A 56,957-nucleotide genomic window follows, 5' to 3' on the forward strand; every position below is an offset into this window, starting at 1 on the left:
CCTGGCTCTCCCACGGGCTTGCAAGCCCCAGGGTGGATCGGTCTTCCATCCGCCGCCGCACACGGCATCATGCCACAGGCAGGCAGGACAGAGTTACAAGGGAGGAAAAATTTCGTTATTGCCTACGCTTCCGCGGGGATTTCCGACAGCGCGGTCTCGAGCTCCATGAAGCTCGGCTGCGACTTGGTCGGCACGCCGGTCCGGCCGATCTCGACCGAGATTTGCGCCGCATTGCCGTGCAGGTGCGCGACCAGAACATTCTGGATGATGACGTAGAACATGTGTTCCTCGTCATAGACTTCCTTCAGCCGCGACGCCATCGGGCCGACAAAGCCGTAGGCCAGGAACACGCCAAGGAAGGTGCCGACCAGCGCCGCGCCGATCTTGCCGCCCAGCACCGCCGGGGGAGAGTCGATCGCGCCCATCGTCTTGATGATGCCCAGCACCGCCGCGACGATGCCCAGCGCGGGCAGGGCGTCGGCCATGGACTGCATCGCGTGCGCCGGGGTGGAGGCTTCGTGATGGTGCTTCTCCAGCTGTTTTTCCATCGCGTCCTCGACCTGGTGCGGGTCTTCGAGGTTCATCGTCATCATCCGCAGCGTGTCGCAGATGAAATCGATGGCGAAATGGTCCTTCATGATGCGCGGATAGCGCTGGAAGATGCTGGAGTCGTGCGGGTTCTCGATATGGGTCTCGAGCGCGATCACGCCCTTGGTCTTCATCGTCTTGGTCAGCAGGAAGAGCAGGGAGAGCAGGTCCCGGTAATCCTGCGTCTTCCATTTCGGACCGGCGATGATCTTGCCGAAATCACCGACCGTCTTCATCACCGTCTTGCCGGAGTTTCCGAGCAGGAAGGCACCGACCGCCGCCCCGCCGATCATCATCAGCTCGAACGGCGCGGCGCGGATGATGATGTCGAAATGCCCGCCGGCGAGCATGAAGCCGCCGAACACCATGACGAACACGACAACAATGCCGATGATCTGAAACATGCCCCTGGTCCACCCGTGTCTGTTCCGGCGGCGCCTCTGTAGCGGGCACTGTCCGGTTTCGGGACGGACTATGGCGCGTTTAGCTTAATGTCCGGTGTAGCGCGCGTTAGGACCGCGTTTACGGGGCGGGGTGGGCTGGTCTGGATGGAGAAGGGCAGGACGGGGCAAATCCCACACTGTCACACGCCTGTCGTTGAGTTTCGCGCGAAGCCGTGGAAACGTCCGCCGCGACACGAGGGCGGGGGGACGTCTTGGACATTTTCGGCATCGAGCTGTTTGCGCTCGTGGGCTTTCTGTTTGCCGCCTATTCCATCGTCGCGAACGATGTCATCCAGACGCTCGGCACCTTCCTCGCCTCCAATGCGAAACGGCCCTGGGTCGTGTTGTGGCTGTTTGCCAGCACCATCATTGTCGGGGTGATGCTCTATGGCTGGTTCGCCTATGACGGCGACATCGCCTTCGACCGGCTGAACCGCATTCCCTATCCCGAGGGCGGCATCCAGTGGTGGCACGCTCTGCCGCCCCTGGCGCTTCTGATCCTCACCCGTTTCGGCATTCCGGTGTCCACCACCTTCCTGGTGCTGACCATTTTTGCGCTGACCGGCGGCGAGTCCACCGAAGGCGTGATGGAATCGATGCTCGTCAAGAGCCTCGTCGGCTATCTCGTCGCCTTCGGCGCCGGCATCCTCGTCTGGCTCCTCATTTCCAACCTGTTCGAGCGTTGGGTCTTCAAAACGCGAGAGAATCCGCAGAATGCCTTCTGGTTTGTCGCGCAGTGGGCGTCGACCGCCTTCCTGTGGACGCAATGGCTGATGCAGGACCTCGCCAACATCTTCATCTTCCTGCCGCGCGAAACCGTGGTCGACGCGTCCGGAGACGTACACGTCACCTTCTCGGTCGGGCTGCTCGTTTTCGCCACCGCGCTGATGATCGCGCTGCACGCCGTCATCTTCGCGATGCGCGGCGGCGAGATCCAGAAGATCGTCACGACAAAGACCAATACGCGCGACATCCGTGCCGCCACCGTGGTCGATCTGGTCTATGGCCTGATCCTGCTTTTCTTCAAGGAACTGAACGACGTGCCGATGTCGACCACCTGGGTCTTCCTCGGCCTGCTCGCCGGCCGCGAGACCGCGATCAGCCTCGTCACCGCGCTCCGGAAGCGACTCGAAATGGTCTGGGACGTCGTGTCCGACGTGATCCGCGCCTTCATCGGACTGGTCGTCAGCGTCGTGCTCGCCATCGCCCTGCCGGCCATGGCCAGCGGTCAGGCCCCGTCGCTGCCTGCCTTCCTGACCGGGGCGTTCCAGTAACAGGGCGACGCCATTCGTGAAGCGGGCGGTGATGGACGCGCCCCCGTCCCGGGTCTAAGTCCTAGGCAGTCATGCCGCCGATTTACGATCCGGCCAACCCGTCCTCGCCCGAGGTCCGGCGCCGCGCCTTCCGCCTCCTGTTTCTCTGCCTGATGGCGACCGGCATCGGCAATTCCATGCTGTTCGCCATCCTGCCGCCACTGGCGCGCGAGCTGGACGTGGCGGAAATCTATATCGGCGCGATCTATACGCTCTCGGCCCTGCTCTTCCTGTTGATGAGCCCGGTCTGGGGCGCGCTGTCCGACCGGCGCGGGCGGCGGCCGCTGATCATTTTCGGCCTCAGTAGTTTCGCGGTCTCGACCCTGATCTTCGCCTGCGGGGCATGGGCGGGGCAGGTCGGCCTGTTGCCGCCGCTCGCTGCCATCGTGGCGATGGCGCTGTCGCGGGCGCTGTTCGGCGGGCTCGGTTCGGCGACCAACCCGTCGGCGCAGGCCTATGTCGCCGACCGGACGAGCCCGATGGAGCGAACCGAGGCGCTCGCCGGCCTCACCGCCGCCTTCGGCCTCGGCGGGGTGATCGGCCCGGCGCTGGCCGCGGCCTTCGTCGAGCGGATCGGCGTCGCGCCCTTCATGATCGCGGTGGCGGTGATCGTCGCGCTCGGGGCATTCGCCGTGCGGACCCTGCTGCCGGAAAACACGCCGCCGAAACAGCGTCAGCGCCCGATCAACCCGTTCGCGCAATTCGCTTTCGCCGGCGATCCGCGCCTGATGCCCTTCATGGTCTATGGCGTGTTGATCTGGCTCAGCCAGGCGTCATCGCTGCAGGCGATCGGCTTTTACGTCATGGACCGGCTTCAGGCCGACCCGTCCGAGGGCCTGCAATATGCCGGTGTCGCGCTGACCGCCGGGGCCGGGGCGCTGATCTTCGCTCAGCTGGCGGTGATCCCGGCGCTGAAGGCCAGCCCGCGCACGCTGATGGCGCTGGGCGCTGCTTTGATCCTGGTCGGCAATGCCGAACTGGTTTTCGCCACGAACTACGCCGCCATCGTGTTCGGATTTCTGCTGAATTCCTTCGGCTTCGGCCTCGCGCGCTCCGGCTTTACCGGCGGGGCGTCGCTCAGCGTCGATCCCGACGAGCAGGGGCGCGCCGCGGGCCTGACCACCGCGACGGCGGGCCTCGGCTTCCTCGTCGCGCCGGTTACGGGGCTGTGGCTCTACCAGGCGGTCGGGCCGCAAATGCCCTTCATCCTGAACACCGTCGTCGCGGTGCTCGGGACCGGGCTCGCCCTTCTCCACCCGCGCATCCGCGCCGTGGTGCAGATCGCCGTGCATGAGCCGGCGCCGAAAGACCCCCTTTAAACCGAGTTTAAAGCTCCACCCGCCAGACCGGACCGCCTTCGGGGCGGATGACGATCTCGACCAGCGCGCAATCAGCCTTCACGCAGCGCTCGGTCAGCGTCAGCTGCGGCGAACGATCCCCCAGAATGACGGCATAGGGACCGACCAGAATCTCGGTCCGCACCTCCGGCATCACCGGCTCGGCCAGCAATGCAGATCCCGCCAGCGTGAACGCCGCCACGGCCAGTTTCGCCTGCACCAACATGTCCCAACTCCGCAAATCTCTGCCCCCGCTTGCACCTTCAGATGCGGGGCGTCCCGGATTCGGATGCGGCAAACGGCGCGGTGCTTGCAGTTAACGGGGTCAGTCAGTCGCCTCTGGCGCGAATCGGGACGGAACACATGTCGATCCACGCTTCCGCGGAACACTTTGTCGAGGAACGCCGCTCGCGGCCGCGCCATATCTGGTTCCTCAATTCCGCCTTCGACAACATCGACTTCCCGCTTGCCATTCAGCGCCTCGCCGAGCGCGACCCGATGAAGCCCTTTGCCTTTGTCGTCACGCCGAATGTCGATCACCTCGTCCGCCTGCGTAAGGACGGCATCCTCGCCCCGCTCTACGCGCAGGCCTGGCTGACCGTGTGCGACAGCCGCGTGCTCGAACTGATCGCCGGGCTTTCCGGTGAGGATGTCGCCGTGACGCCGGGCTCGGACCTCACCGAAGCCCTGTTCGACAATGTCATCACCCAGCACGAGCCGGTGACGGTGATCGGCTGCAGCGAGGACGTGATCGAGGCGGTCAAGGCGCGCTATGGCCTGCACGACGTGCGCTGGCACCAGCCGCCCATGGGCCTCAGGACCAATCCCGAAGCCATCGCCGATTGCGCCGCCTTCGTCGCGGCCAACCCGTCGCGCTTCGTCTTCCTGTGTGTCGGCTCGCCGCAACAGGAAATGATCGCCGAAGCCTGTCAGGAACGCGGCGACTGCACCGGCATAGGCCTGTGCGTCGGGGCGTCGCTCGACTTTCTCGGCGGCAAGGCGCAGCGCGCCCCGAAATGGATGCAGCAGACCCGTCTCGAATGGCTCCATCGCCTCGCGCAGGAACCGCAGCGCATGTGGAAGCGCTACCTCGTCGACGGCCCGAAAGTCGCCTTCCTGTGGTGGGAATGGCGCAAGGCCCGCGCCAAGCTCCGCGCCTTCGAAAAGCAGCTCGCGGCAGCAAATTTCAGGATTTGACGAATCCGGCTGGCAGCCGTGAGTCCCGCGGCTAGAATGCTTTCGCGGTAACGCCGGGAGCTATGGCTTGGATTTTGTGAATGATCACGCGGCGATCCTTGCCCTGCTTGTGCTGGCTGGGATGTTCGCCCTCTTCCTGACCGAGAAATTCCCGCCCGAAGTCGTCGCCATCGGCGGCGTTGCGGTGATGCTGGTCTCCGGGCTTTTGCCGACCCGCGATCTTCTCGCCTCATTCGACAATTCCGCCCCCATCACCATCGCGGCGATGTTCGTCATTTCCGCAGCCCTGGTTCGAACCGGAGCGCTCTCATTCGCCAGTTACGTGATCGAACACGGCGCGGAACGCGCACCCGTTTTGATCCTTCCCGCTGTGCTGCTGATGACGATGGTGGCCTCGGCCTTCATGAACAACACGCCGGTCGTGATGGTGCTCATACCCGTGCTGATCGGACTCGCGCGCAAGCTTGGCCATGCGCCCTCGCGCTATCTCATTCCGCTTTCCTTCGCCGCGATCATGGGCGGTACGGTGACGCTGATCGGCACCTCAACCAACCTCCTGGTTGACGGTGTTGCCCGCGCCAACGGGCTCGAACCCTTCGGCATCTTCGAGATATCGGGCCTCGGCCTCGCCATGGCGCTGGTCGGCGGGATTTACCTCATGGTCATGGGCCCGCGGCTCCTTCCGGACCGGCAGTCTATGACCGAATTTCTCGGGTCAAACACCGAGGCACGCTTCCTGACGGATGCGACCGTGCCGGCCGTGTCGGAATTCGTTGGCAAGAATCTGAGCGATATTGCCTTCTTCAATCGCCGCAACATGCGTCTCATTGATGTCCTGCGCGCCGGAGAATCGCTTCGTGACCAGCTGGACGTGGTCGTGTTGCAGGCTGGCGACAGGCTGGTATTCGACAGCCCGGCAAACGAGATCCTCTCGTTGCGCCGAGACGGCCATCTTGAAATGGGATCCGACCGCTTTGCGGACGTGCGCGAGCGCGAGGCAATCATTGTCGAAGCTCTGGTGCCCGCAGGCAGCCGCCTCTTGCGCGGGCCGCTGAAATACTTGCGCCTCCGTCGGCGTTTCGGCGTCTACATCGTCGCGGTACATCGGCATGGCGAGAATTTGACCGATCATATCGGGGCGATTTCGCTGTCGCCCGGCGATACCGTGCTCATCGAAGGTCCGGCTCAGGATGTGAAGCGGATGGCGGAGTATTTTGGCCTCGTCGAACTCGCCGAACCCCAGGACCGGGCATTCCGCCGCGAGAAATCATGGCTTGCCATCGCGATTCTCGCCGGGATCGTCGGGTTGGCGGCGCTCAACATCATGCCGATCGCGGCCCTCGCCGTGATCGGTGTGGCGGTGGCATTTCTGACGGGCTGCGTCGATGCCGACGAGGCGTTCGAATCCATCGACTGGCGAATCCTGGCGCTCATCCTGTCGATGATCGCGATCGGGGCCGGCCTTGAGCGCGCCGGCTCGGTCGAGCTTCTCGTCGACAGCGTCAGCCCCGTCTTGGCCATGCTTCCGCCGATTGCCGTGCTGGCCGCAGTGTACATCCTGACATCGATATTGACCGAGGTGGTGACCAACAATGCGGTCGCTGTCGTGGTCACGCCGGTGGCCATTGCGCTGGCACTCAGCCTCGGACTTGATCCGCGCCCCTTCGTGGTCGCCGTCATGGCCGCAGCCAGCGCCAGCTTCGCCACCCCGATCGGCTACCAGACAAACACGCTCGTCTATGCCGCTGGCGGTTACCGCTTTACCGATTTCCTGAAAATCGGCGTGCCGATGAATGTCCTGATGGGCGTGGTGACCGTGGCCGTGGTTCCGCTCATCTGGCCGCTGGACGCCGTCCATACCGCCGGATAGGTTCCGCGCCGTATCGGTTCCCGCAAGGGATCTGATGGGAAGACCGGTGAGGCGGGCAACCGCCGAGTCCGGCGCTGTACCCGCAGCCGTGAGCGGCGAGCGGCGATGCAAGGAAGCCACTGGGGCCACCCGGGAAGGCGCATCGACCGCACTGACCCGCGAGCCGGAAGACCAGCCGATGCCGTCGCTCGTTCGGCCCGTGCGGGAGCACGCGGGAAGGCGCGGACCATTCCGTTTGCAGCGACTCCTTTGAACCCGGCGGACCGGTCATCCGGCCGCCCGACTTGGAGTCTGTGGACCATGACCGGATTATCCGGACATTCGTGCTTTAGGCGAAGTCTTTTCGCCGCAACCCTCCTTTCCTCCCTTATCACAGCCCCTTCCCTCGCGCAGGACACCGGAGACGAGACCATCATCGTCGTCGGCGCCCGTGTCCCCGTGCCGGAAAGCGAAGTGACCTCGGCGGTCACTTTGCTCGCACCGGAAGAGATCGAACTGCGCGGTCCGGTGCTCGCCGACGCGCTGCGCGCCGTGCCGGGTCTCGCCGTGTCGCGCTCGGGACCGGCCGGATCCCTGACCGATGTGCGCCTGCGCGGCAGCGAGGCGAACCATGTCCTGGTCCTGATCGACGGGATCGAGGCGTCGGTGCCCTTCACCGGCGGTTTCAACTTCTCCCAGACCCCGGCCTTCGGCGTCGAACGCGTCGAGGTTCTGCGCGGCGAGCAATCCGCGCTCTGGGGGTCGGACGCGATCGGCGGCGTGATCAACATCCTGACCCATGCCGGCACGCCGGACACGCGCTTGTCCGCCTTCGCCGAGGCCGGTTCCTTCGAGACACGGCAGGCCGGCGGATCGCTCTCCGGCACGCGCGGTTCGCTGTCCGGCGGAATGTCCGCCAGCCTCTATGCGACCGAGGGCATCGATGCGGCGGGCCTTGGCGGCGAGGAAGACGGTTTCGACCTGCGCGGTGTTTCCGCATCCGGCACGCTCGGCCTGTCGCTCGGCATAAGTGTTGAAGGCGCGGCGCGCCTGACCGCCTATACGACCGAATATGACGCCGACACCGACTTCGACGGCCGGCTGAACGACACCGCGAACGAGACCGACGGACTGCGCCATGGCGCGCGGCTCGCCGTCATCGCCGAGCCCGGCGCGATCCGCCTGCCCTGGCGCAGCGAGCTGGCGCTCAGCCTCGTGTCCGACGTGGCCGAGAATTTGGATGCCGGGGTGTTCGCCGGCGAGACCGAAGGCCGCCGCTGGCAAGCCTTCTATCAGGGTACGGCGAACTGGTCGGGCTGGGGGGGTGAACACCGCCTGACCGTCCTGGCCGAGCACGAAGCCGAGCGCTTCAGCGCCTTCTCCGGCCCCGGGGCAGGCGACAACCAGGTCCGGGAATTGTCGAATGACGCCCTCGCCTTCGACTATAGTGCGACGGCGGGCAGGCTCAGCCTGCATGCCTCGGCGCGGCAGGACTGGAATGAGCGCTTCGACGACGCGCTGACCTGGCGCATCGGTGCGGCCCATGCCTTCGATGCTGTCGGCGGGCGTCTGCGTGCCAGCTTCGGCGAGGGGGTGAAAAACCCCGGCATCTATGAGCTTTACGGCTTCTTCCCCGGCTTCTTCACCGGCAATCCGGGTCTTGTCCCGGAACGCTCGCGCGGCTGGGAGATCGGCTGGGACCAGCAATTCGGCGACACGCTGCGCCTCGGCCTCTCGGCCTATGGATCGACGCTGGACGACGAGATCTTCACCGACTTCGCGCCCGTTCCGGCCACGGCGCGGAATCGCGCGACGCAGTCCGAACGCCGGGGCGTCGAGATCGAAGGGGAATGGCAGGCATATCCCGCGCTCATGGTACGCGGGTCGGCCACCTTCTCGGAGGCCGAAGAGAACGGGACGCCGGAGATCCGCCGTCCGGACCGGCTCGCCAGCCTGTCGGTGACCTGGTCGCCCGTCGATCGGCCCTTCCGTGCGGGCTTCGCCGCCGATCATGTCGGCGAGCAGACCGACACCGACTTTGTGGCATTCACCAATGTCTCCCTGCCGGCCTACACGCTCGTCTCGGGCCGGTTCGCCTGGTCCGTGATTGACCGTCTCGAACTTTATGTTCGCGGCGACAATCTGCTCGATGAGGAGTATCGCGATGTGGTCGGTTATGCGGCGCCTGGCCGCGGCCTGTATCTCGGCCTGCGTCTGGGCCACTAGCGCTTCGGCACAAGAGGGAAGCGACGCGCCCCCGTCCAACCCCGGGCGCGTCGCGTCCGCCGATCTGTGCGCCGACGCCTGGGTCATCGAACTGGCCAGCCGGGACAGCGTGATCGCGTTGTCCTGGCAGGTTGATTCACCGGTCTCCACTGCGTCGGACTGGGCCCGCGCCCTGCCGCGCGCCTGGGCCGATGCCGAGCGCCTGATGGCCCTTGACCCGGACCTGGCCGTCTTCGGTCCGGGCGGACCCGGCCGCGCCCGTCCGGTTCTCGAGGCGGCGGGCATCGCCACACTGACCCTGCCCTGGGGAGAGGATTTCGCGGCGATCCGCGCCAGCGCCCGGGCAACAGGGGCGGCGCTGGGTCGGGAGGCCGAGGCCGAAGCCTGGATCGCCGGTCTCGATGCAAGGCTCGAAGCCCTTTCAGGCCGGGCCGAAGCACGCGGCTGGTCACCGTCCGTCTTCTACCTCTCGGTCACCGGAGGCACGGCGGGCGAGGGCACGCTGATCGACGCCGCTATTCGCGCCGCGGGCGGGCGCAATGCGGCAAGCGAAGCCGGCGCGGTCGGCTGGACCCGGTCCGACGCCGAATGGGCGCTGCGCGTCTCGCCCGACCTCGTCGTCACCAGCTATTTCACCGACGGCTACCGGACCGCCGGCAATGCCGGTCAGCGCCATGCCGCCTTCCGCCGGTTGGTCGGACGCCATCCCTCGGTCGAGGTGCCGGGCGCGCTCTGGTCCTGCACCGGGCCAGGCCTGATCGAGGCTGCAGAACGCATCGCCGATGCGCTCGATACACTGGCGCGGGAGGGCGAAGGATGAGGGATATGAAACTCATCGTGATCCTGTTCGCCGCCTGCACACTCGCCGCGCTGGCCAATTTGCTGGCGGGCGGTTTCCCGCTGGGTGCGCTCATTTCCGGTGAGCAAGCGGCGCGGTTGATCTTCGTCGATCTGCGTCTGCCGCGGCTTGTCCTCGGCCTCGTGATCGGTGCCGGGCTCGGCCTGACTGGCGCGGTGCTGCAGGGCTATTTCCGCAATCCACTCGCCGACCCCGGCATTGTCGGCGTCACATCGAGCGCGGGCCTCGGCGCGGTGATCGCGCTCTATTTCGGTCTCGGCGGCTTTCTGGGGATCGGCGTGCCGCTCTTCGCGATCCTCGGCGCCGGCGCCGGCGCGGCGACACTTCTCTTCGTCGCCGGGCCGCGTGCCGGGGCGACGACGCTGATCCTGTCCGGCGTGGCGGTCGCGGCGCTCGCCAACTCGCTGACCGCGCTGATGATGAATCTGTCGCCCAACCCCTGGGCGCTGTCGGAAATCGCCTACTGGCTGATGGGGTCGCTCGCCAATGCCAGCTGGACCGAGGTGTCGGTCGCCCTGCCGCTGATCGCGGCCGGGGCGCTGGTCCTCGCCTTCACTGCCCGCGCGCTCGACGCGCTGACACTGGGCGAAGCAACGGCGCGAAGCCTCGGAACCGACCTCGCCCGCCTGCGGATCATCGTGGTCGCGGGGTCGGCGCTGGCGGTCGGTGGCGGCGTGGCCGTGGCCGGGGCGATCGGCTTTGTCGGGCTTGTCGCGCCCCACCTCCTCAGGCGTTTCGTCGACCACCAGCCCTCGCGCCTGCTCCTGCCTGCCGCGCTCGGCGGTGCGGCGCTGCTCACCGCGGCCGACGCACTGGTCCGGCTGCTCTCGGGACAGGGCACGCCGCTCTATCTCGGCGTCGCTACGGCGCTGCTTGGCGTGCCCTTCTTCTTCTGGCTGGTCCGCACGCAGACACGGGGGCCGGCATGACATTGCTGTCGCTGAAACAGGCCACGCTCGGACATGGCCAATGCCCGGTGCTTCAAGCCGTGGACGCCGCCTTCTCGCCCGGCGAATTCGTCGCGCTCGTCGGCCCGAACGGGGCGGGCAAGTCGACGCTGCTGACCGCGCTCGCCGGCCTGAATGCGCCGATTGCCGGCGCAGCGGCACTGGACGGCCGTTCCGTTGCCGCTCTGCCACCAGCCGTACGATCCCGCCGGATCGCCTTCATGCCGGCCGGCGAGCAAGCCGTCTGGCCGGTCCCTGCCCGGACCGTTGCCGCGCTCGGACGCCTGCCGCACCGCAAGCCGCTGGATCGCCTGTCGCTGAATGACGAAGCCGCGATCGAGATCGCGCTGGAAACCACCGGCGTGGCGCATCTCGCCCATCGCCGCTTCGACACGCTGTCGTCAGGCGAACGTGCCCGCGTTCTGCTGGCCCGCGCCCTGGCGACCCAGGCCGGCATCCTGCTGCTCGACGAACCCACCGCCTCGCTTGATCCCCGCCACCAGCTGGCAATCATGGACGTGCTGGCCGCCCAGGCGGCCAATGGAAAACTGGTCGTCATCGCGGCCCACGCGCTTGATCTCGTCGCGCGCTATTGCAGCCGCGTCCTGCTCGTCGAAGGCGGACGGGTCGATATTGACGGAACCCCCGCCGAGGTCCTGTCGGAGGCCAATCTCGAGCGGGTTTTCGCGATCACCGCGCCGGGCGGCGCGAAGCCGACCGACTGGTCGCCGATCTGACGGTCAGCTGAAGACGATCTCCGGCAGCGGCTTGCGGGCCTCATCGCAGGCCGCCAGCACACTGTCAGCCAGCCGGGCGAAAGCGGCCGAGACCGGTCCTTCGTCGAACGCCACCGGGCGGCCCTCGTCGGAGCGCTTCCGCAAATCGATATGCAGCGGGATCTCGCCAAGGAAGGGCACGCCCATCGCCTCGGCCTCGGCGCGCGCGCCGCCATGGCCGAAAATCTCGCTCGGCTCGCCGCAATGCGGGCACAGGAAGACCGACATGTTTTCGATCAGCCCCAGGATCGGCGTATGCGTCTGCTGGAACATCGCCATCGCCTTGCGGGCGTCGTCGAGCGCGAGGTCCTGCGGCGTCACCGCGATCACCGCGCCGTCGACCGCGGCGGTCTGCGCGATCGCCAGTTGCGCATCGCCCGTGCCCGGCGGCATGTCGATCAGCAGCACGTCCGGCTCGTCCCACACTGTCTCGTTGAGGAATTGCGTGATCGCGCCCTGCACCATCGGTCCGCGCCAGACGACCGCTGCGCCGGGCTTGGTCAGGAAACCCATCGACACGACCTTGATGCCGTGCGCCTCGGCGGGCCGGATCCCGGCCTCGGTCTTCTGCAGGCCCGGCACATCGCGAAGGCCGAGCAGGCGCGGGATGGACGGGCCGTAGACGTCGGCATCGAGCACACCGACCTTCAGGCCCTGCTTGGCGTAGGCCGCGGCAAGATTGGCGGTCACGGTCGACTTGCCGACCCCGCCCTTGCCCGCGGCGACGGCGATGATCCGCTTGGCGGGACGTTTCGCGGACGGCGGCGAGACGGGCCGCTGCGGCTTTTCCGGCTTCGCCGCGCGTTCCATCGTGGTGATCAGGCGCACGCGCTTGACGGCCCGGTCCCTTTTGAGGGTTTTCTCGATCGCCTTCTTCAGCGCCCCGTCATCGCCGCCCTGCGGAACTTTGAGGACAACGGTCGCGGTGCCGTCGCGTTCGCTGACGCCTTCGAGCCGGCCCGACTCGGGCAGGGGCTTCCCGGAAACGGGATCGGTGAGGGCGGCGAGCAGGGCAATCAGGCGGTCGGCCATGGGACAACTCCGGTTTCATTCCGGGAGATAGCGCTGCGCGGGGGCGGGCGAAAGGGCAGTGCGGCAATTGACAGGGGGCGGACCGCACTCTTCCTTGCGCGGCGATCGAACGGAGTGCGGCGTGAGCGATACCGACCTTCAACGGGACATGGATGCGGTCCGGCGGCTGACCGCCGCGCAGCGCTATGGCGAGGCCGTACAGATTTGCGAGCGGCTTGTCGCCGCCTTCCCGGATGCGTTCGATCCTCACTTCCATCTCGCCGCGATTCTGTTGCTCCGCGAGCCGAAGAAGGCGATTCCGTTTCTGGAACGAGCACACGCCATCGATCCGGCTCATCACGAGGTCCTGACCCTGCTCGCCCGCGCGACCGAGCGTGTGAATGACTGGCCGGCGGCTGAGGCCTGGTCGCGCAAGGTGCTTCAGAAGGATCCGGGCAATGTCTACGGCATCGCCGCCTTCGCCGCCGCCGAGATCGAGGCTGGACGGCCCGCCGCGGCGATCGACTGGATCGACAGGCATTTCAAGCCCGGCGGACCGGACCCGATGGCCGACGCCGCCGTCTGTGAGCGGCTGGGGCGAGCCCGCGAAGCCCTGGCCGACTATCGCGCCGCCTTCGACGCGCACATGACCGGCAACCGCATCGTCAAGACGGCCTTCGCCGACCGCATCGATCCGGCCTCGCAGATCGCCGGGCCTCCGGCGCTGAAACGCATCGCGGATTTCTATGCCGGCATGCCGGTCCAGGCCATGCCCGATCCGGTCGACGACCTGCCGGACCCGTCCTTCCTGCTCGGTTTTCCCCGTTCGGGCACGACACTGCTGGAAAACATGCTGGCAGCGCACCCGCAGGTCGAAACCACCGACGAGCGCCCGCTCCTTGACCCGATCGCCAACGCCGCCGGGTCGACACCGGAAAGCCTGGCGCGCTTCTTTGCCGCGAGCGACGGTGAAGTTCGCAAGATGCGCAGCTGGTACTGGCACAATGCCCGCGGCGGACCGCCGCCAGCCGGCCATGTCTTCGTCGACAAGCAGCCTTCGAACACGATCTGGCTGGGTCTGATCGCGAAAGTGTTTCCCCGCGCGCGCATCCTGTTTGCCGTGCGCGATCCGCGCGACGTCCTGCTGTCGAACCTCTTCCTCACCTTCGACACCAACCCGTTCGGCCTGAACATGCTGACCCCCGAGGGTGCGGCGGACTATTACGGCCTGGTGATGACGGCCGGTCAGGCAGCGCTGCGGGCTTTCCCGCACCTGGCGGTTCATGAGGTCCGCTACGAATCCGTGGTCGAGGACTGGGAGGGCGAGGTCCGCGCCGCGCTCGATTTCCTGGGACCGGGCTGGGACGATTCCGTGCGCGATTATCGCGAAACACTGGGGCAGAGACGGATCTCGACCCCGTCCGCCCGGCAGGTGTCCAAGCCGGTCTACACTTCGGCGCGCGAAAAATGGCGGCGCTACGGCTTCGCCTTCGAGGGGATTCGCGGCGCGCTCGACCCGTGGATCCGGCACTGGAACCACCCGGCCTGGGACGAGACCGGTCAGATCACGCACACGTGATGCCCGGCCGGAGGCCGGATTCGCACGTTTCGGACGGAAGGGGATGGTGGGCGCGGCTGGGATCGAACCAGCGACCCCTACGATGTCAACGTAGTGCTCTCCCGCTGAGCTACGCGCCCATCCCGTTGCGGGGAAGGCGCTCTTAGCCTCCGCCGGGCGGTCGCGCAAGACCCCTGTCAGCACCCTGGCTGTCCGTTCCGTGACAGCCCCCTCAACAGGTTATGACTTTTTTGCAACATGCAGGGCCGAAATGCGGTGGGAATAGGGCGATCCCTTTACGGGGATGGGGCGCATGGCGATAGTGCGCGTCGGGATAGACTAGACTCCCGTCTGTGCGCTCGTTCGGATCAAGCCGGAAGGGCGGAGGAAACAACACCACGAAGGGGTATTGCATCGTGAGCAGCTATTGGGATCGTGAGCGACTTCTGCGCTCCACCATCTTGGCCGGCTTTGCGGCTGCGGGTCTGACGGTCGCACCGTCTTGGGCTCAGCAGGCTGAAGACGACGAAGATGAAGAACAGGCCGAAGAGGCCGAAGACAGCATCGTCGTGACGGGTTCGCGTATTCGCCGCGACTCCTTCTCCTCGACGTCGCCGCTTCAGGTCATCGACGCCGAAACCGTGACCGAAGCCGGTCTCGTCGACACGGCGGAAATCATCCGCTCGGTGCCGGTTATCCAGGGCGCCCAGCTCGACCAGACCATCAACAACGCGTTCGTCACGAACGGCGGCCCGGGCGTGAACAACGTCTCGCTCCGCGGTCTGTCGGCGGACCGGACGCTCGTCCTGATCAACGGCCGCCGCATGTCGCCGGCCGGTGTGGAAGGCGCGCCGTCCTTCCCGGACATCAACCTGATTCCGTCCTCCATCATCCAGCGCGTCGACATCCTGCTCGACGGCGCGTCCTCGGTTTACGGCTCTGACGCCGTCGCCGGCGTGATCAACATCATCACGCAGCAGGACTATGAAGGCCTGAACATCGAAGGCTACGTCTCCGTTCCGGAAGACGATGGCGGCGAAAACCAGCGTTACTCGCTGCTCGTCGGCGATCGTTCCGAGCGCGGTGGCTTCACCTTCGCGATGGAATACTACGATCAGCAGAACCTGCGCGCCAACCAGCGCGACTGGAACCGCAGCCCGTCGGGCTTCTACTGCTCGCAGGACATCGACCTGGATGCCTCCGGCAACCAGATCACGTCCTCGGCGACCCGTCCGAACACCTGCGGCGGCTCGATCGTCAACCGCGTCCGCGTCTTCTCGACCCTCGCCCGTCCGGGCGGCGGCCTCCTGCTCGGTACTGACGTGTACCGTTTCCAGGGCCCGGCCGGCGTTGCTTTGAACACGGCTGATGCACGTTCGCCGGCTGGCTGGTGGGTCGCTCCGACCGCGACTGGCCGGACCTTCATGTCGAACCTGCCGGAAGCGCAGTCCTATCCGTCGGCCCAGTGGTCGGACATCCTGCCGTCGAACTCGCGTTACAGCATGTTCCTGACGGGCGATTACGATATCGACTCCCTGTTCGGTATCGAGGGCACGACCTTCTTCTTCGAAGCGTCGCACTCCAACTCGCAGACCTTCTCGAACTCGAACTTCCACGGTCAGCTTTTCCCGACCGTGCCGGACTCCAACCCGACGAACCCGTTCACCTACGGTAATGGTGCGAGCTTCTACGGTTACGGCGTGGTGCCGATCATCTCCTCGCCGACCCAGCGTTCCGACGTGGATGTCGAAATCCAGCAGACCCGCCTTCTGACCGGTCTGCGCGGCGATCTCGGCTTCATCGGCGCGCCGGGCTGGGACTTCGAGTCCTTCGTCTCCTACACCCGCTCGATGGGCTACTCCTCGCGCGGTGCGGTGCTCGAAGAGCGTCTGCGTCTCTCGCTCGCCACGACCCGTTTCGACGGTGGTGGCAACCTGATCTGCGGCGATCCGTCCTATATCGACCTGTTCGGTTTCCTGGATCCGGAAAACTGCGTGCCGATCGACATGTTCGCGCCGTCGCTCTACGTTTACGACCCGCAAACGGGTCCGCAGTGGGGATCGCAGGCCGAAGCCGACTTCCTGACCGGTGAGCGTACCGTCACCACGAAGGTTGACGAACTGGTGGCCGGTGCGTTCGTCACGGGCCCGCTGTTCAACATGCCTGACGGTGAAGTCAACGCCGTGTTCGGTTGGGAATACCGTGAAATCGGTCTCGACTCGGGCGTCGACACGGTTGCCGCTCTGGGCCTCGCGGCCGGCTTCTTCGCCGACCAGCTGTCCCAGGGTTCCGTGAACCTGAACGAGTTCTACACCGAGCTGTCGTTCCCGCTGCTGCGTGGCCGTCCGTTCGCTGAAGACCTGACCTTCGACATCGCGGCCCGTCTGACGGACCACGAATTCTACGGTCAGAACTCGACCTGGGCCGCGAAGCTCTCCTGGTCGCCGGTTGATTACCTGACCTTCCGCGGCACGGCGGGCACGTCCTTCCGCGCTCCGAACGTCCGGGAACTCTTCCTCGGCGGTCAGACCGGCTTCACCGGCGGCGGTGCCGACCCCTGCGTCGTCCCGCAAGCGGCGATCCCGGGTGGTCCGGGTTCCTACGACCCGACCCTCGACCCGCGTTCGCCGACGGTTCTCGCGAACTGTATTGCGGACGGTGTCGACCCGACCTCGCTCGGTGCGACCGGCGTTCCGTCGATCCAGTCCTTCCGGGCCGGTAACCCGGGCCTCGAGCCGGAAACCTCCGACTCGATCAGCGTCGGTTTCGCGATCGACCAGCCGTGGTTCGACTCGTTCGACTTCCAGTTCGGCGTGAACTACTTCGAGATCAACGTGGAAGACTCCATCGCGATCCCGGGTACGGCCTTCTCGCTGAACCGTTGCTACAACTCGACCAACTACCCGAACGATCCGTTCTGTGCGCGTCGTCAGCGTGACCCGAATACGGGCTTCCTGACCTTCGTGGACAACACGCCGTTCAACATCGCTCAGCAGACCACGCAGGGTCTCGACTACAATGCCCGCTTTGGCATGGACGTGTGGGGTGGTGCGCGCATCGAAGCGAACACCGTCTTCACGCAGTCGATCGAGATCACCAACCAGACGACGCCGAGTTCGGCGATCAACGACACGGTTGGCACGATCGGCTTCCCGGAATGGCGCGGCACGATTGATGCCCGCTACATCCAGGGTGACTGGACGCTCTTCTGGCGTGGCCGTTACATCGGCGCTCAGGAGAACCTCGGTGTGTTCGGTGCGGCGGAACCTGCTCTCGAGTTCACGGGCAGTGTGGATCGTCTCGATGACGTTGACGCGGTCCTGTACCACGACCTGTCGCTCAGCTGGCGTTCGGACACCTGGCGTGTCACGACCGGCTTCAACAACCTGCTGAACGAAGAGCCGCCCCTGGTTGACCAGAACACGGCGGACGCCACCCTCGGCGGTACGAACGTGCCGCTCGGTGCGGGCTACGACATGATCGGTCGTCGCTTCTTCATCAACGTCTCCAAGCGCTTCTAGTCGAACGCTGGGTTACGTAAGGATCGGGCCCGCTCTTCGGAGCGGGCCCTTTTCTTTTCTGCCTTCGCGGCAATGAAAAAGGGGCGCCCGTTGGGGCGCCCCTTTGCGTTTGCCGATGTGATCGGGATCAGGCCGCCATCACCCGGGCGACCTCGTCGACCAGCTCGCGAAGGTGGAAGGGCTTGGACAACACCTTGGCCTGCGTCGGCGCGCCCGAACCCGGGTTCAGCGCCACCGCGGCAAAGCCGGTGATGAACATGATCTTCAGGCCCGGCACCGTCTCCGCGGCGCGCCGCGCCAGTTCGATCCCGTCAATGCCCGGCATCACGATGTCCGTCAGCAGCAGGTCGAAGCCATCCGGCTGACCCTCGAACACGCTGAGGCCCTCATCGCCATCGGCACAGGAAATGACCTCGTGCCCGGCCCGTTTCAGTGCCTTGGCCAGGAAGTCGCGCATCGAATCGTCGTCTTCCGCCAGCAGAATTCTCGCCATCTCGCGATACTCCCCCGAATTGATCGTTGGCAGGACCATACGCGCTCTTGGTAAAAACCCGCTGAACGCCGGTGAATTGGTTGACCCGTCGCGCAGCGCACATCAGCATGAACGACATGGTGGTGAAACTGACATCCGCGACGCGCACGGCGCGCCCGCCCGGCACGGCCGCGCTGCCGCCGGTCGAAGTGCTGCGCCCGCTGCGCGGCACCGCGCCCGTCATCATCGCCTCTCCCCATTCCGGCCGTGCCTATCCTGAACGCTTTCTCGAACAGTCCGCGCTGTCGCTCGATCTGCTGCGGCGGTCCGAGGATGCCTTCATGGACGAGCTCTACGCCTCCGCGCCGGCGGCCGGGCTGACCCTCGTTCTGGCGACCTTCCCGCGCGTCTATGTCGATCCGAACCGGTCAGCCGACGAACTCGACCCGCTTCTGACCGGCGACCGGACCGATCCGTTGACGCCGATCCGCTCGCCGCGCGCCCATGCCGGGCTCGGTGTCGTTCCGCGGCTCGGGGCGGATGGCCTGTCGATCCATTCCGGCCTGCTCGACCGGGCCGAGATCGCGCACCGCATCGCGCTCTGTCACACGCCCTATCATGCTGCGCTGGAGGCCGAGATTGCCCGTACCGTCGACCGGCACGGTTTCGCGATCCTCATCGACGCGCATTCCATGCCCTCGATCAGCGCCCCCGGCATCGACGCAGTCATCGGCGACCGTCACGGCGTGTCCTGCGCGCCGCGGATTACCGATGCCATCGAATCCGCCCTCCAGGCCCAGGGGCTCAGGACACGGCGCAACACGCCCTATGCCGGCGGGTACACGACCGAGCGCTACGGTCAGCCCGACCATGCCCGGCACGCCGTTCAGATCGAGCTCAACCGCGCGCTCTATCTCGACGAGGGGCGCGTGGCCCGATCCGGGACATTCGACTCCCTCAGATGGAGAATCGACGCCTTCCTCGCCTCCATCGTGGCGATAGATTGGGTCGAGAAACTCGCCTAACTGCGTGTATTTCAAGGATTTGGTCACCTTTTGAGCGTTCGGCACGCCGCTTGCTCCCTTGTCACGCGAAAGCCTGGGGCGCGAGGGCCAGAGGCGGGATACACGCATCAAGGGTGGACGTTCGACATGACCAATGAAATCGATCTTCACGTCGGCAAGCGGCTGCGCCGCCGCCGCCGTCTCCTGGGCCTGACGCAGCAGCAGCTTGCCGAATCCGTCGGCATCCGCTTCCAGCAGATCCAGAAATACGAATGCGGCGCGAACCGCGTCAGCGCCAGCCGTCTGTTCGAACTCGCCGAGTCGCTCGACGTGCCGGTACAGTATTTCTACGAGGGCCTGTCGCGCCGTGAAGGCGCCGACGAACCCGAAGCGGTGCTCGCCGCCGACATTCTGTCGCAGAAGGAAACCATGGACCTGATCCGTGCCTATTACCGGCTCGGCGAGCGTCCGCGCAAACGCCTTCTCGAACTGGCAAAATCCCTCGAGCCGGGCGAACCGGCCAACGACGCCGCCTGAACCAAGAGTTCTGGCAGCCAGCAAGGATGCGTGATAGGCGGGCAGCGATGTCCGCCTTTTCCTTGTCAGAAGACCTCGAATTCGCCTTCCGTCTGGCCGACGCGGCCGGAGAAGCCATCCTGCCCTTCTTCCGCAACGGTACGGCCGTCGACAACAAGGAGGCCGCGGCCTTCGACCCCGTCACGGAGGCCGACCGTGCGTCGGAAGCGGCCATGCGCCGCCTGATCGAGCAGCACCGGCCGGGCGACGGCATTCTCGGCGAGGAATTCGACACCCTGCCGTCCCGGAACGGACGCGGCTGGACCCTCGATCCGATCGACGGCACGCGCGGCTTCATCGCCGGAACAACCGCCTGGACGGTCCTGATTGCGCACACGCGCGACGGGCTGCCCCGCGCCGGCGTGATCGACCAGCCTCACACCGGCGAACGCTTCTTCGGCGACGGCGACCGGGCGGGACTGTCACATCGCGGCGCGACCCGGACCTTGCGCGTTTCGCGCACCACACGCCTCGACCAGGCACTGATGGCGACGACCGATCCCTATCTTTTCCAGGGGGCGGAAGCCGAGCGCTTTGCCGCCCTGCGTCCGCAGCTCAGACTCGTCCGCTATGGCATGGACGCCTATGCCTACGCCCTGCTGGCGGCGGGCGGTGTCGATCTCGTCGTCGAGTCCGGCCTGAAACCCTTCGATGTCCAGGCCCTGATCCCGGTCGTGACCGGCGCCGGCGGGCTTCTGACCGACTGGCGCGGTGGTCCGGCCCATGCGGGTGGACAGGTGGTGGCCGCGGCAACGCCGGAGTTGCACGCGGCGGCGCTGGATATCCTCGCGCCGGCGGCGCGCCGGGCCTAGCCTTCCTCGCCTGCCGCGTCCCCGGTGTCCTCTTCGGCCTCCGAGGGCGTATTGTCGCGCAGCGGCTTGCGGAACAGCAGCGTCATCCGGTCGCTTTCGCCGATCGCGTCATACGGCGCGCGGTCGAAGGCCGGGTCTTCCGGTTCTCCGAAGGGCGAGGTGCGGCCGACCGGCGGCAGCGTCCAGACCCCGAATGGGTGATCGGCGGTATCGGCCGGATTGGCATTCACATCGCTGCGGCCGACAAACTCGAACCCGGCCTCCTCGGCCAGCGCGATGACATAGGCTTCCTGGACATATCCTGACGAGGCGCCCGGATCCTGTTCGCGAGTGTCGGGCAGGCGGTGCTCGACCACGCCGAGCACGCCGCCCGGACGCAGCACGGTGTAGAAGTCCGCGAAGGCGCGCTCCGCAAAGCCGCCGCCCATCCAGTTGTGGACATTGCGGAAGGTCAGCACGGCATCGACACTCCCGGCCGGGGCGATATCGGCGCCATCGGCACTGAAATCGCCCGCAGCGACCTGCCCGTAGACCGGGTTCGATGCCATTTCCGCGAGGAAGCTGGCCCGCGCCGCGCGCCGCGCTTCGCTCGGGCTGCTTTCGGGGAAGGTCGCGCCGATATAGGTGCCGCCATTGGCCGCGACCCACGGAGCCAGGATGCGCGCATACCAGCCGCCACCCGGCCAGATCTCGACGATCGTCCCGGACGGGTCGATTTCGAAGAATTCGAGCGTCTCCTGCGGGTTGCGCCAGGCGTCCCGCGCCGCATCCTCGCCGCGCCACTCACCGGCCACCGCCCATTCGAGCGTGCCCTCCGCCGCAGAGGCATCGGCCGGGTCCTGCGGCGCCACGCCAGTGTCGGTCGCCATGCCGGTATCGACGACCATACCTTCATCACCGCCGGCTTCGGTCTCGGTCGTATCCGGTTCACGGCCGCCGCAGGCGGCGAGCAGGGCGAGGGAGGACAGGGCGGTCAGAAGGGCGAAACGCGACATGATGGCTTTCCTCGATTGTGACGCCGATAGCCCTAGCCGAGCGGCGTTCCGGGCGCAACGCCTTGCCTCTTGAACCGGCGAGACGGCTACCCAAATAGGTCCGTGCGGAACGCCGTTACGGGTTTCGCGGGTCCCCGGCACGGCCTTCGGGCGTGCGGACGGGGATCGCCTGAGGACGCTCCGCAAGGAACATCGCGGAGCGGCTTGTTGCTCTAACTGGAGGATAAGTGCCATGCGTGGTGTTGATTACAGCCCCTTCTACCGGTCCATCGTCGGCTTCGACCGGCTGGCCAACCTGATCGATGCGGCCTCGAAGGCCGAGCCGTCGAACGGATACCCGCCCTACAATATCGAACAGCTCGGCGAGAACGACTACCGCATCGAACTGGCCGTCGCCGGCTTCGGTGACGAGGATCTCTTCGTCGAGGTTCAGGAGAATGTCCTGACCGTCTCCGGCCGCAAGGCCGACCGGTCCGAGGACGAGGCCCCGAACTATCTCTATCGCGGGATCGCCGAGCGGGCGTTCGAACGCCGCTTCCACCTTGCCGACCATGTGTCGGTGACCGGTGCGGAACTGAAGAACGGCCTTCTGCTCATCAGTCTCGAGCGTGAAATCCCGGAGGCGGCCCGTCCGCGCCGGATCGAGATCGGCAATTCTGGCGGCAAGGCCAAGACGATCGAAGGCCGCAGGTCCAAGGCGGCCTGACGCGCGGCAGCGCGAGCATACCCTTCGAGAAACCTTGAGCGGGCGGGGATCATCCCCGCCCGCCTTTTTGTTCGTGAAGCTCAGGCGGCGTCGAGATCGACCGCGCCGTCGGCATTCTCGACGTCCTCGCCGAAACTCGGATCGATCCGGGCGCCCGTGAAACAGGACCCGGTGAACAGGCCATGGCGCACGTCGCTGGCATCGAGCCGCGAATAGGAAAAGTCCGCACCCGTCGCCCGAATCCGCCGCAAATCCGCACCGCGCAGATCAGCATAGCGGATCTTGGCCGCCGCGAGCGAAGCCGGCATCAGCCGGTCCTTGCCGATCAGCAACGGGCCCAGCTTGCAGTCGCGCAGGTCGGCATTGTTCAGCCGCGCCCCGGTCAGGTCCGCGCCGCGCAGATCGGCACCGCGCAGGCAGGCCATGCGCAGGTCCGCCCGTTCCAGACGGGCCCCCTGAAGCTGTGCCCCTTCGAGATCGAGCCCGTAAAGCGTCGCGCCCCTGGCCTGGAAGGCGGTCAGCCGCTTGCCGGCCAGGGAGTGCAGTTCGCGCATGTCGGCACCGTCGAAGATCGACGGGCGGCCTTCCGCGCCGTCGGTCTCGCACCAGCGGATGTGATCGGCGAGCAGCTCGCCGACGGGCGCACCGAGCGCTTCGAGTGTCTTGCCGGCCGGCTTTTCGGTCAGCGCCCCCGTGGTCTTGACGCCTTCGAGCTTCGACATGGTGAGATTGGTGTTCACCAGGATCGAATCCGACAGATCGGCATCCGACAGGTCGGCGCCCGACAGGTCAGCGCCCTCGAGATTGGCGCCGGAGAACACGCTGCCGCGCAGATTGGCGCGGATCAGGCGGGCGCCGAGCAGCATGGCATCGGTGAAGTCGGCGCGCTGCGCCACCATGCCGGCCATCTTCGACCGTGTCAGGTTCGCCCCGGTGAAGTTCGCTTCGGTCGCTTCGCCGGCCCGGCTCTCATGCTTGATGACGGCCAGACCCTTTTCCCGGTCGGGCCGGGCAATGACGCCTTCGCGCAGATCGGTCTCGGTCATGTCCGCGCCGGTCAGGACTGCACCGCGCAGCACCGCGCCGCGCAGATCGGCCCGCCGCAGCGACGCACCTTCGAGATTCGCCCGGCGCAGATCCGCGCTGTAGAGGCTGGAGGAATTCAGCACCGTGCCCGACAGATTGGCACCGGTCATGATCGCTCCGGTGAAATCGGCATCGGACAGGTCGCGGCGCGACAGATCCATGTCGGTCAGGATGCAATAGGCGAAATGCGCGCGCGCGCCGCCCGAACGTCCGGACCAGAGCCGTTCGTGCCGGTCGCACATCTCTGACACCTGCGCCTGGGTCAGCGTCTTGTATGCAATACCTTCCGCGGGCATGGCGCTCGGCCGGATCCTGCTGCTTCCGCGAACCGGAACGGTCCGCATCCTGTGGATAACGTAGTCAGTTCCGGTTAACGGTAAGTGTTGATGGCACGCGGTCTTCAGCCGGGAAGATCAACCGCCGCGCCGGGGAAATCGCGACAGGAATTCGGACTTGATCGCCTGCGCCAGCTCTTCACGGAGTCCGGTCTCGGTTCTCACTCCGGCGGCGGCCAGCCGCGCAATCCCGCCGCCATCCACCCGCGGATCGGGATCGACAATCGCCACCACACACCGCGCGATCCCGGCTTCGATCAGTGCGTCGGCACACGGGCCGGTGACACCGGTATGGGCGCACGGTTCCAGCGTGACATAGGCCGTCGCCCCCCGGGCGGCTTCGCCGGCTTGCTGCAGGGCCCGGGTTTCGGCATGCGGGCGGCCGCCATCGGCCGTCCGTGCCGCTCCGACGACAGTGCCATGCTTTACCAGAACACAGCCCACCGAGGGGTTGGGCGCGGTGCGGCCGAGCCCGTTTCGCGCCCAGGCGAGCGCGGCGTCCATGAAGCGAAGATCGCCGTTCCAGCTCAAGGCAGAGCAGGCAGGGGCTGGGCGCGATCAGCATCGAGATAGCGCGCGGAGACCGGTTTCAGATCGGCGTCGAGTTCGATCATCAGCGGATTGCCCGTCGGGATCTCGACCTCGACAATCGTGTCGGGCGACACATTGAACAGCAGCTTCACGATCGCACGCAGTGAATTGCCGTGTGCAGCGATGAGAAGGTCATCTCCGGCCTTCAGATGCGGTGCGATCTCGCTTTCCCAATAGGGCTGAACCCGCTCCAGCGTCGTGGCGAGCGATTCCGTCGCCGGAAGGTCGCTGTCGGCCAGACCGGCATAGCGCGGGTCGAAGCGTGGATGGCGTTCGTCGTCGCGATCGAGCGCTGGCGGCGGCGTGTCAAAGGAGCGGCGCCAGACCTTGACCTGCTCTTCGCCGTGCTTCGCCTTTGTCTCCGCCTTGTCGAGCCCGGTCAGCGCCCCGTAATGGCGTTCGTTGAGCCGCCAGCTCTTGTCCACCGGAATCCAGCTCATCCCCATGTCGGCCAGGGCCAGGTTCAGCGTTCGGATCGCGCGGGTCAGCATGGACACGAAAGCCCGTTTCGGCGCGAAGCCGGCCGCCTTCATCAACGCACCTGCCTTCTTCGCCTGCGCTTCGCCCTCGCTGGTCAGATTGACGTCGACCCAGCCGGTAAACCGGTTCTGGAGATTCCATTCGCTCTGGCCGTGACGGACGAGGACGAGTCGGGACATGGCGCGGACCTTGTGTCGGGTATCGCCGGACCGTCCGGCAACTTCCAGCGGGATAGCCCGCCCGCCCGCTGCGGGCAAGGCAGGCGAAGCGCTGCCGCCCACTCGCCTTTTGCCTCGCGCAGGCCTAAAAGGCGAAGCCATGAAACATGATGACAAGGCTATCGCGGCGGGCCGCCGCGTCGTCGAGATGGAGCGCGACGCGCTCGGTGCACTCGCGGACTCCATCGACGCCGACTTCGCCCGCGTGGTCGACCTGTTGAACGGGATCAGGGGACGCCTGATCTGCGCCGGGGTCGGCAAGTCCGGCCATGTCGCCCGCAAGATTGCCGCCACCCTCGCCTCGACCGGCACGCCCGCCTATTTCGTCCACCCGACCGAGGCCAGCCACGGCGATCTCGGCATGATCACGCCGGACGATGCGGTGCTCGCCCTGTCGAAGTCGGGTGAGACACGGGAACTGGGCGATCTGATCGCCTATTGCCGCCGCTTCGGCACGCCGCTGATCGCCATGACCGCCGGCCGCGACTCCCTGCTCGCGCGCGGCGCGGACTTTCATCTCTTCGTGCCGGATGCGCCGGAAGCCTGCGGCGAGACCCGCGCCCCGACCACGTCGACAACGCTGATGATGGCGATGGGCGACGCGCTGGCGGTGGCGCTGCTGGAAGCGCGCGGGTTCACGGCCAGCGACTTCCGCGTCTATCACCCCGGCGGTTCGCTCGGCGCGGCGCTGGCCACGGTGGGCGACCTGATGCACGCCGGCGAGGCGATGCCGCTGATCGGTATTGACGCGCCGATGTCCGAAGCCCTGCTTGAAATGTCGGCCAAGGGTTTCGGCTGCGTCGGGGTCACCCACGCGGACGGGACTCTGGCCGGGATCGTGACCGACGGGGATTTGCGCCGCCACATGGGCGGGGGGCTGGTGACCCGCCCGGTGTCCGAGGTGATGACCCGCGATCCCCAGACCATTGAACCGGGCGCGCTCGCCGCCGACGCGATGCGTCGGATGACCGCTGGCGACCGGAAAATCCTGCACCTATTCTCGTTGGATCACGAAGGTCGGCCGGCGGGACTACTTCATATCCACGACCTGCTTCGCGCGGGTGTCAAATAGGCCAGCTTACAATAGCGACACAATCGCGTCGGCAACTCGTTTGACACCCAACCCGTCAGGATAAGGTTGGGGCGACAACGGCCTTTCCAATGCTTCGATGACCTCGTCCACCAGGTGCGGGTCCTCGATCCGGTCGAGCACGACCAGCCCTTGATCTCTCGCCGCTTTAACGGCGAGCATCTGAGATGCGGGTATTGCGATTGCCGTTGTCGAAAGGCCTGCTGCTAGCGCTTCCAGATAGCTCACCCCCATGGCTCCGACATAATGGCGACACTCCGCCATGAGGGCCGGCATGTCGATCCCGCTCAACACCTCCACTCGTGCATGTCGATTGCCTGGGACCGATACTTCCGACCCGACTACAGCGTAAATCGTCCGGTCGATCCGATCTGCCAGCCTGTTTGCGATCTCGACGGCTCGCTTGCCGATTGTGCTGCCGCCGAGTGTCACCAATACCGCCCCGTCGTCCGGGCGCGGGCTCTCATGCAGCGCCGCATATTCCGATCTCAGCAAGGCGAATTCGGGTCCGAGCAGAAGCTGCTGCGCCTCGTACTGCGCGTAATCGAGCCCCTTTGCATGGAGATTCTGGTTGACGACCAGGTCAGCAGGGAAGGGCGTATCGGCGAGGTCGTCGATCAACACGAGGTGCCGGGCTCGCAGCTTGCGCGCCAGCCTGTCCTGTTGGCTGAACCTGTAGCCATCCATCACGATCACGGAAGCCTTCCGGTCCTCATACGCCCCGACCGGAAGTGAGACGACCCTCTGAGCCATGGCAGGGTCGGCGCTCTGAACTTCTACGACCAACCCCCTGGCTGTTAGCTCGCTCGCGAGCGCTGAACAACGACTGGCGTGGCCGAGGCCAATTTGTGGGCCCGCATCGACCACGAAGAGTATGTCTGCCCGGTTGTTTTTCCCTTCGGATGGCATCGAGGGACGGTCCTTATTCTGCTCTTCCGCCCGGGTTTCGTCCGGAACGGCACCATTTCCCTGATAAGGCTGAATAAACAGCGTAATTGCGCTAATTTACCCTATTCAGCGCCAGTATCCATCCCGTAAGTCACTGGAAAAAATCGTCGTCTAGCGCTTTTTCCCTATGACGAATATCAGGGAATTTTTGTGGAGCATCTGGGAGCGGATCGGCCAGAAATCCGGATGCGGTGCCATTTCGATGCGTTTTCAGTTCTGTCCAAAAAGAGCGCGAGTTTGAACCCTCAGTCCCTTTGACGAAGTGGATTCCCGAGGCAGACGAAGCGCGATTCAAGACTGGCTCTTGCGGGGCGGTATTGCTTCGCAGGTCAATGCCGGCGAGGAGCGGGGGGCCTTGAACCCTTCATGGTGACGACTGGGGGTAAGACAGGCCAGCCGCCTTCATATCTGGTTCGCCGAAGGCGGGGGCGCAAACGAGCTGTTGGAACACGGCGGCCGGTCCTGTTGCCCGCGGGAGCGAGCAGCCGCTGGAGCCTCGACGTCGTATCGGATACCGCCTCTGACGGCCGGCGCTACCGAAAGCCTTGTTTGGTCGATGACGTCACGCGCGAGGCGTTGGCGGTTGTCGTCGACGCTTCGCTCTCAGGTGCCCGGGTCTCACGCGAACTCGACCGCCTGATCGAACAGCGCGGAAAGCCCCGAATGATCGTCAGCGACAACGGCACTGAGCTGAACAGCCACGCTATCCTGCGCTCGCAGAAGGAGCGCGGTGTCGAATGGCACTACATCGCACCGGGAAAACCTACCCAGAACGTTCGTGGAGAGCTTCAGCGGCCGGCTCAGGGACGACTGCCTGAACGAGCACCGGTTTTTTCTCGGCGAGGCCCCGCAGCTTGAGGTCTGGCGGGTCGATTACAACACTGACCGTCCACGCAGCCCCATCGGCTTTCGAACGACGACGAAGACAAGAAATGCGTCGGGACTTACGCTGCCCGTCCTGGCTTCAGTCCCGCAAGAGGGAGAGCAGATTTATAAATACGGCTGAGATGGGGGGCTGGGTCATCAGCTCAGAATAGGCCTTCCAGCCCTGCCGCGGTCATCAGCCCATGGGAATGAGGGTGACCTTCGACTCGCCCACGAGATCATAGAGCCTGCGGTAGCCGTAAAGTGCCTGGGACAGAGCGTCTACCTGGTCGTCATTGGCACCTTCCGGGAATGTCCGGCATTCATTGACAAAGGGGTCGACCCACGACATCTCGTTCGGGGCTGGGATATGCAGTCGGCCTTGCGCGATCAGTAGGCTGGCCTGCGCCCACCGCGCTTCCTTGGATATCGTAGGGTTCACAGGATGGAGCCTAGCTCCCCACCCCGTTCCATCGCTCTGATGTTTTTGAAGAAGATTATGGACCTCTGCGGCCAGCGCAATTCCCGTCGACGCCTTCTCAATGAGGACGTCCGCCGGCCGAAAGCGGTTGATCGCGTTCATGGTCTGCGATCTGAGCTCGACGAAGTCGGCGCGTTTCCGCCAGACGTAGCGCAGATAAAGGTGTCCATCGAAGACCGCGAAAACCATGATCACGGAATAGGACTTGGCGGTCGGTCCGCCCCCGGCAGAGTCCACACTTATGAGATGGGAGTCGGCTGTCTTCCGGGGGAAGCCGGAATAAGTCCTGAACTTGTTGACATCGATCAGCCCTCCGCCCGCTGGCAAAGGCGCTTGCATGAACTGAGCCTGGTAGTGGTGGGCGCCGAGGTCTTGTGCGGTCTCGTCCAGCACGAACTGGGGAAGGCGGGCGGGGTGCAATAGCTCTCCCTTTTTCCATTCATGATGGATGTCGGGACCCGTCTGAACGTTTACCGTTGCAGTCGCCTTGGCCGAAAGGATCAGCTTTCTCCATTTCCCCGTCTGCGTAAGTTGGGAATGCGGGTCCCATATAGATAGTCGCTGCATGACACAGATCATGACACCCGTCGCCATGTTGTTGAACCGGGTTGAAAGGGTGTGCTTGATCCAGTGCGCCACCTTGTTGCAGGCCTTTTCGCTGGCGGCGTCGAGCGCGCTAATGGGGTCGTCCAGAATAATAACGTCTGCCCCCATGCCCGTGACACCGGCAAAGGTGGTGAGGCTGGTTCGCCCGCCGAGTTTCGAGGTCGTGAACTGGAATTCGGCGTTCTTGGTTGGCTGCGGCTTCAGGGTCGGGAAGACCGTTTTCAGCTCGGGGTGATCCATCAGCGCTCGAAAGCGTACCGCGTGCTCCAGCGCCAGTGATTCGTTATGGCTAACGACGAAAACCTTCTTGGACGGGTCTTGGCCGAGCAAAAAGGCCGGCCAGGCAACCGATACGATAAACGATTTGAGCGTTCGGGGCGGAAGGTTGATGGCGAGCCGTCGGGTCTCTCCGGAGCGCACGCGTTCAAGCTCGAAACACAACGCGTCGATGTGGAAATTATCCGCGAATGGAACCCCGGGGTGAACCCATCGGAAGGCAAGACGAACGAATGATTTGAAGTCCGTCCGCGCCGCGGCATAGACGGCCGCCTTACTCGCCTCGATCGGCATGATCGCCTCCCGCATTCTTTCGCGTGGAGCGACGTATCAGGTCCTCAAGGAGTGCGAGGTCCGACTCGCTTGCCGGAAGAGCGTGTGCGTCGTCTCCGGTCTCATCAGGCAAATGCATCTTGATCTGCCGCAGGAGTTCCGCCAGTGTTCGCGGATCGCCCTTGAGCGCCTTCGACACGAGCTGTTTGACGACTGCCTCCATCTTCGTCATGCGGCGAGTCTTGCCGCCCTCCTTCACGATTAAGCGTTCTGACAGCTCCGCGACGAGGATAGTTGAAAAGCTTTTCCGTCCTCTTGGCCGGCCTTTCGGATTGCCTGACTGACCGGGTTTGAACTGGCTCTTTCTCGGGGGCTTGCCGTAGCCAACTTCATAGTCGCTCATGACCGTCCCCCGGAGTCGTGGGTAAGGCGAGGGGTAGGCGCGGGAAGGGCGAGGGGTTCTGCCCTATTGAGCAACCTGGCCTGTTTTCCCGTGAGCACCGTCCAGCGGGCGATCGCGACATCGACGTATTTCGGTTCGATTTCGATAATTCGGGCGCGACGCTGGGTGCGTTCTGCTGCGAGAATGATCGACCCCGACCCGCCAAATCCGTCGATCACGATGTCGCCGGGACGCGAGGCATCGAGGATGGCGTCGGCCAACAATTGCACCGGCTTGATCGTCGGATGGTCGGCGAGGTCTTTGTCTCGGCCTTTGCGGAATGTGTTGGCGCCGGGATAGGTCCAGACATTCGAGCGATTCCGACCGAATCGGCCCAGCTGAACATTGTTGACGTGCGCTGCCGCGCCAACTTTGAACAACGCAAAAAGTTCGTGGCGAGATCGATAGAATGACCCCATCCCCGCATTTGTTTTCGCCCAGACGATGAGGTTGAGCTGTTCGGAGTAGATCGGGTCAGCCGCCGCATACAGCTCGCGCATATGCCGGTGATCCATTGCGATAAAATGCAGCGCCCCGTCGTGCGAGAAGGCGGCGGCCAAACCCAGCCCCTGCTGAAGAAAAGCGTTAAATTCGGCCGCGCTCATCTCCCCCGACGCCATCGCGAATTCGCTATGGCGTTTGGAGGTTACATGGCCTTTGATACGGACATTATAGGGTGGATCGGTGATGCAGAGCCCTGCCTTGTCCCCGTCCATTAGGCGGTCCCAGCTCGCTTTCAGGAGGCTCGAACCACATAGAACGCGGTGGTCTCCGAGCGCCCAGAGATCTCCCGGTTGGGTCACCGGTTCGGAGGGTGGGTCTGGAATGTCGTCATCGGACGAATCGGCCTGTTGATCGGGGTCATCCGCGAGAAGCATGTCGACTTCCGGGATCTCAAAGCCCGTGGCTTCGATGTCGATCTCATCAGCAAATTCAAGAAGTTGGCTGACTTCGAATTGGAGAAGCTCGCGATCCCACCCCCCTCGCTCGGGAAACCGGTTTGCAGCGATGACAAAAACACGCTTTTCGTGAGGTTTGAGGTGCGTGACGCGGATGGCCGGAATCGTTGTGTGTCCGAGCTTCTGGCAGCACGTAACCCGTAAGTGTCCTGACAAGATCACATTGTTTTCATCGATGATAATCGGATCGACGAGACCTAGCGCGTCAATGGATCGGGTCAGGCTCCTCGCCTTGGCCCGATCATGCTTTCGGGCGTGGTTGGGGAACGGCCGGAGCGCCTCGAAATCCACATCAATTAAACGCGAGTCCGCTAAAGCGGGCTTCATAGCACAAAACTCCCTGTCCTCCCGGTTCCGGAGGACGCTGACGCGTTGATTCCGCGTCCGCTGATGGGGGTTTCATGCTGCTCCAGGAGAACCGGGCCATCCTTGGCTCACAGCGCTCCGGAGCTCGGTCCATCCTTGGACCCATCCCGGACAAAAATTCACGCTGCTTCGGCGGCTTGGCGGTCTAGCTTCCAACTGTAGCTTCGCTCAATTCGGCATCCAAGCCATATTTTACCGTGCAGACGAGCATGAAACTGCTTGATTCGGCGTCTATCAGTCAATCTTCGAGCGTAGTCGAGAGTGCCGGTTAAGGCACCAACGATCTAAATGTGGTACGGAAGGCGCCCCTCTCGCAACGGCGAAAAATGTGCCCTGCGGCTCCGGCATACCTCAATTATTTCAAGAGTCTGAGCGTTTCATTCGGGATGGTTTAAGGCCTGCCGAGCGTGAAGAGAACAGAGCGGACGGATAGCGCGAGCAACAGGAGCGCTGCAGGCGCGAGACTGTTCAGTGATGAGTGGACTGGCTGTCGATGTAGTCGTGTCACCAAGCCGCGAGAACCTCGACGACGGTTTGGCGAGAGATGAACACGTCGCCCGGTTGCACCGTCATCTCACCGTTCTGTCCGCCTCCCCATCGTCTCTTCCCCGGACCTGCTCGCGTCGACCGTAAAAACCCAACTCCCTTTGGGCTCGTACGCTTGCCACGACTGCCTCGAACTCACGGTCTGTCATGTATCCCAGTGCTGCCATCGCGTCTTCGACAGGCGCGATCAGTGGTCGATCGTTGCTGACTGCACCGAATACACGGCCGGCGCGTTCCGCCGCTTCTGGCAGGTTTTGATTGGGACGCCTTCCCGGCGCATCCTTGAGATCAGTCCTCGAACCGACGTTGCTCGCCAGCGAAGTTCGGCTGCCAAGGCAGATGCCGTCCTCGCAATCCCCGTCTCGAGAACGGCGACTACCTTTTCCCGCGGGCTTTCTCCGGGCTGACTGGCGCTGCTGCTCATGGCCCGACCGTCTCCTGGCTCTCCTTCCAAAGCTGTTCCGCTGCCTCGATGGGATCCACACCGTGCGCCGCCCACCATTCCGCTTCATCGGGGTCGCGGTGCAGAAGGTTATGGTGCCGGCGGCAGAGAGGCACGGTGAACTCGTCAGATACCTTCTTTGCCATTGCCCGTGGCTGGGTAAACCGGAGGTGATGCGCATCGCTCGGTTGCCGGCCGCAGATGAGACAAGGCTCGCCCCTGACGTAGGCAAGGTGCGCTGGCACCCTTAACCGTCTTTGTTTTGGAAGCAGGAGGCCTGAGCCCTGGTTAAGTGTAGGAAGAAGATCGCGGGCTCGCACGATGTTGGTTTGCATACCGCTGACACGACCAGCTTGTGCGCTCGCGCGAGCGGTGTGGTTGGGCCCCTCTGTGCTCGGGTCCTCGGAAGAGTGGCTCGTCCCTGTGAAGCTTCTAGCGCGATTGGGGGCTTCTTCAGCGCGGTCGAACCTCGCATCGGATCCGTTGTCTCCGCCCAAGTCTGAGGGCAAACACGAGTCGGAAGATGGTCTCCCTTCGGCTGGGTCCGAGACGGCCGGATTTTCTTCCCATTCACTGCTGGGTATGGGCGTGGCCGCCGAGGTCACTTTATTGCCGTCGCCAGTTTCAGAGGCGTCTGCGTTGGAACTGGCTTCGCCAGCTATGCCGGAAGATTTCCGCGGCTGACGCCGGTTGGCGGAATGACCAGCAAGTCGCATCGTTCCGAACGGGCGACCGAACGCCGCCAAGGCGCGTACCGTGGCATCAAGTTCAGCCGCCTTTAGCCCTTTGTTATGGGCTTCGAAGGGCGTCGCTCCTTTTCCTTCACCGCACCCCTGCGCGTCGCGAAAGCCGCCATTTGCGTCGCCCGTTAGCGAAACGCGGACCTTTGCAACATAGGCTGTTGTGACGAGACCCTCTCTCTCACGCGTCGCCGCACAGCGCATTTCTACGAGTTCGCGGTTCCATCCATCTGCGCCGAATATCCTGTTCGCTGCGTCGATCGCGCGCCAGGCCTCATGTGGTCCGGCATCGGGATCGATTGCCGCCTTACCTGAGTGGCGGAGATTGTTTCGGGTTTTGCTATCGATCGCCATCAGCGGACCCTCACCGACAGGGTCGCTTCGCCCTCAACGAGTGTTGCGCCGTCGATCGTGATGCCGCTCTTAAGGGCATCTCCTAGCGACCGTCGATCGATCACCGGGGCGGGCACTTTCCAATACGTCTCGGGAAGGCGCGCTTCATCGAGGATCTCGACCCGTTTCGACCGTGCCCTCAACGAAACGGTCAGATCGGCACCAAGGATTTTGGAGATGGCGCATGTCTCCATGGCTTCCGCGCAGATGCGCCGTTTGGTCTTCGCGCGTTCTGTGAGCCGTTCGAGACGCGCTCGTAAATCATCGATCCGACTTTTGAGGGCTTCCGAATGGGCTTCGTCGTCGAGTGCGGAACGAAGCGCAGCGAGAATAACTTCATTAAGATCGGTGAGGCCTTCCAGCGTATCCGCGAGCGTTTCCTCGTCGAGATCAGGGTGTTCGCCGATGAGGCGTTGTTTCACCCAATTGTGGCGGGCTGTTTCGGTTGCGATATCAAACATCTTTTTCATCCACTCCCTGTGTGGTGGGTTCGCAGGGACCAGCTACCGCTCGGAAAGAGTCTGAAGTCGACATCGATGTGAGTATGTACAGCGCAGATGCTTTCAGCGTGTCTCCGACACGAGACACCAAGAAAGTGAGAAATGAGTCTTGCCAGGAAGCGCTGCTGGCTTTGACGCCCTACTCGGTGCGCTCGCCAGCCCTCAAAACTATATCCTATGAAAGTCCCTGCCCCTCGAAACTAACGAGGCAAGCAAGGATAGCAGGTCAGTTCCCGTTCGTTCTGGCATTCGTTGTTGTTGATCGAATGAGATTTCAGAATCGCAAAATGGGTACCGGGCTATTCAATCAGGTGGGGTTCGCCGCGAACGCAAAGACCCCGTTCGTTCAGATGCTCAATGCATCGATCAAGGGTTTCGTTTCGGCCCGCTCTTAAGCGAAAGGTTTTTTTGACTTGATCGGTATCGCGCTCGGGTGAAATAAACAGGCAATCAGAGCTCACAGCCTCAAGTTGGCTCAGAAAGACATTTATCTCAAAAAGAAATGCATCCGTTGCGTCGGCGCGGACGCACACTTTCGACGAAACCATGTTGCTTTCCCCAGCCTTACCGGCAGTCGCTCAAACTCGAAACCCCGTCGCAGTCGAGCGGTACCACATTAAGCTACCAACGACGTGTGCCGTCAAGGCGTCCGATGACAGCAAACGCTTTCGCGAAGCCGAAATCTCTTATGGGAATTTGATTCTTGCCGATCGAGAGGCGCAGAGTCCGCATGGCCGGTTGCGCTTGGTAACTCTCTTTCAGGTTGCTGCCGTCCAGTTGCCCCAGAAATCCTCAATCACCAAGCGAAGCAAGGTAATCTTGGTAGGTTTCATCCGGATCGCCAATTCGAACGATGTGCCCTTCGTGCAGCCATACCGCCTTGCTGCACATTGAGGACACGAAATCCGGACTATGGCTTGCGATGACGGCAATGCCGGCATCCTCGATCAATGTGTCGATGCGACGCTTCGACTTTTCGATAAACTTCGCGTCGCCCGTGCCGATCGTCTCATCGAGAAGCAGGATCTCTGGTTGAAACGCGGTCGCCACCGCGAAGCTGATCCGCATCATCATTCCAGAGGAATACGACCGAAGCGGCAGATCTATAAAATCACCAAGCTCTGCAAAGTCGGCAATTTCATCAACGCGTTCCTCCGCCTCGCGGCGAGATAAGCCCGCCATCATCGCGCGAAGAAGGATGTTTCGTCGTCCGGTCGCGTCAATGCGCACCCCATAGCCGAGCGATAAAAGGGCGCCGATGTGACCTTCAATCTTCACAATGCCCGATTGAGGTTGAAAAATTCCGGCAAGAACCTTGAGCAAGGTGGTTTTGCCTGCCCCGTTTCGCCCGATTAAGGCGACGCGATCACCTTCGTTAAGCTCGAAAGAGATATCCTCAAGCGCATGGACCTCGGCTTGCTTGTTACGTGCCACAAGCCGGCCGATCCCTGCCCCAGCGTCGGCACCTGCCTTCATGGCAAACAGCGGAAACCGGACGTTGACTTGATCAAGGCTGATCCGGGTCATGGGCTCAAAACCAATAGGGGATCTTGTTGCGAGCCCAAGAAAATGCAGCCCACCCCAAACCAAGGTTAATCGCAGTGACAACCCCGACCACCGCCCAGCTCTGGACCGGAACGACCCCCTCCACCAATGGTGCGCGGAAGATGTCAATCATGTAGACGAAAGGATTCCACCAAAGCCAATTGGCAACTTCGCCGATTTGCTCCGGCGTCCAGACAAGGGGAGTCAGGAAAAACAATACCCGCAGTCCCGCTTGTATGATCTGTGTTATATCTCGATATCGCGTGCAAAGGGGCCCGAGATACATGTTCACCGCCACGGCGTTCAGGATATAGGCCAAGAACGCGGGCAGAACCCAGACGATCTGAGCGACATGTTCCCACCGAAGAAAAATAAACGCGATTAGAACGATGATGGAGCTATAAATAAAGAATATTACTTCCCTGAATATATTCTGAAAAATATAAAGAGAGAAAGGGAGTTGGAGTCCTAGTATCCAATTTTCCGATGTAACAAACACATTGCAGGCGTCGAGAATGCTTCCGCTGAGAAACGTCCAGGCGAGGAAACCAGATGCCACATAGAGCAAAAACCAGGCGGTAGGTTGTGGGGCGATCGCTCCAAAGATAATGACCTTTGCCGCGACGAAAACCAGATAAGAGATTGTGATCCACGCCAGTCCGAGTGCCGTTCGCTTGAACCGAAAACGGACGTCATCATGCGACAGTGCAATCCAAAGCTCGAACCTGCGCGCTCCAGATATCAGATCCGACAGGGTTGACCCGTTCACCGGGCTCGTTCGATCGGGCGCAGGCATTCGTGACCGAGAAGACTGAGGCGCGATGCTCATACCCCTTAACTCCGATGGCCGCCAATCTGCGCGGCGAACCGTCAAACCTGCTCGGCCGCTTCAGAAAAGGTGGCTATACGACATGACAGGTGGTGGCAATCTCCGCAACGTCGGTCTATAGGCGGGCGATAAGAAAGAAAGGATTGCCGCATGCGCGTTGCGATAATCGGAACCGGATATGTCGGCCTCGTCTCCGGGGCTTGTTTTGCCGATTTCGGGCACCATGTGACCTGCGTTGACAAGAACGAAGAGAAGGTCGCGATGCTCCGCGGCGGGGGCATCCCGATCTATGAGCCGGGCCTCGATCTTCTCGTCCAGCGGACTGTTCGCGAGGAACGCCTCGAATTCGAAACCGACCTGTCCGACGCGGTGAAGCATGCCGATGTCGTCTTCATCGCCGTAGGGACGCCGTCGCGCCGCGGCGACGGTCACGCGGACCTGAGCTATGTCTATGCTGCCGCTGAGGAAATCGCCTCGGTGATGGACGGATATACGGTGATCGTGAACAAGTCGACCGTCCCCGTCGGTACCGGCGACGAGGTCGAACGCATCATTCGCGAGCGCCGCCCGGACGGGGATTTCTCGGTCGTCTCGAACCCCGAATTCCTGCGCGAGGGCGCGGCGATCGACGATTTCAAGCGTCCCGACCGGGTTGTTGTCGGCACCGAGGACGACCGCGCCCAGGCGGTGATGAAGGAACTCTACCGTCCGCTCTATCTCAACGAGACGCCGCTACTGTTCACCGGCCGCCGGACGTCCGAGTTGATCAAGTACGCCGCCAATGCCTTCCTCGCCATGAAGATCACCTTCATCAACGAGATGGCGGACCTGTGCGAAGAGGTGGGTGCCAACGTCCAGGAAGTCGCCCGCGGCGTCGGTCTGGACAAGCGCATCGGCTCGAAATTTCTCAACGCCGGCCCCGGCTATGGCGGGTCCTGCTTCCCGAAGGACACGCTCGCGCTGACCAAGACCGCGAAAGAGGCGGGCACGCCGCTCAAGCTCGTCGAGACCACAGTCGATGTGAACAACACCCGCAAACGTGCCATGGCTGACAAGGTCGTCCGGGCGCTCGGCGGCAACGCCGAGGGCAAGACGATTGCGGTTCTGGGCCTGACCTTCAAGCCCAATACGGACGACATGCGCGATGCGCCCTCGCTCGATATCATCCCGGCGCTGCAGGCCGCCGGCGCGAAGATACGCGCCTACGATCCGGCCGGAATCGTCGAAGCCGAGCGCCTGATGAGGGACGTTGAATTCTGTTCTGGACCCTATCTGTGTGCTGAGGGTGTTGATGCGCTGGTCATCATCACCGAATGGAATGAATTCCGCGCCCTTGATCTCGACCGGCTAGGTGAGCATATGAAAAGTAAGGTCGTCGTCGACCTGCGCAATATCTATCGACCCGAAGACATGGCCGCGCGCGGCTTCGCTTATACCAGCGTCGGTCGCTGACCGGGATGGAAAACTCCGACGACAGCCGCAAGACCCCGGGCTTTGACCTCTGGGTCCTGGCCTCGGACCCGGTCTTTTATGTCGTGACGATCATTTTTGTCCTGGGTGTGATAATATTTGCTCTGTCAGGAGAAACTGAAACCAGCGGATTTAGTTTCGACGGACGCCATCTGGTCATTGAGGACGAAGCGCTAGCAGGGCTGGTACCCGGCCCCGGCACTGAGTCAGAATACGCGCCGACCGAACATGCGGCTCGCATTACCGCGAATGCCACTTTTGATCGCGCCGGAACACTGTCTGCGGGAGTCGGGCTTTTGTTGCCCCGTTCCTTTGAGGAAGATGTGATTGGTCGCAGCGTCGAAGTCACGATCGAGATGCGCGCACTGCAAGACGATCACGACCAAGCCTATATGTCGTACTTCACAACGGACGCAGCAGATTCGCCCCGGCACGTCGCGCAATTGGATACGGACTGGCAAACGTTTTCCTTCGTATTCGTTGTTCCCCCCCATGTCGTTGCCAACGACCAGGAATGGATTGGCATCTGGCCCGATCTCGACGGGCTGGAGCGACCAGTCCTCGTGCGCCGTATCGAGGCGCGCATTCTCGACACTGATGAATGATCCCGATCGAAAGGACTGAGAGATGAAGCCGCTCGCCTCCGCCCGGCCCAACAGTTGGGATTTCGAGACCCGTCCCGTGATCAAGCCGACCGGCTTTCGCGAGTATGACGCGCGATGGTGGTTCGGGAATCCGGCCGATCCTCGGGAGCCGGAACTCAATCTCTATGGCGTTCAACTGCTCGGTCTCGGGCTCGGCACGTTGATCCACGAACTGGGAATCGAGCCGCGCATCGTCACCTGCAATGATTTCCGCGCCTATTCGCTCGGCGTGAAGCAGGCGCTCGAACTCGGCCTGATGTCGGCCGGGATCGAGGTCAACGACATCGGGCTCGGCTTGTCGCCGACCGCCTATTTCGCGCAGTTCGATCTCGGTATTTCCTGCGTCGCCATGGTCACGGCCAGTCACAACTCCAATGGCTGGACCGGGGTGAAGATGGGTGTGGAGCCGCCCCTGACCTTTGGCCCGGACGAGATGGGTCGGCTCAAGGAGATCGTCCTCGAAGGCCAGGGCATCACCCGCGCGGGCGGGGCCTACCGGCGCGTCGAGGGCGTCGCCGAACGCTATCTGGCGGATCTGTCGGACGGAGTCCGCCTGACCCGCAAACTGAAGGTCGTTGCCGCTTGCGGCAACGGCACTGCCGGGGCGTTCGCGCCGCAGGCGCTGGCAGCGATGGGCGCCGAAGTGATTCCGCTCGACTGCGAGCTGGACCATAGTTTCCCGCGTTATAATCCGAACCCGGAGGACATGAAGATGCTTCACGTCCTTCGCGACGCCGTGCTCGAACATGACGCGGATCTCGGTCTGGCCTTCGATGGCGATGGCGATCGCTGCGGCGTGGTCGACAATGAGGGCGAGGAGATCTTCGCCGACAAGATCGGCCTCATGCTGGCGCGCGATCTGTCCGGCCGCTTTCCCGAGGCGACATTTGTCGTCGACGTGAAGTCGACCGGACTCTTCCTGACCGACCCGGTGCTGAAGCAGAACGGGGCGAAGACGCTCTACTGGAAGACCGGCCATTCCTACATCAAGCGGAAGTCGAAAGAGGCTGGCGCCCTCGCCGGCTTCGAGAAGTCCGGCCATTTCTTCATGCAGCCGCCGGTCGGCCGCGGCTATGATGACGGCATCGTCGCCGCCCGCTCGGTCCTGCAGATGCTCGACGCCGTACCGTCGAAATCGATGGCCGACCTGCGCCGCGAACTGCCGGTCAGTTTCACCTCGCCGACCATGTCGCCGAAATGCACCGACGAGGAGAAGTACGATGTCGTCGACGCGATCGTGGCGACCTACACCAGGGCCATGGAGGCCGGAGAGACGATCGCCGGCCGCAAGATCGCAGAAATGATCACCGTCAACGGGGTCCGCTTCATCCTCGAGGACGGGTCCTGGGGGCTGGTGCGCGCGTCGTCGAATACCCCAAACCTGGTCATCGTGGTCGAGAGCATGACCTCGCCCGACGACATGAAGGCGATCTTCGCCGACATCCAGGCGCGCCTGAGTTCTCAAAAGGCCGTTGGAGACTTTGATCAGCAAATTTAGCCCAAAGCCCCCAAGTAAATCGCTGATATCGCTGTCCTGAGTTTGGTATTTCTCATGTAAATCATTAGGTTGTCATCCACGAGAGACGTTTTTTGTTGGATCACCTGAAGGGTGAGAGCTTGGATCGGGTCGATTTCGACCGCCGAGTACGGGTGGAGTTCCGGGGTGCGCAGATCAGTTCGGACGGCGACTTGCCGGTGATGCGGGAACTCGATCACGCGCTCGGATTGTCCGATCTGACGGCAACAGCCCCACGCGAGACCCGACGCGGCAAGAACACGATCCACCGTCTCGACGGATTGTTCCGGCAATCGGTATTCGGCCGGTTGGCCGGATACGAGGATGTCAACGATGCCGACCGGCTGGCCCTCGACCCCGTCATTGCGCGCTACGCGGAGCGCGACCTTGGCGGCCGGTTCTTCCAAGCTGATGCCGCCTACGCAATCCCCGCGATCTAAGAGCGACTGGAAGAAGCCCGATTCTTCTACGCCATCCGGCTGCCCGCCAACACTGTCCTGGGTGAGAAGATCGCGCAACGGCCGACACGGCCCTTCGGGCGACCTTCGCTGACCAAGGTCAAACGGTTCTTCGAGGACTTCCATTATCAGGCAGCGTCCTGGGACAAGGAGCGCCAGGTGATCGCCAAGATCGAATGGCACCCGGGCGAGCTGTTCCCGTGCGTCGGCTTCATCGTCACCAACCTCTCGATTAATCCCGACTGGGTCGCACGATTCCACAACTAGCACGGCACCGCCGAGCGGCACATCAGGGAAGGCAAGGGTGCCTTTCGCTGGACGTGGCTGTAATGCCGGAAGTTCCGTGAAAACGAGGCGCGGTTGCAACTGCACGCGTTGGCCTACAACCTGGCCACCTTCTTACGCTGCATCGAGTTGCCCGAAGCCATGGCCGACTGTTCATTGAGCAGCCTCCAGCTCAAGCTGATCAAGATCAAAGCGCGTCGAACGCCACGCCCGCGCCATCACCTTCCAGCTGGCCGAGGTCGCCGTCACCGGCCCGATGTTCCGTGCAATCCTCGCCGCCATCCGCCGTCTTCGAGCGCCCCCTCATGAGCATGACCGCGATCCAGACTCAAACTAAACGAAACCGGCAGGACAGGTCTGCCCGCTGCGCTGAAAAAACACCACCGCCTAGCCAGAACACCGTGGCTTCGCGGAATGATCCGCCCAGTTCCAGCAGTCCGCTCGACCGAAGAAGCCGCTCGAGGCGTAAAATGCTTGTCCAACAGGCCGCCTATGACGATATTGCAATCAGAAGGCAGTCCACTTGGGGAATGTCGGCTACTATAAGCCGAACATGCCCATCGCCCTGACCGAAGCGAAGGACAACAGGACCGATGCAACGGCACAGGCGGATTTTCTCGCCGATTTCGGCGCCGAGATGCTGGCCGGCCGGGTCACCACCGACGGCTTGCGGTTAACGCTCGCTTTGGGGCGGGTCATTCATCTGCGGCCCTCGGCAACGCCCCGAAGCTGCGGTTCTATGCCGAGGCGGCGACGGGGCTGGAAACACTGAGCAAGAGGGTGGGATAGATGGAGAAATTCTTTTCCGTAGACGGCGACACGATCACCGTCCGCCACAATTCCGGGTTCTTTTCGAATTGCAGCGTCTCGCTTCATGCCATCGTCACCCTAAGCAACCGTACGGGGCGATTTCCTGAGCATGTCGACTTCAGCCAGACTTTCCGGGAATTCAAAGATCCCGAGGATCTAGAAGCGGATGTCTATCCAGCGTATTTCGCGGCACAGAACCAGCCTAGAACACGCCCCCCCGAGGGGGGGGCTGTCAACTTCCCACTCTATAGTCTCTTCGACTATCGCGAGCAATCCTATACCGCGATCGAACCGTTTATGCAGCGGTATTTCCGCCCCTCGCAGGCGGTGCTGCACAAGGCCCTGATCCTGCAGGAAAAATACGGCGTGAATCCGGATCGCCTCGTCACGGTCTGTTACCGGGGCACCGACAAGCATTTGGATGCGACGCCAGGCAGCTTCGAGACTTATATCGACGAAACCCGCCGCCGGCTCGAGCAGGATCCGATGCTTGATGTCTTGGTGCAGACCGACCAGCAACAATTCCTCGATTTCGCCCGCGCGGAACTGGGATCCGTCCTCGTCATCGACGACCTGCCCCGGACCACGTCGGGCACGGTCATGCACAGGATCGTCTCGGACGGAAAGGTCGATTGGGCGCAGACCTTCCTTGCCGTGACATGGCTGATTGCGCAATCGCGGCACCTCATCACCCATACCGGGAACGTCGGGCGCTGGCTCTGCCTGTATCGGGGACATATGGATCGTGTATCTCAGTATTTTCACCCCAAGGGTGCCGAGACCGGGGGATGGATTCGTTGACGGGTGGGGCGGCAGGATTTCCGGCCCTCGAATCAGGCGCCTTGCAATCATGGCTAACGATGCTTCTGTAGCCCCGTTCAGGTGACTCCGGTGAATCGTAGATTCGGAGGCTCAGGTTCCGTGCTCGACCAGGAGGCCGATCGCCCTACCTGCAGGCGGCTCAGGCACAGAAGCGTCTCACGCATAACACCATGTTGGAACGGCTGGACCTGATTGTCCAGCTGGTCTTGCAGAGCCTTTCCGAAACCACCCCAACCCTTTCACCCGACGAGGAGCAGATCTGGGCGGTCGGCAATTTGCAGGCTTGTCACGATGACAGATGTTGTCGTCCTCGGCTCAAACAATAAATCGATTGGCTACAAGGGACGCGCGCGTGGGCTCTACTGAGTCAGGCATCGTGCCCAAGCCCAAATGGAGCTGTAGTGAGGACATTAAACCTATGCCACCTGGCCGTCCATGCGCACAACTCTATGTAAAACAAGCCGACGCGAAAGGTCTGGTGAAGGTTCATTGGAGAAGCAGCCTTTCGCTTGCTCCGGTTCGCGGGTCCCGATACAAGCACTAAGGATGCTCGGTTGTGGGGGTTTATCGTGATAAGGCCGGTGATCTTGTGCGGCGGGGGCGGCACACGATTGTGGCCCTTGTCGACACCTAGAAAGCCCAAGCAGTTCCTCAACCTGATCGGCGCGCGTTCGATGTTGGCGGAAACTGCTGCTCGCGTTGACGATCCGGCTCGATTTTCGAAACCACTCGCTATCGGGGCGGCTCGTCATGCGCACCTACTTCGTGATACGCTGCCGAATGCCGACATTTTGCTTGAGCCTATCGGTCGCAATTCTGCTCCCCCAATAGCTGCAGCTTGCCTCCTGGGCGAGTCCGACGATTTGATGGTAGTTCTTCCCGCGGATCATTTCATCGCGGATTTACAGGCCTTTCATGCGGCGATTGAAACAGGGGTCAGTTCAGCGATGGCCGGGCGACTAGTCACGTTTGGCATTGAGCCTGATCATCCAGCCATCGGTTACGGATACATCGAAGCGGCCGGCTTCGGGCCGGTCCGACCCGTAACCAAGTTTCACGAAAAGCCCAGTCGCGAGGAAGCGGAGCGCTATCTCGAGGCGGGCGGATTTTATTGGAACGCCGGAATATTCCTGTTTCGTGCCGGGGACATGATCGACGCATTCGCCGAGTTCGCTCCAGACATACTGGATGCCGTAACAAAAGCCTTAACCCCGGACGGCTTGGACCCGGAGAAATTTTCCGCGGTCAGGAGCGAGAGTATCGATTACGCCGTACTTGAGCGGGCCGAGAGAATTGATGTCGTACCGGTGGAAATGGGGTGGAGCGATCTGGGTGACTTTCGAGCTCTGCATGCAGCAGGGGTCACGGCGTCGGTCGTTCCAGGCAACGTTGTTTCGCAAGGCCACGTCTCGACGACTGAGACTACGAACGCCTATATCCGAGCGGAAGGGCTTCGCGTTGCGGTACATGGACTTGATGACGTTGCGGTCGTCGCGACGCCCGAGAGCGTTCTTGTGACACGTCTAAGTGATGCAGCCGGTATTAAGCCGGTAGCAGGGGCCATACAAAATCCAGGATTTGGTGCGGTAAGAGAGGACCAGAGGAATTGGCTTGGAGACTGGCTGTGGGGGTCTGTCCTGCCGGCTTGGGCAAAGCTTGCGGTGGATCCGGTACAGGGCGGCTTCGTCGAGAATATCAATCTGGATGGCACACTGCGAGTTTGTGAGACTCGGCGCGGGCGCATCGCTCCGCGTCAGCTCTTCGCATTTGCACGAGCGAGGCGTCTCGGTTGGAATCCAAACGGTGCCGCTGACGTGATTATTGACGCAGCGCTGGATTTTCTTACCAACCGGGGACGAGCGCCTGGCGGTGGTTGGGCGCATAAGTTCAACGGCGATGGAACGATCCAGGAAGGTAACCGCGACCTTTATGATCATGCGTTCGTTGCGCTAGCCGGGTCAGAACTCGCTTTACTTGGCGATGAGCGAGGTATCGCGCTTGCCAACGAAGCGTTTAAAGTCATCGACACTCTTTTCCTCGACCCCACCCACGGTGGTTGGCGGGATCCGGAGACAGCGCCCAATCTTAAGCGAGCCAATCCTCATATGCACCTTCTTGAGGCGAGCTTGGCTCACTATGAAGCCCTGCACGACCCGGTCTCGCTCAATCGGATTGAGACGATTGCGGAGCTGTTTGAGAGGTGGATGTTCGACCCCGCAACGGGCGCCGTGATCGAGGATTTCAATTCAGATTGGTCACGCTTGGGTGAGGCGCGTGTAGAACCCGGACATTGCTATGAATGGGCGTTCCTGTTGGCTGAAGTGGAACGCCTCACTGGGAGGGATACGGCCAGTTGGCGTCGTAGACTTGTTGATTACGCTGAGCGTGCCGGAGTAAGCGCTGGACTGGTTATTGATGCCATCGGAGCGGAGCCGGTCTCTCACAGATTATGGCCTCAGCTGGAACGCTTTCGTACGCTGGTTCACGTTTATCACCCCAGCTCAGAACTTTCGAAATTCCTGGAAGAAGTCATCGAACTGTTTCTCAAACCTGGTCCGAGGCACGGTTGGATCGACAAGTTGGACGCCAGTCGAGCATGGGACGTGTCTGCTGTTCCTGCTAGTATGCTCTATCATCTTATGACTGCACTAGCCCCGATTGCTCGTGCGCCGCGATAAGTCGTGATCTATTCTCCACCCGTTGGAAAGTTTTTGGCGTGTTTGACGTGACCCCCTGTTTTCATCCAACCGAAGCGAGAGTCCGGGGTTGTTTTGATCCTTCGTGGATCGGGGTTGCATGAGGACGGGGCGCGGAGCCTTGACGTAGCGCAGCGCCCCGGTCGTCGTTGGACAGCTGGCGACGGTATTCCGCAGGCGTCATCCAGCTGAGCTGAGAGTGAGGTCGTTCCTCGTTGCAATCGCGCCGCCAGCCGCTCAGGACGGCTCGCGCGTGCGGCAGGGAGTGGAAGAGGGTCTCGTTGAGAAGTTCGTCCCTGAGCCTGCCGTTGAAGCTTTCAACGAAGCCGTTCTGCATCGGCTTGCCCGGTGCGATGTAGTGCCAGCCGACACCGGATCGGTCAGCCCACGAAAGGATCGCATTCGAAGTGAACTCGGTCCCATTGTCGCTGACGATCGTGGTCGGCTTGCCCCGCTCTGCGATGAGTACGTCCAGCTCGCGCGCGACACGCTGGCCTGAGAGCGAGGTGTCGGCGATCAGGCACAGGTTCTCGCGCGTGCAGTCATCGACCACCGCCAGCATCCGGAACCGGCGCCCGTCGGTGAGCTGATCAGAGACGAAGTCGAGGCTCCACCGTTCGTTCGGCCGCACTGGCGTCTCGATGGGGCGCCGCGTTCCAAGCGCTCGCTTCCGCCCGCCACGCTTGTGCACCATGAGCTTCTCTTCGCGATAGATCCGCTGGACCCGCTTGTGGTTGACCTCATGGCCCTCGCGGCGGAGCAGCACGTGGAGCCGGCGATAGCCGAACCGACGACGCTCCTGGGCGAGCACCTTCAGCCGGTCGCGCAGCTCCGCGTCGTTCTCACGCGTGGACGCATAGCGGATCGAGGTCCGGTCGCTTCCGATCACACGGTACGCCCGCCCCTCACTCATCTCGAAGGCCGTCCGCAGATGCGTCACGGCCTCGCGTCGAGCCGCGGGCGTCACCACTTTTTTCCCAGAAGGTCTTTCAGCGCCGTATTGTCCAACATCGCGTCGGCGAGAAGCCGCTTCAGCTTGTTGTTCTCCTCTTCGAGAGCCTTCAGCCGCTTAGCCTCAGACACGCCCATCCCGGCGAACTTGGCCTTCCACTTGTAAAACGTGGTCGTGCTTACTCCGTGACGCCGGCAGACTTCCGCCGTCGACATCCCTGCTTCCTGCTCGCTAAGGATCGCAATGATTTGCTCTTCGCTAAATCGTGACCGCTTCATCGTTCGTCCCTTCCTTGGGCCGAACTCTACCCTTCCGTGGAGGAATTTCAGGGGGTCACGTCAAAGGTTTTTCGGAAGTTGGAGTCGCAGGTAAATCGAACTCGCGTAACGCCTTAAGACCGCGCGCAAGTATTATTTCGCCCGAACTCGGGTTTCTACGCTGTTCGCGCCAATAGGCATGATCCCAAGCGATATGGGTGATCGCTTCGTAAAGGCCCGGACTGCGCAGCCGTCCAAGGAAGCGGCGTAGGGACATATCAGGCTCACGCCAGACTGGCGGCGGGGCCACAGGATCTGGTCGTCCGCATATTCGATCCATGATAACATGTGCCCGTGCCTGACCAGCAATTAATCTGAAAAGATAGCGCCAACTCAACCTATCAGCCTTGATGTGGTGATCGAGGCGCAAAGATGGGATGTAGCCCACTTGATAGCCTAGAGCGTCAGCAATCCGAGAAAACAAGCTGTCCTCTCCGCTGGCTAGTTCGCGGCCAGTCCGGCCAAGGCCGCCAGCGTCGCCACTTGCACGCACTAGGTCAGCGAATACGCGAGCGATATTGGCTCGCACGCACAGTCCCGCGCCAAAAGGTTCATGGGGACCCCAATGTTCGCCAGATCCGATAAGGGGGTCATCGCCGAGATCGCGTACCGCATAACGCGCGATATGTTGGCGTACCAACCAATCTGGCTGCCGTTCGAACAGTCCGTGTGCTCGTCCAGCAAAAACCCCGATTTTAGAGTTTTCTGAGGCAGCGCGTGACGCCTCAGACAGATAGTTTGTAGACAAGATATTGTCGTCATCGACGAATACAAAAAGTCGGCCTCTGGCCGACTCTATTCCACGTGCGCGAGCAAAAGCTAATCCTTGAACTGGTTCTTTGACCAAGCGTGCTGGAGAAACACCGGAGGCTTTGACTACATCATCCTCCAAGGCTGGTTCACTTCGATTGTCGACGATTATCACTTCACGGGTAGGCGCGCCCCGCTGCGAGGCGACGGCCTTCAGAACCCTGTCTAGAAGTCGGCGGTCCGGCTGATGAGTGCACAGTATAACCGAAACTTCGATCATCGCTGTATACTGCTCACTTCGTTTGCCAGCTCGGCAGCTGCGGTCTCATAGGCTTTGAAAGCCGCCCTCGCAGCTGATCGATTGTGAAGGTAACGCCAAAGCCGCGCAATCAATCGGGGCGGCTGGGTCGCTCCAAGTGCGGCGACCTCGCTCTCATAGACTTCAGGATTCAACCGCGATCTATTTTTTGAATGCAAACGAAAGCCGCCGAGTACACTCGATAGGGTAACCAACTCGGCACGCCGTGCGAAGCAGCGCCACAAATGAAAATCACCGGCAAGCGTCTGGGTGGCGAAAATGTCACGTTCAATTGGTGTAAGATCCGCATAAAGCGCGGTCGAGAAAAACACACTTTCTTGCTGGATTGCTCCAAGAAAACCGTCATGTCGACGTCCGGCCAAGATGTCCGAACGACGGTTCTCGCCACAAGGAAGCACCGCACGCAGACGGCCATGGTTGTCGAAAAGGCCAGGTAGACCCGTGACCCACAATGCCCCGCGAACAAATGCGGCGTCAGCCTCGATCAATGCCCAAGGCGTATACAAATCATCGCTGTTTAGCCACGATAGTACTTCGGCGCGACCGCTAAATCGGTCGAATTGGCGGCGTAATGCGTCATACATGCCGGCGTCCGATGCGGACTCAACGGTAATGCGCTGGTCTTCCGAGGCGTGCCGACGGGCGATGTCGAGTGTTCCATCAGAGCTACCTCCATCACAAACAATAAGCTTCCAATCCTGATGGTATTGTGCGCGGACCGACTGCAATGCCGCATCCAAATAGCGGGCCCCATTGAGCACCGGAGTTAGAATAAGAAATCGCATCAACCTATCCCACAGATCAGAGCGTGCTAGTTCTCTAACTTCCTTAAGGGGCGCGGTCATCCAGCGCACACCAAAATCGAAAATTTCACGGCATAAATTTTCATAACTCACGAGAAAATTTTGTATAGGCGGCAGTCGCGATCTTAAAGAAACATAAATATGAATTCTCGTAATTATATATACAAAATTTTCTATTATTTAGTTATATCTAATTAATAAAAAAATATAATAGAATTTATTCAAATAATATACTATATGATTTAAATAAATAAATAAATAAATAAATTTCTTATATAAGCCTCAAAAAATATAAATCGCAAAATAAGGGTGTCTGAATGAAAGTTTTACAACCCTAAAAAATCTTCGTAGGCGTTTTTTAAGCCGTCACGCAGACTAATCTTCGGAGCCCAGCCCAAGGCGCGCATACGATTAGCACTCATGAGCTTTCTTGGCGTCCCATCAGGCTTACTTGTGTCCTTGATAAGGGTGCCGTTAAAGCCGACCACCTCCATCACAAGGTGCGCCAGACGCTCGATCGCTATGTCGTCACCCGAGCCGACGTTAACGTGTTCTATTGAGGAGTGGACCTTCATTAGGTGAACCAAAGCATCGGCACAGTCGTCGGCATGCAGGAATTCACGCTTGGGCGCACCAGTTCCCCAAATAATTAACGAGTCAGCTCCAGCGAGCTTCGCCTCATGCGCCTTTCGAATCAAAGCTGGAATCACGTGGGAGTTAAGAGGGTGGTAGTTGTCGCCGGGTCCGTAAAGGTTTGTCGGCATGGCTGAAATGAAATCGCATCCGTACTGCTTTCGATAAGCTTGGCACAACTTGATTCCGGCAATTTTGGCGATGGCGTACCACTCGTTGGTAGGTTCAAGCGGTCCAGTAAGAAGGGCTGTTTCGACGATTGGCTGCTCAGCAAACTTTGGGTAAATACAAGATGACCCAAGGAAAAGCAGCTTTTCTACACCTGCCTTATGGCAGGAGTGGATAATGTTCGCAGCGATCATCAAATTGTCATAGAGAAACTCCGCGGGATATGTTTCATTCGCCAAGATGCCGCCCACCTTGGCAGCCGGAATGAAAACTGCGTCCGGCTTCTCCCGTTCGATCCAACGTGTGGTGGCGACTTGGTCAATCAGGTCGACTTCTTGGCGTGTCACCCTCAGAATATCTGCAGGATTTTCGCGTTCCAGTCGTCGCACTAGCGCAGAGCCCACCATACCGCGATGGCCGGCAACCCAGACACGCTTGCCTACGAGTGTATAGACCAACTGCCCTACTCCCCGCCGTGATTGCGCCGGTAGACGGCTTCAACCTCGATTAGCTCAATGTCGCTGCGGACCATTTCGCGGACCAGCTCAGGAAACGGCGTTGAGTGGGTCCAGCCTAGCTTCTCGCGCGCCTTGGACGGGTCGCCAATGAGAAGGTCGACTTCGGTCGGCCGGTAATAGCGCGGGTCGACCGCGATCAGGTCTCGCCCGGTTTCAGCGCACCGCCCAACTTCGCACTCCCCGGTTCCAGACCACTCGATCGTGATGCCGATTTCTTGGAACGCCAGTTCGACGAATTCGCGGACGGTATGCGTCTCACCGGTAGCGAGCACGTAATCATCACCCGTATCCTGCTGCAAGATGCGCCACATGCCCTCGACATAATCGCGGGCATGCCCCCAATCACGTTTCGCATCTAGGTTGCCGAGGAAGAGCTTGTTCTGGCGACCGAGCTTGATAGCCGCAACGGCGCGCGTGATCTTGCGGGTGACGAAGGTCTCCCCGCGCGTCGGGCCTTCGTGATTGAATAAAATACCATTCGAAGCGTGCATGCCATATGCTTCGCGGTAGTTCACTGCGATCCAGAAGGCATAGAGTTTCGCCGCCGCATATGGGCTTCGCGGATAAAACGGCGTAGTTTCCTTCTGCGGCACTTCCTGCACCAGCCCGTAAAGCTCCGATGTGGACGCTTGATAGAAGCGGGTCTTGGTCTCCATCTTCAAGATGCGGATGGCTTCCAGCATGCGCAACGTGCCGATGGCATCCGCATTCGCCGTGTACTCGGGTGTCTCAAAGCTGACCTTAACATGACTCTGTGCGGCGAGATTATAGATCTCATCCGGCTGAGTTTCCTGGATCAGCCGGATGAGGTTCGTAGAATCGGTCATGTCGCCGTAGTGCATGAAGAAGCTTGTGCTACTCTCGTGCGGATCGACATAAAGGTGATCCACGCGCTGGCTGTTGAACGAAGAGGCGCGCCGCTTGACCCCGTGGACCTCATAGCCTTTGGACAGCAAAAGTTCGGCGAGATACGCACCGTCCTGACCGGTCACCCCGGTGATGAGCGCCCGCTTCGTCATGGATTCTCCTTGCGCATGGCTTCACGTCTGGTCTGGTTCGGCGAAGGTGTTAGACTGTCGAGCTAGCCAAGACAAGCAAGGCTTCTTGCGGTTCATGCGATTGAAACAACCTGCACGCATTTCCGTCGTGGTGCCGGTGCTGAACGGCGCCCGGGTGCTCGGCGGCGCCTTGCGTTCGCTCACCAGTCAAGCCGGCGTCGATTTGCAAATCATCCTCATGGACGGCGGATCCAGCGACGGCACGCAGGAGGTGGTCAGGGAGTTCGCGCATGCGATCGACACGATCGTGAGCGAGCCTGACGCCGGACAGGCCGCTGCCCTTAACAAGGGGTTTGCGCGCGCCGACGGGGAGTACTTCGCCTGGTTGTGCGCCGACGACCGGCTTCGTCCCGGCGCCCTGGAGGCCCTCGCGGGGACGCTCGCTTCGCACCCGGACGCAGTGCTGGCTACGGGAAACTGCCTTCGCCAGTATACTTGGGGCGAACAGATTACGGCGCCGCCAGCGGATTTCCATACACGCCTGCAATGGATGAACACGATCGACCAGCCCGCCTCGCTTTGGCGCAGCGACGCTCATCGTCGCGCCGGAGATCTCGACACAGGGTTGAAATACGCATTCGACTGGGAGTTTTGGCTGAGATTACGCCGGCTCGGCGATTTCGTTGCGATCGACAGGCTTGTGGCCGACTATGTTTTTTCAGGTGAGAATCTCACCGCGACCGGCGGTGACCAGCTTGCTGAAGAAATGTACCGCGTGATGAAGCGTCATGGTCCCCAAAGGGGGGCGCTGGCGGACGCCTATCGCTTCCTCTATCACGTGTTCGACAAGCGCGGCTTTTACGACGCCGAGCCGGACCGCCGTCCGCCGACCTGGGCCCGCGCAGCCCACCACCTTGTGCTAGCCGCCATGCATCGTATTTACGGGCGGGAGCAGATCGACAGCTATAACTGGAACTTCGCCTCGCGGCAGGCGCGCGGTCTCGATGTCTTCTAAGTGGGGTTCTGGTAATCGAGCGCTTCGTTGATCGGGCCGAAAAACACCGGCCGGCCCTTTTCAAGCACAAGCCCCTTGGTGCAGAACGATGACTGAAGGGACCGGTTATGGCTCGCAAAGGCGAAGATGCCGGCCCGTTCGATCAGATCGCTGAGCCGGGCCTGCGCCTTCTTCTGAAACTGTGCATCGCCGGCCGAAATCCACTCGTCCAGAATGAGCACCTCAGGCTCGAAGGCTGTCGCGATGGCGAACGCCAGGCGCAGCCGCATCCCGGCGGAATAGGTCTTCATGGGCAGGTGGAGGTAGTCGCCGAGCTCGCTGAACTCGGCGATATCGTCGAATTGGCGGCGGATCTCGCCTTCCGTGCAGCCCATATGCCGGGCGCGGTCGCGAATGTTCTGCAGCCCTGAACACTCCTGGTCCAGGCCTGTGTGAATCGACAGGAGCGAGGAGATGCGCCCCTCCACCACCACGCGGCCGCTGGTGGGTGGAAGAATGCTCGCCATCACCTGCAGCAGCGTGGTTTTGCCAGCCCCGTTGGGACCGATCAGGCCAAGTCGATCGCCGTTGAAAAGCTCAAGATTGACGCCTTCAAGCGCCGTGACGCCGACGCCGCCCAGGCCATCCCCGATCCTGCCGCCAAGTGCGATCTTCGACAGCGCGCTTCTAAGACTCGTCGCGTCGGCGAACGGCAAGGCGTAGTGGACGCCGACATTCTCCAGCTTGATTCTCGCCATCTACAGCATCAGGCCCAGTAGTTCAGCCGGCGCGCGAACAGGCCGAAGCAGACCCATCCGATAACGGCGCTCGCAGCGGTGACGCCGCCGGCGACGGCGAAGCTAAGGCCGGTCCCGTCAAGTCCCATGAGCGGGCCGCGGAAGATGTTAAGGTAATGGTAGAGCGGGTTTAACTTCACCACCCAGGACCAGTCGCCCAACCGGTCGGTGGTCCAGAATACTGGCGTAAGGAAGAACGCGAAGGTGAGCGCTACGCTTGTCAGGTTCGGAACGTCGCGAAATCGGGCGCCGAGCACGCCGAGCGAGAGGCAGAGACTGAAGCCGGTGATCAGGATCAAGGAGAGGCCGGCAACCGCCAGCACGAGATCAAGGAGGCCGACGGTGCGCGATACGAGGAGCATCGCTCCGACAAGCACAACGAGCTTGACGAGGAAGGTGATCAGCTCGATGCCGACGGAACGGATCGCAAACAGTGTTTTCGCCATAGGCGTCTGCGTGTAGGTGCCGCGAGCTGCGATGAACACGCCGGCCGCCCCGTTCAGCAGGCTGGAGATCAGCCCCCAGACGATGATCCCGCAGGCGACATAAGGTAGGAAGAACTGCAGGTCGGCGGCGAAGATTCGCCCCCATAGAATCGCCATCCCGCCGACGGTCGCCACTGTGATCAGGAGCGTCCAGAAGATCGCCGACACCACCCCGTTATGGCGCTGAATGAAGCCGGCTCGAATCAGCGTGGCGGCGAGGCTGGTGCGTCGCAAACCCTCGCGAATGTCGCGCATGGCGTAGGCGAAGCCGCTCGAAGCGGCGTCATATTCGTATCTCGCGAGCGCCCGATCCGGCTCGCCGGATGGTGCGGATTCCAACGGGGGGCGGGACTCGACAGCGGCCATAACGGTAGGGATAGGAGTTTTGCTCCGGACGGGCAAGCATGTGGTGCGGGCGAGGGTATAAATGCGCCCGCCTTCCCGCCTACCGGCCACCTCACGGCGCCTCAGCGCGATACCACTGCAAGGAATGATAGCTAAGTTGCTACCCTGCTGTTCCGGGTGAGCACTCCATGAAACCGGTCGTGCAACTCGTTCCAGAACTCATCCACAGGACGATCATACACCGGGAAACAAAGCATGCGCCGGTTGAGCTCGATCGCCCGAGCATTGGCTGAAATTTCCAAACTCTGAGAGCCAAGGTAGCCGATCGAAAGACAGGGGAAGTAGTACCGGCGAGTCTCCACCCCAACCGAGTACAGATCCCGAATCAGCTGATCCTCCACAGGTTCATTCATAATCACAGGGAACATTGACCAAGAATTCTGGAGATCACTGCACACAGGGCGACCAAAGCCTGTCTCGTTGAAGTAAGAGATATATTTAGCTGCATGAGCACGACGGCGATGGATAATTCCTTCCACCTTTTCAAGCATTGTAAGCCCTATAGCGCACCGAAACTCGTCGATCTTGGCATTGGTCCCGTCCAAGAACCGCCGATCTTCCTGGAACCCGAAGTTTGTTCCGGCCTTTATGCGATCATGAAGTTGCTTTGGGGCCGCGATCATTCCGCCCTCTCCTACCGCAAATACCTTCGTCGCATGAAGCGAGAAAACTTCGATCTCGCCAGACATGCCAAATGTCCGCTCTCCAGGAACGCCAAGGGCCGCAGCTGCGTCGACTATAAGGGGAACGCCGTGCCGAGAAGACACGTCTCGTATCGGCGAGAGATCGCGGGCGAAGCCAAAACAACGAACATGGATTATGACGTCGAGTTTCCCACCATCGTTTAAGTAGTCGTCAACACCCTGCGCATCTAGTTCCGTGGTATCGGAATCAACATCGAAAATTACAGGTAGGGCGCCGGCGGCTAGGACAGCCTGAAGCGTCGCAGCGAACGTGAAGTCAGGTAACCCAACACGCTTACCCCTCAGATCGAGCGCGTGCATGACTGCTTGGAGGCCTAATGTATTACTGGTGACCGCAATAGCCTGATAGTCATCTTCAAGGTAGGCGCGCTTCAGTTTCTGATTGAACTCCAGACTCAATGGACCGCCATTCGAGTAATGCCGAGCGGCATAGGAAGCCTCAAGCAGAGGTGCCCATTCTTGTATTGCTGGAAGAGTCGGAATTAGGAACGGAAAATCGTATCCAGCCATGGTCGCCCCTGCGAGTTAAAAGAGAGACCGTCTAACACTCGGAGCCTTAGTCAGGCAAGGTTTGATTGGACCTGCGCGTGGGGAGCTCGCTTGCGTAGCGGCGCCGGGATCGCTATTCGTTGGTCGGTAGGCTGAACCAAGAAGGGGGCAATAAAATGCGTTTTGGGCCAGCGGGATTCAGTCACCCGGCTTCGCCATACATCGCTTTGTCTGTGCTTGCTTTCATCGGATATGGTGTTCACGTATATGGCATGGTGCTCTTCGATGACGATCTCGTAGGGCGGTTCCGCGGAATATCGAACCCTTCCGCGATTGAGGCGGCGACAAATAATTTTGTTCAGTGGTCGATGGGGCGTCCGCTGGGGCATGCTTCGAACGTCACCTTCCAGACAATCTTCAGTGAATTTCCAGAGTGGTCTATTCTGGCGTTCGCCTCGATTGTGCTTACGCTACAGTCATTCGTAGTCTATCTTATCGGCCGCGAAGCCAAACTAGGCCGCGCGGCAAGTTTTTTTGGAGCTGCCGTGTATCTTACGACACCGGCGGCGATCTCCCTTCACCTACCTGTGCACTCATTAGCCACGGAATGGTCGACTTGGTTCATTTTGGCCGCCTCGCTGCTTGCGTTGCGAAAGCATTTTTTCCTTTCAGGAGCCATCGCCGCGCTACAAGTGAACGTCTACGAAATATATATGACCGTATTTTTCATACCTTATTTCATTGCTATTATCCCCCCAATAGTTGCTTGGAGATTCGATCTGCTTGATCTCGCGAAAAAATTTGGTCTCTATGTGACCGGATTTTTCAGTGTATTTATAGTATTTATGTTTATCCGGGTCTTAAAGAATGCCGCAGGTCGCGCTTCGATGTTGGACGGCGCAACCCCGGTCGAACTGGTGGGCAGGATGGTGTCCGCGGGCTGGATTGGAACCGGCACTCTTGCTGATATGCATCTCGGAGCCTTCGATTGGGCGATGAGCTATGGCCCAGCCTACATTTTCGGCTTCTCAATAATGCTGTTTTTTGTTGCCCTCTTAATGCGGCCCCAATTCGGCGATGAGGCTGCGGAGGGGCACGCTGTTGCGTCTTCGGTGCATGGCTTCTATGGGGCCGGGGTGCTCATCGTCGCCGGTTTGATCACGATTTTCATGTCGTATATGGTCTTTTTTGCCCAGCGGTATCCACCGGATTGGCAGACATCCAGATTAGCCAACATTCATACTGCGGCGCGGTTCGGTCTTTTTTTCTTAGCGGCTGGACTGACCTGGCTGACCGGTTTTTTCGTTGCCAAACTGCGCCAACGGAAAAGTCACATAGCTGTGACGGCGGCGAGGATCAGGCTGGTTTTGGCCGCAGCGGTGATCACGGTGTTCACGACCTATAATCACGCTTATGGGTATCAGCAAGTTCAGCAATCGCAGAGGGTGTTGGCGCTCGTTTCGGCCCTGCACTCGGGTTGCGAGGCCAGCGCGCCGGGCGACGTTATCATTGTAATTACGCCACCCGGATTTGAATCATCGCGAACCGACCGAGTGCTCACCTGGGGTAACGTATACCTTGGTGAGACCAAATTTACCGGATGGGACAACAGGGTTCTGATCGTCCGGTCGCATAATCGTGCTCCGCTTTTGGCAGCCTTGGCGTCATCAGACGGACAGATTTCTGGATCTGAATTGGTTAGCCTTGTTGACCCCGCTTTCTCACAGTACGCGTGGCTCTTTCCACGAGGCGACGTCGCGCGATGGGGGGTAATTGAAGAGGAGCGAATAGTGATCGTCGATCTTCAGGTGGAGCGAGAGTTATATACGGTCGAAATTCTCCAGGCTCCTTCTGAATCACGTGTTTGCCACCGCCGGCCTAGCTAGAGCAGCCATCGTGAAAAATCTCTCCACCAGGGGCGACAAATCTCTCCCGAACAACCGGGGAATCCGATTTATTCTGGTCGGGTTTACCAACACGCTGCTGACGCTCTGTATATATAGCGCAGCAGTTGTTTACGGCTTAAAAGCCCCACTGGCTGTCATTATCTCTGCCTTGTGCGGGATTACTTTTAGCGCCATCATGAATAGTTTTTACACGTTCAGGCGTCGATCAGGCCTGCATATAGCTGCATTTTTTGCGGTTTACTTCATTACGGTATATATAAATATAGTTGTGTTAGAGTATATTATTAAGACTTTCGTGTTAAATTCGATTATTGCTCAGGCTATTTTGGTTCTCCCGATAGCTGTGATAACATTTGGACTGTTGCGTATCTCTGATTCAATTCTGGCGGTCTGGGTAACAAGGTGACAGGGCGCCGTCACCCGGTCCCATTAGTTATATTGGGCGCAGGCGGCCACGCTGCTGTGGTACGTGACGCCGCTGAGGAAAGCGCTGAGTTCCAGGTTGTCGCAATGCTGTCAGATGTCGAGACCGAATGTGGCAAATCCCGTGGGCGCGTTCCGGTTTCCGGTCCCATTAAGACACAGGTCCCGCACTTTCCGCCCCACTTCGCCTTCGCGTTGGGGATCGGAGACAATAGCGCGAGAGAAGCGTACTCGGCGTGGCTTCTCGCCTCAGCTCGACACCTTCCCATAATTCGACACCCGCGCGCTTGGGTGTCTTCTTCAGCTACCCTCGGCCCAGGTACATACGTCGGAGCCAACGCCACAATCAATGCGGGGGCTACAATAGGCTCCGCCGTGATTGTTAACACCGGCG

Annotated in this window: 48 protein-coding genes, 1 tRNA gene, 4 pseudogenes and 1 riboswitch (1 of these 54 running past the window's edge); of the genes and pseudogenes, 27 read left to right on the plus strand and 26 right to left on the minus strand. The window is 61.7% G+C overall.

The genetic code is table 11. The features are described 5' to 3' along the window. Positions 1-122: 122 nt before the first annotated feature. Complete coding sequence (motA, locus tag ACFOOR_RS04720) at positions 123-992, minus strand: flagellar motor stator protein MotA (protein WP_343164813.1); 870 nt, start codon at positions 990-992, stop codon at positions 123-125. 251 nt (positions 993-1,243) lie between these two features. Between motA and ACFOOR_RS04725 the strand changes: the two genes are divergently transcribed. Further along, positions 1,244-2,305: a hypothetical protein gene (locus tag ACFOOR_RS04725; protein WP_343164812.1), complete on the plus strand. Its 1,062-nt coding sequence runs from the start codon at positions 1,244-1,246 to the stop codon at positions 2,303-2,305. 71 nt (positions 2,306-2,376) lie between these two features. Then, entirely contained in the window at positions 2,377-3,663 is a 1,287-nt protein-coding gene (locus tag ACFOOR_RS04730; RefSeq protein WP_343164811.1) for an MFS transporter, read from the plus strand. 7 nt (positions 3,664-3,670) lie between these two features. On the opposite strand, the gene ACFOOR_RS04735 is transcribed toward ACFOOR_RS04730, so the two are convergent. Then, on the minus strand, positions 3,671-3,907 hold the full coding sequence (locus ACFOOR_RS04735; protein WP_343164810.1) for a hypothetical protein: 237 nt from the start codon (positions 3,905-3,907) through the stop codon (positions 3,671-3,673). A gap of 137 nt (positions 3,908-4,044) precedes the next feature. Between ACFOOR_RS04735 and ACFOOR_RS04740 the strand changes: the two genes are divergently transcribed. The 6 genes from ACFOOR_RS04740 (at position 4,045) to ACFOOR_RS04765 (ending at position 11,496) form a co-directional block, all read left to right on the plus strand. Beyond that, entirely contained in the window at positions 4,045-4,878 is an 834-nt protein-coding gene (locus tag ACFOOR_RS04740) for a WecB/TagA/CpsF family glycosyltransferase (RefSeq protein WP_343164809.1), read from the plus strand. A 76-nt stretch (positions 4,879-4,954) separates the two neighbouring features. After that, positions 4,955-6,748, plus strand: coding sequence for an SLC13 family permease (locus ACFOOR_RS04745; protein ID WP_343164823.1), 1,794 nt, complete (start codon positions 4,955-4,957; stop codon positions 6,746-6,748). Next, a riboswitch (cobalamin riboswitch) is annotated at positions 6,746-6,942 on the plus strand. (Overlaps the previous gene by 3 nt.) Before the next feature lie 259 nt (positions 6,943-7,201). Further along, on the plus strand, positions 7,202-8,953 hold the full coding sequence (locus tag ACFOOR_RS04750; protein ID WP_343164808.1) for a TonB-dependent receptor plug domain-containing protein: 1,752 nt from the start codon (positions 7,202-7,204) through the stop codon (positions 8,951-8,953). Further along, on the plus strand, positions 8,892-9,773 hold the full coding sequence (locus tag ACFOOR_RS04755) for an ABC transporter substrate-binding protein (RefSeq protein WP_343164807.1): 882 nt from the start codon (positions 8,892-8,894) through the stop codon (positions 9,771-9,773). Before ACFOOR_RS04750 ends, ACFOOR_RS04755 begins: the two co-directional genes overlap by 62 nt. Then, positions 9,770-10,741: a FecCD family ABC transporter permease gene (locus ACFOOR_RS04760; protein WP_380213906.1), complete on the plus strand. Its 972-nt coding sequence runs from the start codon at positions 9,770-9,772 to the stop codon at positions 10,739-10,741. Before ACFOOR_RS04755 ends, ACFOOR_RS04760 begins: the two co-directional genes overlap by 4 nt. Next, positions 10,738-11,496 carry an ABC transporter ATP-binding protein gene (locus tag ACFOOR_RS04765; protein ID WP_343164805.1) on the plus strand — a complete coding sequence of 253 codons (759 nt, stop codon included), beginning with the start codon at positions 10,738-10,740 and terminating at the stop codon, positions 11,494-11,496. The genes ACFOOR_RS04760 and ACFOOR_RS04765 overlap by 4 nt, the downstream gene beginning before the upstream one ends. A gap of 3 nt (positions 11,497-11,499) precedes the next feature. Here ACFOOR_RS04765 and ACFOOR_RS04770 read toward each other — a convergent pair whose 3' ends face one another. Then, on the minus strand, positions 11,500-12,567 hold the full coding sequence (locus ACFOOR_RS04770) for an Mrp/NBP35 family ATP-binding protein (protein ID WP_343164804.1): 1,068 nt from the start codon (positions 12,565-12,567) through the stop codon (positions 11,500-11,502). A 121-nt stretch (positions 12,568-12,688) separates the two neighbouring features. Between ACFOOR_RS04770 and ACFOOR_RS04775 the strand changes: the two genes are divergently transcribed. After that, positions 12,689-14,125 (plus strand): tetratricopeptide repeat-containing sulfotransferase family protein, encoded by a 1,437-nt coding sequence (locus ACFOOR_RS04775; protein ID WP_343164803.1) that lies wholly within the window; start codon positions 12,689-12,691, stop codon positions 14,123-14,125. Positions 14,126-14,169: 44 nt separating this feature from the next. On the opposite strand, the gene ACFOOR_RS04780 is transcribed toward ACFOOR_RS04775, so the two are convergent. Continuing rightward, positions 14,170-14,244: transfer RNA gene (locus ACFOOR_RS04780), tRNA-Val, on the minus strand. Between the two features lie 276 nt (positions 14,245-14,520). Here ACFOOR_RS04780 and ACFOOR_RS04785 point away from each other — a divergent pair. Next, positions 14,521-17,625 (plus strand): TonB-dependent receptor domain-containing protein, encoded by a 3,105-nt coding sequence (locus tag ACFOOR_RS04785; RefSeq protein WP_343164802.1) that lies wholly within the window; start codon positions 14,521-14,523, stop codon positions 17,623-17,625. A 127-nt stretch (positions 17,626-17,752) separates the two neighbouring features. On the opposite strand, the gene cpdR is transcribed toward ACFOOR_RS04785, so the two are convergent. Beyond that, on the minus strand, positions 17,753-18,118 hold the full coding sequence (cpdR, locus tag ACFOOR_RS04790) for a cell cycle two-component system response regulator CpdR (RefSeq protein WP_039712249.1): 366 nt from the start codon (positions 18,116-18,118) through the stop codon (positions 17,753-17,755). A 107-nt stretch (positions 18,119-18,225) separates the two neighbouring features. On the opposite strand from cpdR, the gene ACFOOR_RS04795 reads away from it, so the two are divergent. The 3 genes from ACFOOR_RS04795 to hisN all read left to right on the plus strand — a co-directional run bounded on the left by ACFOOR_RS04795 (position 18,226) and on the right by hisN (position 20,489). Further along, complete coding sequence (locus tag ACFOOR_RS04795; protein WP_343164801.1) at positions 18,226-19,122, plus strand: N-formylglutamate amidohydrolase; 897 nt, start codon at positions 18,226-18,228, stop codon at positions 19,120-19,122. A 126-nt stretch (positions 19,123-19,248) separates the two neighbouring features. Further along, positions 19,249-19,638 (plus strand): helix-turn-helix domain-containing protein, encoded by a 390-nt coding sequence (locus ACFOOR_RS04800; protein ID WP_039712251.1) that lies wholly within the window; start codon positions 19,249-19,251, stop codon positions 19,636-19,638. Positions 19,639-19,685: 47 nt separating this feature from the next. Further along, positions 19,686-20,489, plus strand: a complete 804-nt coding sequence (gene hisN, locus ACFOOR_RS04805; RefSeq protein WP_343164800.1) for a histidinol-phosphatase — start codon at positions 19,686-19,688, stop codon at positions 20,487-20,489. Here the strand turns inward: hisN and ACFOOR_RS04810 are convergent. Beyond that, positions 20,486-21,484, minus strand: a complete 999-nt coding sequence (locus tag ACFOOR_RS04810; RefSeq protein WP_343164799.1) for a class I SAM-dependent methyltransferase — start codon at positions 21,482-21,484, stop codon at positions 20,486-20,488. The genes hisN and ACFOOR_RS04810 overlap by 4 nt on opposite strands. Positions 21,485-21,716: 232 nt before the next feature. Between ACFOOR_RS04810 and ACFOOR_RS04815 the strand changes: the two genes are divergently transcribed. Further along, on the plus strand, positions 21,717-22,190 hold the full coding sequence (locus ACFOOR_RS04815) for an Hsp20 family protein (protein ID WP_343164798.1): 474 nt from the start codon (positions 21,717-21,719) through the stop codon (positions 22,188-22,190). Positions 22,191-22,270: 80 nt separating this feature from the next. On the opposite strand, the gene ACFOOR_RS04820 is transcribed toward ACFOOR_RS04815, so the two are convergent. The 3 genes and pseudogenes from ACFOOR_RS04820 to gpmA all read right to left on the minus strand — a co-directional run bounded on the left by ACFOOR_RS04820 (position 22,271) and on the right by gpmA (position 24,861). Next, on the minus strand, positions 22,271-23,572 hold the full coding sequence (locus ACFOOR_RS04820) for a pentapeptide repeat-containing protein (RefSeq protein WP_343164797.1): 1,302 nt from the start codon (positions 23,570-23,572) through the stop codon (positions 22,271-22,273). A gap of 129 nt (positions 23,573-23,701) precedes the next feature. Further along, a pseudogene (gene ribD, locus ACFOOR_RS04825) lies at positions 23,702-24,115 on the minus strand (bifunctional diaminohydroxyphosphoribosylaminopyrimidine deaminase/5-amino-6-(5-phosphoribosylamino)uracil reductase RibD); the annotation flags it as partial. Positions 24,116-24,138: 23 nt separating this feature from the next. Then, the gene (gene gpmA / locus ACFOOR_RS04830; protein WP_343164796.1) at positions 24,139-24,861 is read right to left on the minus strand and encodes a 2,3-diphosphoglycerate-dependent phosphoglycerate mutase; all 723 of its coding nucleotides are present in this window, start codon (positions 24,859-24,861) and stop codon (positions 24,139-24,141) included. 139 nt (positions 24,862-25,000) lie between these two features. Between gpmA and ACFOOR_RS04835 the strand changes: the two genes are divergently transcribed. Then, positions 25,001-25,972, plus strand: a complete 972-nt coding sequence (locus ACFOOR_RS04835) for a KpsF/GutQ family sugar-phosphate isomerase (protein ID WP_343164795.1) — start codon at positions 25,001-25,003, stop codon at positions 25,970-25,972. 6 nt (positions 25,973-25,978) lie between these two features. Here ACFOOR_RS04835 and ACFOOR_RS04840 read toward each other — a convergent pair whose 3' ends face one another. Continuing rightward, on the minus strand, positions 25,979-26,686 hold the full coding sequence (locus ACFOOR_RS04840; RefSeq protein WP_343164794.1) for a hypothetical protein: 708 nt from the start codon (positions 26,684-26,686) through the stop codon (positions 25,979-25,981). A gap of 663 nt (positions 26,687-27,349) precedes the next feature. Between ACFOOR_RS04840 and ACFOOR_RS04845 the strand changes: the two are divergent. Then, a pseudogene (locus ACFOOR_RS04845) lies at positions 27,350-27,944 on the plus strand (integrase core domain-containing protein); the annotation flags it as partial. 54 nt (positions 27,945-27,998) lie between these two features. On the opposite strand, the gene ACFOOR_RS04850 reads toward ACFOOR_RS04845, so the two are convergent. The 7 genes from ACFOOR_RS04850 to ACFOOR_RS04880 form a co-directional block, all read right to left on the minus strand. Then, positions 27,999-29,459: a phage terminase large subunit family protein gene (locus tag ACFOOR_RS04850; protein ID WP_343164793.1), complete on the minus strand. Its 1,461-nt coding sequence runs from the start codon at positions 29,457-29,459 to the stop codon at positions 27,999-28,001. Further along, positions 29,440-29,841, minus strand: coding sequence for a DUF5681 domain-containing protein (locus ACFOOR_RS04855; protein WP_343164792.1), 402 nt, complete (start codon positions 29,839-29,841; stop codon positions 29,440-29,442). Before ACFOOR_RS04855 ends, ACFOOR_RS04850 begins: the two co-directional genes overlap by 20 nt. Further along, positions 29,838-31,166, minus strand: coding sequence for a site-specific DNA-methyltransferase (locus ACFOOR_RS04860; protein ID WP_343164791.1), 1,329 nt, complete (start codon positions 31,164-31,166; stop codon positions 29,838-29,840). The genes ACFOOR_RS04855 and ACFOOR_RS04860 overlap by 4 nt, the downstream gene beginning before the upstream one ends. A 1,005-nt stretch (positions 31,167-32,171) precedes the next feature. Then, positions 32,172-33,287: a DUF968 domain-containing protein gene (locus ACFOOR_RS04865; RefSeq protein ID WP_343164790.1), complete on the minus strand. Its 1,116-nt coding sequence runs from the start codon at positions 33,285-33,287 to the stop codon at positions 32,172-32,174. Further along, complete coding sequence (locus ACFOOR_RS04870; protein WP_343164789.1) at positions 33,287-33,787, minus strand: siphovirus Gp157 family protein; 501 nt, start codon at positions 33,785-33,787, stop codon at positions 33,287-33,289. Before ACFOOR_RS04870 ends, ACFOOR_RS04865 begins: the two co-directional genes overlap by 1 nt. Positions 33,788-34,618: 831 nt before the next feature. Further along, a complete protein-coding gene (locus ACFOOR_RS04875; RefSeq protein WP_343164788.1) occupies positions 34,619-35,353 on the minus strand; it encodes an ABC transporter ATP-binding protein in 735 nt (244 codons plus the stop codon). A gap of 4 nt (positions 35,354-35,357) precedes the next feature. Then, entirely contained in the window at positions 35,358-36,200 is an 843-nt protein-coding gene (locus ACFOOR_RS04880) for an ABC transporter permease (RefSeq protein WP_343164787.1), read from the minus strand. 150 nt (positions 36,201-36,350) lie between these two features. Between ACFOOR_RS04880 and ACFOOR_RS04885 the strand changes: the two genes are divergently transcribed. The 7 genes and pseudogenes from ACFOOR_RS04885 to ACFOOR_RS04915 all read left to right on the plus strand — a co-directional run bounded on the left by ACFOOR_RS04885 (position 36,351) and on the right by ACFOOR_RS04915 (position 44,883). Next, entirely contained in the window at positions 36,351-37,652 is a 1,302-nt protein-coding gene (locus ACFOOR_RS04885; protein WP_343164786.1) for a UDP-glucose dehydrogenase family protein, read from the plus strand. A 5-nt stretch (positions 37,653-37,657) separates the two neighbouring features. Beyond that, complete coding sequence (locus ACFOOR_RS04890; protein WP_343164785.1) at positions 37,658-38,275, plus strand: hypothetical protein; 618 nt, start codon at positions 37,658-37,660, stop codon at positions 38,273-38,275. A 22-nt stretch (positions 38,276-38,297) separates the two neighbouring features. Further along, positions 38,298-39,812: a phosphomannomutase/phosphoglucomutase gene (locus tag ACFOOR_RS04895; protein ID WP_343164784.1), complete on the plus strand. Its 1,515-nt coding sequence runs from the start codon at positions 38,298-38,300 to the stop codon at positions 39,810-39,812. A gap of 95 nt (positions 39,813-39,907) precedes the next feature. Then, positions 39,908-40,910: pseudogene (locus tag ACFOOR_RS04900) on the plus strand (transposase). 216 nt (positions 40,911-41,126) lie between these two features. After that, positions 41,127-41,345, plus strand: a complete 219-nt coding sequence (locus ACFOOR_RS04905) for a hypothetical protein (RefSeq protein WP_380213916.1) — start codon at positions 41,127-41,129, stop codon at positions 41,343-41,345. A gap of 17 nt (positions 41,346-41,362) precedes the next feature. Continuing rightward, positions 41,363-42,184 carry a hypothetical protein gene (locus tag ACFOOR_RS04910; protein WP_343164782.1) on the plus strand — a complete coding sequence of 274 codons (822 nt, stop codon included), beginning with the start codon at positions 41,363-41,365 and terminating at the stop codon, positions 42,182-42,184. 602 nt (positions 42,185-42,786) lie between these two features. Beyond that, complete coding sequence (locus tag ACFOOR_RS04915) at positions 42,787-44,883, plus strand: AGE family epimerase/isomerase (RefSeq protein ID WP_380213934.1); 2,097 nt, start codon at positions 42,787-42,789, stop codon at positions 44,881-44,883. A gap of 61 nt (positions 44,884-44,944) precedes the next feature. Here the strand turns inward: ACFOOR_RS04915 and ACFOOR_RS04920 are convergent. From ACFOOR_RS04920 to gmd, 6 genes and pseudogenes are all read right to left on the minus strand, one after another. After that, positions 44,945-45,880, minus strand: a pseudogene (locus tag ACFOOR_RS04920) (IS3 family transposase); the annotation flags it as partial. After that, positions 45,865-46,131: a transposase gene (locus ACFOOR_RS04925; protein WP_380213919.1), complete on the minus strand. Its 267-nt coding sequence runs from the start codon at positions 46,129-46,131 to the stop codon at positions 45,865-45,867. The pseudogene ACFOOR_RS04920 and the gene ACFOOR_RS04925, both read right to left, overlap by 16 nt. Before the next feature lie 55 nt (positions 46,132-46,186). Next, on the minus strand, positions 46,187-47,200 hold the full coding sequence (locus ACFOOR_RS04930; RefSeq protein ID WP_343164780.1) for a glycosyltransferase: 1,014 nt from the start codon (positions 47,198-47,200) through the stop codon (positions 46,187-46,189). Further along, positions 47,197-48,024 carry a glycosyltransferase gene (locus ACFOOR_RS04935; protein ID WP_343164779.1) on the minus strand — a complete coding sequence of 276 codons (828 nt, stop codon included), beginning with the start codon at positions 48,022-48,024 and terminating at the stop codon, positions 47,197-47,199. Before ACFOOR_RS04935 ends, ACFOOR_RS04930 begins: the two co-directional genes overlap by 4 nt. A gap of 344 nt (positions 48,025-48,368) precedes the next feature. Continuing rightward, entirely contained in the window at positions 48,369-49,301 is a 933-nt protein-coding gene (gene fcl / locus ACFOOR_RS04940) for a GDP-L-fucose synthase (protein ID WP_343164778.1), read from the minus strand. A gap of 5 nt (positions 49,302-49,306) precedes the next feature. Beyond that, positions 49,307-50,380 (minus strand): GDP-mannose 4,6-dehydratase, encoded by a 1,074-nt coding sequence (gmd, locus tag ACFOOR_RS04945; protein WP_343164777.1) that lies wholly within the window; start codon positions 50,378-50,380, stop codon positions 49,307-49,309. Between gmd and ACFOOR_RS04950 the strand changes: the two genes are divergently transcribed. Beyond that, positions 50,361-51,374, plus strand: a complete 1,014-nt coding sequence (locus ACFOOR_RS04950) for a glycosyltransferase family 2 protein (RefSeq protein WP_343164776.1) — start codon at positions 50,361-50,363, stop codon at positions 51,372-51,374. The two genes, gmd and ACFOOR_RS04950, sit on opposite strands and share 20 nt — an antisense overlap. Here the strand turns inward: ACFOOR_RS04950 and ACFOOR_RS04955 are convergent. From ACFOOR_RS04955 to ACFOOR_RS04965, 3 genes are all read right to left on the minus strand, one after another. Then, positions 51,371-52,111 carry an ABC transporter ATP-binding protein gene (locus ACFOOR_RS04955; RefSeq protein ID WP_343164775.1) on the minus strand — a complete coding sequence of 247 codons (741 nt, stop codon included), beginning with the start codon at positions 52,109-52,111 and terminating at the stop codon, positions 51,371-51,373. The genes ACFOOR_RS04950 and ACFOOR_RS04955 overlap by 4 nt on opposite strands. A gap of 8 nt (positions 52,112-52,119) precedes the next feature. Next, positions 52,120-52,974 (minus strand): ABC transporter permease, encoded by an 855-nt coding sequence (locus ACFOOR_RS04960; protein WP_343164774.1) that lies wholly within the window; start codon positions 52,972-52,974, stop codon positions 52,120-52,122. A 158-nt stretch (positions 52,975-53,132) separates the two neighbouring features. Next, positions 53,133-54,254: a DegT/DnrJ/EryC1/StrS family aminotransferase gene (locus ACFOOR_RS04965; RefSeq protein WP_343164773.1), complete on the minus strand. Its 1,122-nt coding sequence runs from the start codon at positions 54,252-54,254 to the stop codon at positions 53,133-53,135. A gap of 155 nt (positions 54,255-54,409) precedes the next feature. On the opposite strand from ACFOOR_RS04965, the gene ACFOOR_RS04970 reads away from it, so the two are divergent. The 3 genes in view from ACFOOR_RS04970 to ACFOOR_RS04980 are tightly spaced (each overlapping or abutting the next) and all read left to right on the plus strand, a layout consistent with a single transcriptional unit that may run on beyond the window. Beyond that, positions 54,410-56,119: a hypothetical protein gene (locus ACFOOR_RS04970; protein ID WP_343164772.1), complete on the plus strand. Its 1,710-nt coding sequence runs from the start codon at positions 54,410-54,412 to the stop codon at positions 56,117-56,119. After that, positions 56,094-56,546 (plus strand): GtrA family protein, encoded by a 453-nt coding sequence (locus ACFOOR_RS04975; RefSeq protein ID WP_343164771.1) that lies wholly within the window; start codon positions 56,094-56,096, stop codon positions 56,544-56,546. Before ACFOOR_RS04970 ends, ACFOOR_RS04975 begins: the two co-directional genes overlap by 26 nt. Then, a protein-coding gene (locus tag ACFOOR_RS04980; protein ID WP_380213926.1) for an acetyltransferase crosses the window boundary here: on the plus strand, positions 56,543-56,957 show its 5' portion. It continues 221 nt past the right edge of the window; only the first 415 of its 636 coding nucleotides appear in the window; it begins with the start codon at positions 56,543-56,545; the stop codon falls past the right edge of the window. Before ACFOOR_RS04975 ends, ACFOOR_RS04980 begins: the two co-directional genes overlap by 4 nt.

It is taken from the genome of Hyphobacterium vulgare (assembly GCF_042643335.1).
Classification (GTDB): domain Bacteria; phylum Pseudomonadota; class Alphaproteobacteria; order Caulobacterales; family Maricaulaceae; genus Hyphobacterium; species Hyphobacterium vulgare.

What these genes read in the sequence shown, in the direction of transcription:
- ACFOOR_RS04890 (WP_343164785.1), top strand. Translation starts at nt 37,658, where the DNA reads ATGGAAAACTCCGACGACAGCCGCAAGACCCCGGGCTTTGACCTCTGG.
- ACFOOR_RS04935 (WP_343164779.1), bottom strand. Translation starts at nt 48,024, where the DNA reads ATGCGATTTCTTATTCTAACTCCGGTGCTCAATGGGGCCCGCTATTTG.
- ACFOOR_RS04760 (WP_380213906.1), top strand. Translation starts at nt 9,770, where the DNA reads ATGAGGGATATGAAACTCATCGTGATCCTGTTCGCCGCCTGCACACTC.
- ACFOOR_RS04930 (WP_343164780.1), bottom strand. Translation starts at nt 47,200, where the DNA reads ATGATCGAAGTTTCGGTTATACTGTGCACTCATCAGCCGGACCGCCGA.
- ACFOOR_RS04810 (WP_343164799.1), bottom strand. Translation starts at nt 21,484, where the DNA reads ATGTCGCGTTTCGCCCTTCTGACCGCCCTGTCCTCCCTCGCCCTGCTC.
- ACFOOR_RS04860 (WP_343164791.1), bottom strand. Translation starts at nt 31,166, where the DNA reads ATGAAGCCCGCTTTAGCGGACTCGCGTTTAATTGATGTGGATTTCGAG.
- ACFOOR_RS04755 (WP_343164807.1), top strand. Translation starts at nt 8,892, where the DNA reads ATGTGGTCGGTTATGCGGCGCCTGGCCGCGGCCTGTATCTCGGCCTGC.
- ACFOOR_RS04765 (WP_343164805.1), top strand. Translation starts at nt 10,738, where the DNA reads ATGACATTGCTGTCGCTGAAACAGGCCACGCTCGGACATGGCCAATGC.
- gpmA (WP_343164796.1), bottom strand. Translation starts at nt 24,861, where the DNA reads ATGTCCCGACTCGTCCTCGTCCGTCACGGCCAGAGCGAATGGAATCTC.
- ACFOOR_RS04910 (WP_343164782.1), top strand. Translation starts at nt 41,363, where the DNA reads ATGGAGAAATTCTTTTCCGTAGACGGCGACACGATCACCGTCCGCCAC.
- ACFOOR_RS04950 (WP_343164776.1), top strand. Translation starts at nt 50,361, where the DNA reads ATGAGCGCCCGCTTCGTCATGGATTCTCCTTGCGCATGGCTTCACGTC.
- ACFOOR_RS04800 (WP_039712251.1), top strand. Translation starts at nt 19,249, where the DNA reads ATGACCAATGAAATCGATCTTCACGTCGGCAAGCGGCTGCGCCGCCGC.
- ACFOOR_RS04770 (WP_343164804.1), bottom strand. Translation starts at nt 12,567, where the DNA reads ATGGCCGACCGCCTGATTGCCCTGCTCGCCGCCCTCACCGATCCCGTT.
- ACFOOR_RS04820 (WP_343164797.1), bottom strand. Translation starts at nt 23,572, where the DNA reads ATGCCCGCGGAAGGTATTGCATACAAGACGCTGACCCAGGCGCAGGTG.
- ACFOOR_RS04885 (WP_343164786.1), top strand. Translation starts at nt 36,351, where the DNA reads ATGCGCGTTGCGATAATCGGAACCGGATATGTCGGCCTCGTCTCCGGG.
- ACFOOR_RS04795 (WP_343164801.1), top strand. Translation starts at nt 18,226, where the DNA reads ATGAACGACATGGTGGTGAAACTGACATCCGCGACGCGCACGGCGCGC.
- ACFOOR_RS04865 (WP_343164790.1), bottom strand. Translation starts at nt 33,287, where the DNA reads ATGGCGATCGATAGCAAAACCCGAAACAATCTCCGCCACTCAGGTAAG.
- ACFOOR_RS04965 (WP_343164773.1), bottom strand. Translation starts at nt 54,254, where the DNA reads ATGGCTGGATACGATTTTCCGTTCCTAATTCCGACTCTTCCAGCAATA.
- motA (WP_343164813.1), bottom strand. Translation starts at nt 992, where the DNA reads ATGTTTCAGATCATCGGCATTGTTGTCGTGTTCGTCATGGTGTTCGGC.
- ACFOOR_RS04850 (WP_343164793.1), bottom strand. Translation starts at nt 29,459, where the DNA reads ATGCCGATCGAGGCGAGTAAGGCGGCCGTCTATGCCGCGGCGCGGACG.
- ACFOOR_RS04955 (WP_343164775.1), bottom strand. Translation starts at nt 52,111, where the DNA reads ATGGCGAGAATCAAGCTGGAGAATGTCGGCGTCCACTACGCCTTGCCG.
- ACFOOR_RS04730 (WP_343164811.1), top strand. Translation starts at nt 2,377, where the DNA reads ATGCCGCCGATTTACGATCCGGCCAACCCGTCCTCGCCCGAGGTCCGG.
- ACFOOR_RS04855 (WP_343164792.1), bottom strand. Translation starts at nt 29,841, where the DNA reads ATGAGCGACTATGAAGTTGGCTACGGCAAGCCCCCGAGAAAGAGCCAG.
- ACFOOR_RS04875 (WP_343164788.1), bottom strand. Translation starts at nt 35,353, where the DNA reads ATGACCCGGATCAGCCTTGATCAAGTCAACGTCCGGTTTCCGCTGTTT.
- cpdR (WP_039712249.1), bottom strand. Translation starts at nt 18,118, where the DNA reads ATGGCGAGAATTCTGCTGGCGGAAGACGACGATTCGATGCGCGACTTC.
- ACFOOR_RS04735 (WP_343164810.1), bottom strand. Translation starts at nt 3,907, where the DNA reads ATGTTGGTGCAGGCGAAACTGGCCGTGGCGGCGTTCACGCTGGCGGGA.
- gmd (WP_343164777.1), bottom strand. Translation starts at nt 50,380, where the DNA reads ATGACGAAGCGGGCGCTCATCACCGGGGTGACCGGTCAGGACGGTGCG.
- ACFOOR_RS04815 (WP_343164798.1), top strand. Translation starts at nt 21,717, where the DNA reads ATGCGTGGTGTTGATTACAGCCCCTTCTACCGGTCCATCGTCGGCTTC.
- ACFOOR_RS04740 (WP_343164809.1), top strand. Translation starts at nt 4,045, where the DNA reads ATGTCGATCCACGCTTCCGCGGAACACTTTGTCGAGGAACGCCGCTCG.
- ACFOOR_RS04880 (WP_343164787.1), bottom strand. Translation starts at nt 36,200, where the DNA reads ATGAGCATCGCGCCTCAGTCTTCTCGGTCACGAATGCCTGCGCCCGAT.
- ACFOOR_RS04835 (WP_343164795.1), top strand. Translation starts at nt 25,001, where the DNA reads ATGAAACATGATGACAAGGCTATCGCGGCGGGCCGCCGCGTCGTCGAG.
- ACFOOR_RS04870 (WP_343164789.1), bottom strand. Translation starts at nt 33,787, where the DNA reads ATGTTTGATATCGCAACCGAAACAGCCCGCCACAATTGGGTGAAACAA.
- ACFOOR_RS04925 (WP_380213919.1), bottom strand. Translation starts at nt 46,131, where the DNA reads ATGAAGCGGTCACGATTTAGCGAAGAGCAAATCATTGCGATCCTTAGC.
- ACFOOR_RS04970 (WP_343164772.1), top strand. Translation starts at nt 54,410, where the DNA reads ATGCGTTTTGGGCCAGCGGGATTCAGTCACCCGGCTTCGCCATACATC.
- hisN (WP_343164800.1), top strand. Translation starts at nt 19,686, where the DNA reads ATGTCCGCCTTTTCCTTGTCAGAAGACCTCGAATTCGCCTTCCGTCTG.
- ACFOOR_RS04905 (WP_380213916.1), top strand. Translation starts at nt 41,127, where the DNA reads ATGCCCATCGCCCTGACCGAAGCGAAGGACAACAGGACCGATGCAACG.
- ACFOOR_RS04895 (WP_343164784.1), top strand. Translation starts at nt 38,298, where the DNA reads ATGAAGCCGCTCGCCTCCGCCCGGCCCAACAGTTGGGATTTCGAGACC.